Below are 57,671 nucleotides of genomic sequence, written 5' to 3'. Positions count from 1 at the left end.
GCTCCCTGGTGGGCTTCGCCGCGCAGGCCGTCCACGAGATCTTCGCCGACCAGGGCGAGGAACTGGTGATCTACTCCTTCTGGTGGTCGGCGCCCGATGAGTGAGCGCACCACCGGGACCGGTGAGGCGCCCCACTACGACCTCGCCGTCGTCGGCGCGGGCGCGGTCGGCGCCCTCGCCGCGTACTACGCCGTGCGCCGGGGCCGCCGCGTCGCCGTGATCACGCACGCCGGACGGGGGACGGGCGCGACCCGTCTCTCGGCCGGGTTCGACACGCCCACGGGGCACAACCCGGCCCAGCGCGCCCTGGCCGCCCGCAGCACCGCGCTCTTCGGCGAGCTCGCCGCCGGACTCGGCGACGCCGGACGCGCGCCGGTCGACGTCCGCTGGCTGGTGACGCGCGAGAAAACGGCCGCCCTCGACGCGACCATGGCCGACGGCGGCCGCACCCGCCCGGTCACCGAGGAACAGCGGGCCCTGCTCGACCGGACGTTCCCCGGACTCGCCCACGACGACGACCAAGTTCTGCTGTCCACCGCCCCCATGACGGTGGGTCAGCCCCAGTGGCTCACCGACCGGCTTCTCGACGAGGTCCTCGGCCGCCCGGACAACACCCTCCTGGAGGGCTTCCGGGTCACCGAAGTACGCCGTACGGACGGGCGCGTCGAACTGGTCGCCGCCGACGGCAGCCGGATCACCGCCGCCAAGGCGGTCCTCGCGCCCGGCCCCTGGGTCCTCGACGGCCCGGTGGCGGCGGCGGCCCGCGAGCGCGGAGCCCGGGTCAAGAAGGTGGTGGCGTTCCACATCATGACGCCGCCCCCGCCGGGCGCCCCGGCACTCGTCCTGGAGGACGCCGACGCCTTCCTGCTGCCCCACCGCCCCGGCGGCCACTGGATCTTCAGCATCACCTCGCCCGACTGGGACCGCGGCCCCGACGAACCGCTCGCCATCGACGCCCGCGACCGGGAACTGGCCCGGACCCTGCTCGCCCGGCACGTACCGGGATTCCTGCCCCACCTGCTCGGCGGCCGGGTCTTCAGCGACTGCTTCACCCCCGGCCATCTGCCGGTCGTGGACACGGTCGGCGGCGGCGACGTGGTCATGGCCATCGGCGGCTCCGGCTCCGGCTACCGACTCGCCCCGACCATGGCCGAGGACGCACTGAACCTGCTCGACGGGAGACCGCGGACATGAGCCTGCTGACCGGGGACACGCACACCCCCCGGCACTACCTCCTGGTGCCGCCCGAGGCCACGCCCAACGGCCCCCTGCACCTCGGCCACATCGGCGGCCCGTTCCTGTGGTCGGACATGATCGCGCGGCACCTGCGGGTCCGCGGCGACCTGCCGTTGGTGATCACCGGCAGCGATGTGTACGAGTCGTACGTGGCGCTCAAGGCGCACGCCGAGAACTCCACGCCCGGCGAGGTCGCCGCCCGCTACGGACAGCGCATCCAGGACGACTTGACCGCGATGCGCATCGGCGTCGACGCGTTCATCGTCCCCGATCAGCAGCCCTGGCGGGAGCAGTTCGAGCAGGAGGTCGCCGCCTCGATGGAGCGGCTGACGGCCCGGGGCGCGGTGCTGACACGCACCGAGCGTGTGCCCCACTGCGCGGTGTCGGACCGCTGGGTGGTGGGCGGCTGGCTCCAGGGCCGCTGCCCCGAGTGCGGTGCGGGCATCGCCAGTTACTTCTGCGAGGAGTGCAGTGCGCACTTCCTGCCCGAGTCGGTCGTCGAGCCGCGCCCCCTGCTCGACGAGGGGCCGCTGACCTGGCGGGAGATCTCCAGCCTCTTCCTGCGGCTGCCGGACCGCGGCCTCCTGGACACCACGCTCGTGGACCTGGGCGTAGCCGACCGCTACCGGGCGACCGTGGCGCGCTTCCTGGAGCGCGACGGCCTGACCGTACGGCTGAGCGCCCCGCAGACGTGGGGGGTTCCGCTGCCCGGATCCGAGCCGGGCGTGCCGCGCGCCCTCTTCCCGTACGCCGGGATCTTCATGTTCGCCCGCGTCGCCGGCGCCGTCCACGGCCGGCTCTCCGGCACCGGCGTGAACGCCTTCGACCCGGACTCCGGGGTCACCACCCTCACCACCCTGGGGGTCGACAACGTGATCCCCACCCTGGTCTCGATCGTCGGCACCAGCCTGCTGCACGGCGACATGAAGCCGTACGACCGGTGCCTGATCAACAACTTCTACCGGCTGGCCGGGCGGAAGTTCTCCACCAGCGCCCGGCACGCCGTCTGGGCGGCGGACATCGCCGCGTCGCCCGCCATCGGCGTGGACACCGTCCGGTACCACCTCGCCGGGGCCGATCTGGAGTCCGGGGCGGCGAGCTTCGAGACGGCGGCCTTCCTTCGGACCGCGAACGCCACGCTCGCCGACGGCCTCGGCAAGCGGATCGACGCCGCCTGGAGCCGACTGCCCGAGGGGCTCCCGCAGGCGCCCGCCCCGGCCGTCGCCGACCTCCTGGAATCCCTGCTCGCCGAGCAGTCCGCGGCGCTCGACGCCGCCCGTGTCTCGACCCGGCGCGCGGTCGCGGCGCTCGACCGCTGGTGCGCCGACGACGCGGTCGCCCACGCGGCCGAGGACGGCGCCTACTGGTGGCTCAAGGGCCTGTCCCTGCTGGCGTTCCCGGTGATGCCGGATCTCGCCGAGCTCGTCTGGCAGCGCCTCGGCGGCGCCGGAGAGCCTCGTACGGCGGCCTTCCTGGCCAGAACCCCGGCCCACCGGGACCGGCCCGCGCCCGGCTTCGGCCGGGTGAGCGCCGCCGATCTGGACGCCTGCCTGCCCGACACCCTGCGACCGGGAGCGGACGCGTGACCGACCGGACCACACCCCTGTACGTCGTCCTCAACCGCTCCGGCGACGAGTTCGGCGAATACCACCGTTTCCTCGACGGGCACCCCTGCCGGACGGTGTATCTCACCACGCCCGGCGGGCTGCCCGCGCTCGACCAGGACGGGGCGACCGAGATCCATGTGTGCGACAGCCTCGCCCACGACGACCTGCTGCCCCTCGTACGGGAGATCGCGGACCGGCACGGCACGCCCGAGGCCGTCTTCGGCCAGTCCGAGTACGACATCCTGACGGCCGCCCGGCTCTCGGCCGCACTCGGCGTCCCCGGCGGCTACGGTCTCGACCTCGTCGAGCGGTTCAAGGACAAGCCCGCCATGAAGAGCGCGGTGGGCGCGGCCGGACTGCGGGTTCCCCGGTTCCTGCGTCTCGACGACGCACCCTCGGCGGAGGCGGTCGTCGACGCCCTCGGCGGTCTGCCGCTGGTCCTCAAGCCGCGCGCCGCGGCGGGCTCCCAGGGAGTCACGGTCGTCCGCGGCGTCGACGAGCTGCGTGACGCGCTGGGGGGCGTCGACCCCGAGGCGTACGAGTGCGAGGAGTACGTCGACGGGGACATCTTCCACGTCGACGGCGTCCGCCGCTCCGGCCGCCTCCACTTCGTCACCGCTTCCCAGTACGTCCACACCTGCCTGGACTACGCGCACGGCCGCCCGCTCGGCTCGGTCCTGCTCGACCCGGGCCCCGAGCGCGACGAGCTCACCACCTTCGCCGACCGCTGCCTGGGGGCGCTCGGGCTGCGCGACGGCGCGTTCCACCTGGAGGCGATCCGGCGTCCGGGGGGCGAGCTGGTGTTCCTGGAGGTCGGGCTGCGGCCGGGCGGTGCGCAGGTGCCGTTCCTGCACGTCGACCTCTACGGCATCGACCTGTTCGCCGAGGCGTTCCGTGCGGCCCTGGGTCTGCCCCCTTTGTGGCAGCCGTCCGAACCGGTCGGGCCCCGGGCCGGCGGCTGGCTCATCTACCCCGCTCCGCGCGAGCTGCCCGGACGGGTCGTCGCGCGCACCTCGCCCAGGTCTGCCGTCCCCGAGATCTACCACGAGGAACTGCCCGCGATCGGCCAGATCATGACCGGGCCAGGCAGTTATGACGAGGGCTGCGGGATCTTCCGGTTCCGGGGGCGGAGCGCCGCCGGGGTGCGCGCCGCCGTGCACACCGCGATGGAGGTGTACGGGCTGCGGACCGAGCGGGCCGAGGGAGCTGAGCCGCATGACTGAGGAACGCCGGTACGGCGCCGTACTGCGCGCCTGGTTCCGGGAGACCCTTCCGGCCGCCGGGAACGCGCGCAGACTCGGCGTCCTCACGCTCATCCAGTCCCTGGGGCTCGGGGTGTTCCTCACCTCCAGCGCCGTGTTCTTCACCCGGACCATCGGCATCCCCGCCCAGCGCGTGGGCCTCGCCCTGTCGGTGGCCGGGCTCTGCGGTCTGCTCTGCACCGTGCCCATCGGCCGGCTCGCGGACCGGCTCGGCGCGGGCCGGGTGCTCACCGTCAACTTCCTGCTCGCGGCCGCCTGCTTCACCGCGTACTGCCTGGTGGACGGCTTCGCCGCGTTCCTCGCGGTCGCCTGTGCCATCGCGGTCCTGGAGACCTCGGCGGGCGCGCTCCAGGCGTCCCTCACCGACGCGCTGGTGGGCGAGGCGGAGCGGGTCAGGGTGAGCGCGCAGATGCGCAGCCTGTTCAACCTGGGCTTCCTCGGCGGCGCCGCGCTGGCCGGAGCCGCCATCGCGGCCGGCACCTCGACCGCCCTGTACACCACGGTCCTCGCCAACGCCGCCCTCCAGTTGGTCTCCGTGGCCGTACTGCTCAGGATGCGGCTGCCCGCGGGCGCCGGGCTTCGGGCCCCTGCCGCCGAGGCGCCGGGCGGGGTGCTGCGCAGCGCCGCGCTGCGGGACGTGCGCTACGTGGCGGTCGCGCTGGTGTGCGGCGCTCTGGAGCTGTACCACCCGCTGCTGACGGTCGGTCTGCCGCTGTGGATCGTCACCAGCACCGACGCGCCCGCGCTGCTGGTGTCGGGGTTGTTGATCCTGGACACCGTCCTGGTGCTGCTGTTCCAGGTCGCGGTCAGCAAGGGCGCGCGTACCCCGGCGGGAGCGGCAGGAATGCTGCGCTGGGCGGGGTGGGCGCTGGGGGCCTCCTGCCTGGTCTTCGCGGTGAGCGGGGGGCACGGCGCGCTCCTGGACAGCGCGGCCCTGCTGGGCGGCGCGCTGGTGCTCGTCCTCGGCGAGCTGTACCAGGCGTCGGCGAGCTGGGGCCTGTCCTTCGGGCTCGCCCCGGCGGGCCGGCAGGGCGAGTATCAGGCGGTGTTCTCCCTGGGGCGCGGGCTCCAGCAGTTCGCCGGGCCGTGGCTGATGACCTCCCTGGTCGTCGGCGCGGCGGCGACCGGCTGGCTGGTCCTCGCGGCGCTCTTCATCCTGCTCGGGCTCGCCGCACCACCGTTGGTGCGCGGCCTGGAGAAGGCCCGCGCGCGGACGGAGCCGACGCCGGCCTGAGCGGACCGGCCGGCGCCCGTCCGGACCACATGTGTCACACCCGTCCGACCGAGACAAGTAAGCGAGCACCATGACCGTACAGCGACGACACGACCCGGACGAGCGCGGCTTCGCCAGCGACAACTACGCGGGCGCGCACCCGGAGATCCTTGCGGCGATCGCCCTGGCCAACGGCGGCCACCAGGTCAGCTACGGCGCCGACGTCTACACCGAGCGCCTCCAGGAAGTGGTACGTGGCCACTTCGGCCCGACCGCGCAGACGTACCCTGTCTTCAACGGCACCGGCGCGAACGTGGTCGCGCTCCAGACCATGCTCGACCGCTGGGACGCCGTGGTCGCCGCCGAGTCGGCCCACATCAACGTCGACGAGGGCGGGGCCCCCGAGAAGGTCGCCGGGATCAAGCTCCTGACGGTGCCCGCATGGGACGGCAAGCTCACCCCTGAGCTGATCGACCGTCAGGCATGGGGCTTCGAGGACGAGCACCGGGCCCGGCCCAAGGTGGTCTCGATCGCCCAGTCCACCGAGCTCGGCACCTGCTACACGCCGGACGAGATCCGGGCGATCTGCGACCACGCGCACGGACTCGGCATGCTCGTCTACCTGGACGGCGCCCGGCTCGCCAACGCCGCCGCCACCCTGGGCGTGTCCCTGCGCGAGATGACCACCGACGCGGGCGTGGACGTCCTCTCGCTCGGCGGCACCAAGAACGGGCTGCTCTTCGGCGAGGCGGTGATCGTGCTCGAGGCGGAGGCGGTGCGCGGCATGGCCCACCTGCGCAAGACGAGCATGCAGCTGGGCTCCAAGATGCGTTTCCTGTCGGTGCAGTTCGAGGCGCTGCTCGGCGGCGACCTGTGGCTGCGCTCGGCGGCCCGCTCCAACGCGATGACCCGGCGGCTGTACGAGGCGGTGCGCGACCTGCCGGGCCTGGAGATCGCCCGCCCGGTGCAGGCCAACCAGATCTTCGCCGTCCTGCCGCCGGCCGTCACCGAGCGCCTCCAGAAGCGCTTCCGCTTCTACACCTGGGACGAGCAGGCCGGCGAGGTCCGCTGGATGACCTCCTTCGACACCACCGAGGGCGACGTGGACGCGTTCGCGGCGGCGATCGCGGAGGAGCTGGCGGCGGAGCGAGGCCCGGGGCCGGCGGGTGCGCTGACCGCGGCTGAGCGCGAGGAACTGGTGCGACTGCGCCGTAAGGTCCGGGAGATGGAAGAGACGATCGAAGCGCTGGGGAAAGAGCCCGCCTAGGGCGGCGCCGAAGGCCCTGCACCTGGCCGTCGTGGGAGGTTCCGGCCCTCCGAGTCCGGTGTACGTCACCGGATGTGGGGGCCGGGAAAGGTGAAGGTGGCCGGGGAAGGAATCGCCCCGGCCACCCGTGCTCGTGCCTGCGCCTGAGATCAGGCCGCCTGCTTGCTCGCCAGTTTCTTCGCGGCCGTGATGCGCTTGGGGTCTTGGACGTTCTGGGTCCCGGCACCCTTGCCGGGAGTGATTCTCCACTGCCTGAGGGTCTGCGCGACCTGGGCCAGTTCCGCCGAGCCCGGGGGGACGTCGACGAAGAAGGTCGACTCCTTGGCCGGCTCCATGTCGCCACCCCACTTGATGACGCCCTGCAACTCGGCGAGGATGTCCCGGATCGCCGTGACCTGGTAGGGGAAGAGGTTCCCCTTGACGCCGAGCGGATAACTCTCCGGGTACAGCGCCAACGCGGTGCCTGAGAGATGGTTGGATTCGAAGTCCGCCTTCACGTGCAGGGCGTCGCTGTACCCGATGATCTGCCCGCGGCCCGCTTCCAGCTCGGCGACGTCGTAGTGGAAGCGTTGTGCCACATAGGACAGGACGGTCCCCACATCCCCTTCTCGCAGGGTGACACGGAGAGTGGTTCCCGGTATGTCGTAGGGGGCCGTGCCCGGGGAGCGCCCGGGGAGGACATTCCAGCCGTTCGCCGATCTGGATTTGTGCCACGAGTCATCGGCGGCTTGGGCGGTGAGGGGGGCGAGAAGGCCTTCCCCGGTGGTGAGCAGTGCCGCTCCGGCCACGACCCCGGTGAATTGTTTCAGCACGCTGCGGCGCGAGAACTTGGCGTTCATGACGTAGCTCCAGGAGATTGTCCGACACGCTTGCGCAGGAATACGGAGGTGCCGGCCGAGACGAGGCCGGAACCCGCCAGCAGGCACACGATCACGTTGATCGACATCGAGACGTACTCCACGGTGGACCCGTCGGAGTACAGGCAGGCACTGCGAAGGGGCCAGTACTGCTGCTTGATGGCCGCCAGTTCGGCTCCGGCGTCGTTCTGGCTCTTGCACAGTTCGGGAAAGGGGCCTCCCAGGCTGACCGAGAACCAGCCGTAGCAGTACAGCGCCACCGCCAGGGAGAACAGGATCAGGGCGATGAGCGCGTAGACCTTCGGCAGGGGCAGCGGCGGATGGCTCAGCAGGATGAGGATCACCACGACGCCCACCACCGCGGTGACCGCGCTGACGACGAGCAACGCGCCCATCAGGACCATGTGTGTTACCCCTTTTCCGCCTTCTGCGCGGCGAGGAACTGCGCTCGGCGGGCCACTTGCTGATCGATGAGATTCTGCAGCGTCTCGGTGAAACCCGCGTAGAACTCGCTCATGACGGAGTCGGACTCGTTCCACGGCTCCTTGCCCAGGGGGCAGTTCCGCTGGATGAGGAGCGCACGGGTGGAAGACAGCAGGGTGTCGTCGATCTGGTCCTCCAGGAACGCCTTCGCCGTTGTGCCGATGTTGCTCGTGGCACCACCGAACCGGTACAGCTTGAAGTCGCTGAACCGTGTCAGATGTCCAGTGCCGATGAGGATTCTCTTCAGTTCGTCGACGATGTTCGTGCCGCTGTTGTCCTTCAGGCGCTGAGCGACCAGGAAGCCGTCGATGTCCTCGATGAGGTCGCCCAGCGCGAACGTCGATGCCACATCGGGACGGCACAGCGTCTTGCGGCAGAAGTCCAGCGGTGAGGCGTTGTCCGAGCGACTCCACTCGCCGTAGAAGGTGAGCAGGTCTCCGCCCCAGCTCGCCAGTTCGGCGCGGTTCGCCTTGCCCACTCCGGCATTTCCCTTGAGGAAGTAACCACTGGCGCTCGCCACCAGGTGGTCCGGATTGATGACGACACCCATGGACGGGTCCGCGTACGCGAAGTTTCTCGACCGGCCGATCCCCCGGCCGGAGGCGTAGGTGATGAACGCGTCGTCGACCTCACCGAACAGCGCTCTCCACCGGGAGTCGGTGTACTTGTCCCAGCGCATGAACTGCAACGAGAGTTCGTCCGGATCGCCCTTGCCGTAGGAGACCGCGGCGTCGTAGACCTCCTGGACGTAGGCGATGAACTCTTCGACCGCCGAGGTGCCCGGGTCGTTGACCGACTTCTGCCCGAAGTCGGATCCGGGGCGGTGCGCCACCCGGTCCAGTCCGAAGGTGTCCGACCCGCTGGCGAAGTCGAACTCCTTGATCTGGTTGAACGTCCAGTTCTGCGGCAGCGGGAAGCCTAGGTTGCCGGAGAAACCGTAGGACATACCGGAGACGTACGCGTACGGCACATAGGCGCCCCCGGAAACGCTGGCGCACACGTTTCGTGAGCCGTAGACACCGGCTATGTACTTGCTGCCATTGCTCTTGAGGGCGTCGTTCACGCCCGAGAAGTAGTCGATGATCCGGTCCATGTCCGCCGCGGTGGCGTCGTAGTCGACCGCGAAGTAGATGACCGTGCTCCTGTTGAAGCCGTACCCCTCGGCCCGGCCGTGCGCCAGGCTGCCGTGCAGGTAGCCGTTGCCGTACTTGAAGTCGGCGAGACTGCTCGCGTCGTACTGCCAGATGGGTATGACGCTCAGCCCGGCGGAGAAGATGGCGTCCAGCTCGCCCGGCTGGATCTCCTTGTTGAGGGTGCTCGAGGCCGGCTCGTCCAGGTAGCGGCCCACGGCACGGTACCCGGCGTCGTAGAGGGCCGCTGCCCGCTCGGCGGTGATGGTGAAGCGGGTGTCGCAGGCGTTGACCGGGCGATCGGGGTTGCCGTAGGAGACCAGCAGCTGTGCCCAGGTGTCGAAGTCGGCCTTGCCGCTCTCGCTGATCGCGGAGAAACTCTGGAACTTCCTGACCCAGTCCGTGAGGTCCGCGTCGAAGGTGTTGCCGAAAGTGGCGATGTCACCACTGGTGTTTGAGGGGCCGTTCGCCACGCACGCGCCGGTGAAGAGCTGCACCCACGTGCCGCTGTCGCCCTGCGCGAGGGTGTGGGCCTTCAGACCGGCGACGGTGCCGGGACCGAACACACCGGTGGCCTGGTCCTCGGGAATGCCCGACTCGTACTGGATCCCCTTCATCAGCGCCTGCTGGGCGTCCCGGGAGAAGAATCCGTCGCACGGGCCGATGAAGAAGGTGGACTTCTCGAAGTAGCGGCCGTTGAGCCACTGCTGCATGAAGCGGATCTGTTCCAGTCCGCCGGACAGGAATATGTAGGCGTCCATGGTCAGCAGGGCCTTGAACACCTTGGGGCGTACGGTGCCGTCGAGGTAGACCGCCGAAAGACCCATGTGCTGCATCATCGTGTTGATGCCGGTCTGGGTCGCCTGGGACATCTGCCCGTCGATGGCGCCGGCACTGTAGCCCTTGCAGTACATCGCACACTGGATGATCTTGACGATGTTCTCGTTGGACTCGCCGACCTTGATGGAGCCCTTGGCCTGCAGCGTCGAAAGCGTCGTCGGCCCGAACGCGTTGGACAGTGCGGTGATGCCGAGTTCGTGTTGCAGCGCGCGCGTCAGGGAGTACATGGTGTTCCAGCCAGTCTTGCCGTCTTCCGTGACAAGGTTGTAGCCGGAAACGTTCTTGTAGGTGGCGTTGACCCATTTCTGAGCCTGCAGCACCATTTCGTCAGCCATGGCGACAAGCAGCCCTTCGTTCTGTTACCGGTCGGTGATGGGGGTGAACTCGTCGACGAAAATCTTCGGTTCCTGCGGAATCGGTCCCATGTCCCTGGAGCCGATCACCGCTTCGCCCCGGCCGGTTTTTCCCGGGGGGACGTCCTGAAGCCAGAAGCGGTTGTAGGCGGTCCAGCCCTTGCCGTCGGCGATGCTGATCTGGACCGAGTACGTCGTATCCCGCTCGTAGGTGTTGGCCACCTCGATCTCGGTACGCACACCATTGCTTCCCGGCGTGGCGCGCACGCGCAGGTCTCCGTACTCCAGGACCCGCGTACGGCCTTCGGAGTGGACCGAAGCCACCGGCGACGGGCGCGCCTGCGGACTGCTCTGCTCCGCGCTCGGAGTCGCCGGCCGCTGCGACGGGGTGGGGGCCGGGTCGGCGGCCCCGTCCGTACACCCCGCGGCCAGCAGGCCTGCCGCGATCAGGCACAGGGCCCGCACCAGGCGCGATGCGGGCGCTGCCGAGCTGGTCCTCACCGTGCGGAGGCCGTCATCTGCTTGCGCGCCGCGGCGACCTCCGTGCCGTGCTGCTGCTTGATGGCGGTCAACTGGCTCCGGTCGTCGGCGATCTGCCGGTTCTGGATCGCCGACTCCACTGCGAACCAGATCTTCACCAGGTCGGTCTGCTCCTTGCAGTCGATGTCGTCGACCGCGAGGGCGATGGACTCCTTCGTCGGCTCGCCGTCCGCCGTGACGCCCTGGTCCATCGCCTTGTAGGGATCGGCGAGTCCCGCGTGCCCCTTGCCGGCCATGCAGGAGGACCACGCGGCGATGGCCTTGACGACCTTCTCGTCCTTCATCGACTCCGTCAGGCTGTCCCCGGCGAGCTGCGCGACGACGACCGGGTCGGCGTCCTTCACACCGAGCCGGTCCTTGGACCAGCCGATGCAGCCGCCCGGCTTCAGCGCCTTCCCGTTGTACTCCGCCCGGGCGGGCTTCACGCCCCGGGCGGGGGCGGCGACCGGCTGACCCGCCTTGGCCACCGCGGGAGCCTCGGGCTTGGTGTGACCGGTCAGGACCTCGACCTCGGCACCGGACAGATCACGCATGGTCTGCTCGGTGTGCTCCCGCAGCGCCGGGGGCAGCTCGTAGCCGTACTTCTCGGCCTCGGCCCGGTCGGAAATGCCGTAACGGCGTTCGATGTTGGCATCGTTGTCGCTGGGCGGCGGGTTGGCGCCCGCCTTCGGCAGTGTCAGGTCGATGCCGTAGTCCTTCATACAGGACTGCTGGAGATCACCGGCGGCCTGCTCGACGGTGACCTGGTCCTCGTAGGAGGCCATGTACGCCTCCAGCGGCAGGGTCAGGTTCTTGGTCAGGCCGGAGGTGGGGACCTTCTCGGGCCAGTTCTCCTTGTTCACGATCGGTTTGCCGTCGGCCGCGTTCTGGGTGGTGTCCGGGGCGGCGCCGGAGGAGCAGGCACTGACCAGGAGGGCCGAGGCGGTCAGGGCGACCGCGGTGGCCGTCCGCTTGATGCGCTTCACGCGGGTTCCTTCTTATGCGAAGTGGGAGGAAGCGTTGTTGTTCTTCAGGGCGGTGATCAGGTTCGTGATGTTGCAGTCCCCGTACGGACCGTTTTTCGCGAAGTACTGAGAGGTGCCGCCGTAGCCGGAGCTGAAGTACACGCGGTAGTTGTCGTCCCGGGCGCAGTTCTGCACGGACGCCGCGTTGTTCTTCATGTACTGGCCGTTGCCGTTGCCGCCGTTGCCGAAGACGTACCGGTAGGTCGTCAGTGACGATCCCTGGTACTGGCTCGTGCCCCAGTGGTCGGACACGTTGCTGTAGAACGTCGTGTACGCCGACTTGATGTAGCCGTCCTGGATGGCGATGTCCTTGGAGTTGTAGAACAGCCACAGGTCACCGTAGGAGCAGGTGATCCACGGAACGTCACAGTTGTCCGTGACGGTGTACTCCGCCGCGTTCGCCGGGTGGGCGGTCGCTGTCACGGCCGCCACGGCCGCGAAGGACATGGCGACGGCGGCCGACTTGGCCCTGAAGCGGGCACTCCTCATCACAACTCCATCGATAGGTCGCGGATGTGAAGAGGATCGTGGCATTCCGAACACTGTCATGCCCATGAACTTTGCTTGATCTAGACCGGATGTACATTCTCAAGTTAGGTTAGGCTAAGTTAATTGACCCTCGGGCCGTCCGGACCGAAACGGAGTGACCGCGTGAGCGTGACAGCAGCCCGACAAGGGGATCCGTTCAGCTGGGCGCTGCCCTGGCCCGAGGGGTTGCGGGGCAAGGTGGTCGTCGTCAAGTTCGGCGGCAACGCCATGGTGGACCCAGGGCTTCAACTGACTTTCGCCCAGGACGTCGTGGAGTTGTGGCGCGCGGGCCTGCGGCCGGTCGTCGTGCACGGTGGTGGGCCGCAGATCAGCGCGATGCTCGACCGGCTCGGGCTGGAGACCCGGTTCGAGGCGGGGCTGCGGGTGACCACGCCCGAGACCATGGACGTGGTGCGCATGGTGCTGACGGGTCGCGTCCAGCGGGAGCTGGTCGGCCACATCAACGCCCACGGTCCCTTCGCGGTGGGTCTGACCGGGGAGGACGCGCACACGATGACGGCCGTGCGGCGGCCGGCCCGGGTCGACGGGCGGGCGGTGGACATCGGCCTCGTCGGCGACGTCGTCGACGTCAACCCGGCCATGGTGCGCGCACTGCTGGAGCAGGACCACATCCCCGTCGTCTCACCCGTGGCCCGTGGCGCGGACGGGCAGGTCTACAACGTGAACGCCGATCTCGCGGCTGCGGCCCTCGCCGTCGCTCTCGACGCGGAGCGGCTGGTGATGCTCACCGATGTCGAGGGCCTGTACGCGGACTGGCCGCGCAGCACCGAGGTCATCGGGCGTCTGACGGCCCGTGCGCTGGACGGACTGCTGCCCGGGCTGGCGAGCGGGATGCTGCCCAAGATGGAGGGGTGTCTGCGGGCCGTCCGCGGCGGGGTGCGCAAGGCGCACGTGGTGGACGGGCGCGTGCCGCACGCGGTGCTGCGCAGCGTCCTCGCCGAGACCAGCCCGGGCACCACCGTGGTGCCCGACGCCGTCACCAGGTCCTGATCAGGACGCGCGCGTCGCGCCGCGGGTCCAGGGACTGCGCCCAGGTCCGCGGCGCACGGTGCGCGGCGGTGGGCGTGAAGCCATGGCGGAGGAACAGTCCGGCGCTCCCCGTGGTCGCCGTGAACAGGGCGCCGAGCGACCGGGCGCGCGCCGTGACGAGCACCGCGCGTAAGAGCCCGGCTCCCGCTCCGCTCCCCTGCCGGTGTGCTGCCACGCAGAAGTTGTAGACGACGCCCGCGAGTTCGCCGTCCTCCCGCGCGTCCGCGGGGTAGGCGCGCAGGCCCACACAGCCGTCGAGTGTGCCGTCAGGGGCCTCCAGGACCAGGAAGTCGGCCGCGTGGGCGGCGTAGAGGGAGACGGGACGTTCGCGCAGCGCGCCCGAGCGCACGAAGGGCCGGGACAGGGCGGCCAGGGCGGTGGCCTCGTCCGGGCGGGCGGTGCGCGGGGCGGGTGGCGGTGTGTCAAGGGCGCGTGGCAGCGCGGCAGGGCGCGGCATGGCCGTGGTCAAGGGGTTCCTTCCTCGGTCCTGGACCGGGGATCAGTCGCGCGGGCGGCTCGGGCGGCCGTCCACGTACGTCTCCACCACCTCGATGTCGCCGATGCGCGAGGTGTCGACGCTCCGGGGGTCGTCGCCGAGGACGACCAGGTCGGCGTGTTTGCCGGGGGTGAGGCTGCCCAGGCGGTCGTCCCAGTGGCAGGCGCGGGCGCCGGCGACGGTGTGGGCGTACAGGGCCTCATCGACGGTGATGGCTTCGTCCGGGCCGATGAGCTGCCCGGAGGTCGAGGCGCGCTCGACCATGAACTGGACGGCGCGCAGGGGCGATCCGTCGGCGACCGGCCGGTCGGAACTGCCCACCAGGGGAATGCCGTGCTCCAGGAAGGCTCGGCCCCGGTACATCCAGGGGGCTCGTTCCTCGCCCATGACGGAGGCGTAGTCGTCGCCGAAGTAGCGCAGGAAGTTGGGCTGGACGACCGCGCTCAGGCCGAGTCGCGCCATGCGCGGGAGCTGGTCGGGCCGGATGAGCCCGGCGTGTTCGATGCGGTGGCGCGCCTCGGGGCGGGGCCGGATCCGCTGGGCGCGCTCGATCGCGTCGAGGGCGATGTCCGCCGCGCGGTCGCCGATCGCGTGCACGGCGAGCTGCCAGCCGGCGAGATGGCCGTCCACGATGAGGCCGGTGAGCACATCCGGGTCGTCCTGCAACTGCCCGGCGTGGTCGAGCCCTTCGTACGGGCTGGTCAGCGCGGCCGTCCGGGCCATCATGCCGCCGTCGGTGTAGACCTTCAGCGCGCCGACGGAGAGCCGGTCGTCGCCGAACCCGGTGCGCAGGCCGAGGCCGAGGGCCCTCGGGATGCCGTCGGTCTCATGCGCGGTGACGGGGCTCAGCCGGTCCGCCGACACCATGAGCTGGACGCGCAGCGGCAGCAGGCCCTCGTCCCGGGCACGTTGGTAGGCGCCGAGTTCGACGGGGCTGTGGCCGAACAGGGTTCCGCCGATGCCCGCTTCGGCGCAGGCGGTGACGCCCTCGGTGAGGCAGGTGCGCGCCGCGCGGCCGATCGCCTCGGCCAGGTCCGCCTGGGAGTGCGGCAGACGAAGGGCGCGGGCGGCGCCCATGGCCTGCTCGGCGAGGAAGCCGCTCTCGTGCGGGATGCCTGTGGGGAGCAGGTCCAGGACGGCGGTGTTGACCACGCAGCCGTGCCCGGAGTCGTGCAGCAGGTAGAGCTTGCGTCCGTCGCTGACCTTGTCGAGGTCGGCGGCGGTCAGATGGCGGCCCAGGGCGCGCTGGTCGTAGCCGGCGATGCTCACCCAGTCGCCGGGGGCGCGGGTGCGGGCGACGGCCTCGGACACGACCGCGAGGACGTCGTCGACGCGGGTGAGGCCCGCGATGCTCGGGGTGTTCTGCTTGAACCCGGTCCAGGCGAGGTGGACATGGGCGTCGATGAACCCCGGCAGCACCGTGGCACCGTGCAGGTCGACGACCTCCCGGGCGGGCAGGGAGGTCACGGCCTCGTCGAGGCCCACGATCCGGCCCTGCCAGATGCCCAGGTCATGAGCGACCGGATGGTCCGGATCCATGGTGAGGAAACGGGCGTTGGTCAGCCTGGCGCACAGCATCGGCGGTGTCAGGCGTCCTGGGACGCGGCGAGGGACCGGGGGCGCAGGTCCGTCCAGTGGGTTTCGACGTACTCCAGGCATGCCTCGCGGGTGTTCTCGGCGAAGGCGATCGTCCATCCCCCGGGCACTTCGGCGAAGGACGGCCAGAGGGAGTGCTGGCCCTCGTCGTTCACCAGGACCAGGAAACGGCCGTCGTTGTCGTCGAAGGGGTTGGTGCTCATGCGCTGCGCCTCCTCGGAAGGCCAAGATTAGGTTAGGCTCGCCTAATTGACGGAGCTTAGCCTTTGGCCCTTCCCTCTCACAAGGAGACGTTCATGCACGTGGCCGCGGCCGACAGGGAGGGCGCCTTCGCCGGGTTCGGGCTGCCGGGCGCGCCCGGCAGTGAGGTGTTCTGGGCCGCGGTGGGGGCGCCCTCATCGGTGCCCGCCGAGGGCGGCGGTTGGGTGACCCTGTTCCTGTGGCGCGGGTCGTCGCCGGTGACCGTCGAGTTCGAGAGCTGGTCGGAGCCGGTCGCCCTGCGCCGCTGGAAGGACACCGACTGCTGGTACGCCGAGGTGCGCATGCCCGCGCGGCTGCGGGTGACGTATCGGTTCGTGACGGGTGACGCGTCGCATGCAGACCCGTTCAACCCGGCCGGGGTGGGCGCCGACCGGTCCATCGTCGCGACGCCGGACGCCCCGGAGCAGCCGCACTGGCCCGTCATCGGGGCCGATGCGGTGCTGCCCGTGCCGCGTACGCGGATTCGCTGGGCGAGTGAGCGGCTGGGCGGCCGGCGTACGGTGCGGGTCCATCCGGCGGGGGGTGGCGGGCCGGTGGTGCTGCTGCTCGACGGGGACGACTGGCTGTATCTGCATCCGGCCGTGACCGCGTTCGACGCGGCCGTGGCCGCCGGTGAGGTGCCGCCGGTCACGCTGGTCTTCCTGCCTGCCAAGGACCGGGCGGCCGAGTTCACGTGCCGGCCGGAGTTGTGGGAGGCGGTGCGGGATGAACTGCTGCCGCTGGTGGCGGAGTCGGGCGTCACCGCCGACCTGGAGCGGCTGGTGGTCGCCGGCCAGAGTCTCGGGGGGCTGAGTGCGCTCTACGCGGCGCTGGAGTTTCCCGGGCTGGTGTCGCGGGTGGCGTGTCAGTCGGGGTCGTTCTGGTGGACGCCGGATGCCCTGCGGGCGGCTGATCCGCTGGGGGGTTCGGTCGGGGGTGTGATCGCCGAGCGGCTGCGGGCGGGTGTTGATCTGTCGGGGCTGCGGGTCGCGTTCGACGTCGGGGAGCACGAGGACCGGATGCTCCCCCACTGTGAGGTGACCGAGGGCTTGGTGGAGCGGGCCGGGGCGACCGTGCGGGTGTCCCGGTCCGCATCGGGGCACGACCGGGCGGGGTGGCGTCATGCGCTGCTCAGGGATGTCGGCTGGGTCCTGGGTTCGTAGTCGTGTGCGGGCCGGTGGGGGCTGATCGCGCAGTTCCCCGCGCCCCTGAAGACATGTTCCCCGGCCCCCCTTGAAACGTCAGCGTGCCACCGCCGAGCAGTAGTCCTGGTCTCTTGCCAGCAGGTTGCGGTGGGTGTCCTCGGCCGTGATCGTGCCGTCGTCGAGGACCAGGACCCGGTCCGCCGCGTCCAGGAACGCCGGGCTGCTGGTGATGACGATCGTCGTGCGGCCCCGGCGCAGTTTCGCCACGTTGCGGGCGATGAGCTGTTCGGTGACCGCGTCCACCGCCGTCGTCGGGTCGTGCAGGACGAGGACGTCGGTGTCGGCGGCCAGGGCACGGGCCAGGGACAGGCGTTGGCGCTGGCCTCCGGAGAGGTTGGCACCCCGGTCGCGGACGCCGTAGTCGAGGCCCTCGCGGTGCAGGGCCACGACGTCCGTCAGCATGGAGGCCTCGACGGCGTCGGGAACCGTCCGGCTGGTGCCCGAGGGGTCGATGTTCGTGCGGAGGGTGCCCGCGAAGATCTCCCCGTCGTACGGGTTGACCAGCATGTGCTCACGGACCGCCTCCACCGAGAGGTCCGCCAGTTCCCGGCCGCCGATCCGCACCGTCCCCCCGTACGCGGCGGGCGGGACACGCATGGCCAGGAGGGCGGCGAGGTCGGCCGCCGCGCGGGGCTGGTAGGGGGCGATGGCGACGAACTCCCCCGCCTTCACCTGGAACGTCAGGTCGGTCAGGGTGCCGTGGCGGACGCAGTCGATCTCCAGGTCGCCGCCCGGTGACGGGAGTTCGGAGCCCGGGGTCATGACCGGCGGGGCCGACAGCACCAGCGCCATCCGCTCGGCCGAGGCGCGCGCGATCATCACGTACTTGGGCATCTCCGAGAACAGCTTGAGCGGCTCCATGATGAACTGCGCCAGGCCCACGGCCATGACCAGTTCCCCTATGGTGATGCGGCCCTCGAACGCCAGCCAGCCCGCCATCAGGGTCACGGCGCCGGCGAGGACGGCGTTGAGGGCCAGCGCGGTACCCGCGTAGGCCCCGTTCACCTTGGCCACGGTGATCGACTGGTGCTTCGCCTCCGTGCTGACCTTCCGGTAGGACCGGAACGCCGCGTGGTTGCCGCCGAAGCCGTGCAGCGGGCGCAGGCCGGTGATCAGGTCGGCTACCTTCGCGCCCGCCCGCGCCACCCGGGCCTGCTGCTCCTGGGTGCTGCTGCCGATCCGCTTCGACATCACGCTGAGGATCGACAGGATGGCGACGGTGCCCACGATCACCAGCAGACCGAGCCGGATGTCGGCCAGGCCCAGCGCGACCGCCGCGACCAGCACCGCGACGAGGGAGCTGATCAGCAGCGGCACCACCTCGATGATGTCGGCGGTCTGGTCCGCGTCCTCGGTGGCGATGGTCAGCACCTCGCCGGACTTGAGGTCGACGTCCCGGGCCACGGGCTGCAGGCCGCAGGCCGCGACCTTCACCCGCCAGCGGTGCGCCTCGGTCGTGTTGGCCTTCTGCAGGATCCGCATGCCGAACCGCCACGACAGCGACACCGTCGTGATGATCACGGCCAGCGCGCCGATCGAGAGGGCGAGTGCCTGGAGGCTGCGGCCGTCCCGCATCGTGTGCTCGACGATCAGGCCGAGCACGATGGGGAAGGCCGTCTCACCGGCCTGGTAGAGGCCCATGAGGAGGGTGCCCCAGACCATGGCGCCGATGTTGCGGCGCAGGGCGGTGCGGAGGATGGCGGCCCCTTCGCGGGGCCGCTGCGTGTCAGTTGTCATCGAGGTGGCGGGCAATCGCTTCCGGGGTTCGCAGGGTGAACAGATCGCGGATCGTGATCACAGGACCGTACTCGCGGCGGAGCAGCCCGACGAGCCGTACCGCCAGCATGGAGTGTCCTCCCAGGGACACGAAGTCGCTCACCGCGCTCACCTCGTCGTCGTCCAGGTCCAGTGCCTCGGCGAAGTACTCGCACACCACGGTCTCGGTCTCGGTCTCGGGCCCCCGCTCCCCCACCGTGGTCAGCGCGCCCAGCGGCTTGGCCTCGGGCAGCGCCTTGGTGTCAGCCTTCCCGTTCACCGTGAGCGGGATGCTGTCGACCTGGGCGTAGTGCGTGGGCCGCAGGAAGTCCGGCAGTCCGGCGCCCACTTCGGCGGCGACGGTCGCCAGATCCGCCCCGTCCAGGACCAGGTAGGCGGCCAGCCGGTAGGCGCCGTCGACCTGCGGGTCGGGCTGGGCTACCGCGGCGGCGAACCGTACCGCCGCGTGCGCGGCGAACACGGCCTCGACCTCGCCGAGTTCGACCCGGTGGCCGCGGATCTTGACCTGCTGGTCGGTGCGGCCCAGGTACATCAGATTGCCGTCCGGCCGGCGGACCACCAGGTCCCCGGTGCGGTACATGCGCTCGCCTGGCTCGCCTAACGGGCAGGCCACGAAGCGGTGCGCGCTCTGGGCGGGCTGCCCGAGGTAGCCGCGCGCGATGCCGATGCCCGACACGTACAGCTCGCCGGGGACGCCGTCCGGCAGGGGCCGCAGCCACGGGTCCAGGACGTACACGTCCGTGTTGTCGATGGCGACGCCCACCACCGGGTCCTCGCACTCGAAGGTGCCGACGCCGAGGGTGTTGATGGTGTACTCGGTGGGCCCGTACAGGTTGTAGCCGACCGTGCCCTCGGTGTCGGCGAGCCGCTGCCACAGCGTCGGTGTGACGGCCTCACCGCCGAGCAGCACCAGCGCCGGCCGCCGGTCCGGGTTGTCGAGCAGGCCCTCGGCCACCAGCTGCTGGGCGTAGGTCGGGGTCACGTTGACGACGTCGATCCCGTGCTCCAGGCAGTACTCGACCAGCCGGGGCGCGTCCCGGCGCAACTCCTCGTCGCAGATGTGCACTTCGTGGCCGTCGGCGAGCCACAGCAGCTCCTCCCACGACATGTCGAACGCGAACGACACGGTGTGCGCGATCCGGAAGATCCGGTGGCCGTGCTCGGCCAGCACCGGCTCGAAGATCCGGCGCTGATGGTTGATCAGCATGTTGGTGAGCCCGGCGTACTCGGTCACCACGCCCTTGGGCTTGCCGGTGGAACCGGAGGTGTAGATCGTGTACGCGGGGTGCCGCAGCCGGTCGGGGTCGTCCGGCGCGAACGTCAGATACGGCTCGGCCTCGGGAAGCGGCCGGTCGAGTTCGATCAGCTCGCCGGTCAGCCGGGGCGACACGCCGCTCACGGTGAGGGTCACGTCGGGTCCGGCGTCCTCGACGATGGCGGCGATCCGCTCGTCCGGGTGGTCCAGCTCCAGCGGCACGTACGCGGCCCCGACCCGCAGGACGGCGAACAGGGCCACGATCCAGTCGAGGGAGCGCGGGATCGCGAGACCGACGGTCGTCTCGGGGCCGATGCCGCGCGCGGCGAGCACCCCCGCCACGGCCCGGCTGCGGTCCCGGAGTTCGGCGAATGTCATCGTCGCGCCGTGGGCGACGAGCGCCACGCGCTGCGGATCGCGGTCGGCGGCCCGGTCGAACCGGTCGACGACGGTGTCGGTGCCGACGTCGGTGCGTTCGCCCGGCTCGGGCACCGGCCCCAGGCCCGGCAGCGCGCCGACCGGCCCGGTCGCCCGGGCCACGTCCTCCAGCACGCTCAGGTAGTCGTCCAGGAGGCGGCGGGCGTTGCCCGTGTCACCGTCGCGGTACTCCAGCTTGACCGTGAGCCGGTCGCCAGGGGTGACGACCCAGGTGAAGGGGTAGTGCGTGGAGTCGTCCGCCTTGACCGAGGTGATGCCGTGCCGGGCGTTCATCTCGGCGAACGCGTCCATGTCCAGGAAGTTCTGGAGCACGAAGAGGTTGTCGAACAGGGTGTCGTGCCCGCTGGCCCGCTGGATCTCGCCGAGCCCGAGGTGCTCGTGCTCCATCGCCTCGACCCGGGACGCCTGGACGGCCGACAGGTAGGCGCGGACCGTGTCGTCCGGGCGGGCCCGGGTCCACATCGGCACGGTGTTGAGCAGTACGCCGACGATGCCGGACAGCCCCTCGCCGTCGCGGCCGGAGACGGTCACGCCGAACACGGCGTCGCCACGGCCGGTGTGCGCGCCGAGCAGCAGGCCGAACGCGCCGGTCAGCACCGAGTTCAGGGTGACGCCGTGCACCCGGGCCGCTTCCCGGACGAGCGCGGACTGCTCGGCGGACAGGGTGTGCACGAGGGCCTTCGGCAGGTCGTCCGAGAAGGACGGTGCCGGTCCGGCGAGCAGGGTGGGGCCGGGGAGACCGGCCAGGTGGTCCGCCCAGAAGCGCTCCGACACCGCCGGGTCCCTGGCGGCGAGCGCCCGGGCGTGCTCCTCGAAGCCGGGCGTGGCCGGTGCCGGATCGAGGGGCTCGCCCGCGAGGACGGCACGGTAGGCGTCGAAGAGGTCCCGCAGCACGATCTCCCGGGACCAGCCGTCCCACAGGAGCAGGTGGTAGCTGAGCAGCAGGCCGTCACGGTCGCCGGGCAGGTGCACGACGGTCAGCCGGATCAGCGGCGGCTCGCCCGGGTCGAAGCCCGTGTCACGGTCCCGGGCGCGCAGGGCGTCGACCTCCGCGTCCGTCGCCAGGGCGATGGTACGGACGTCGACCTTGCGGCCTGCCTTGAGGAGCTGCACCGGGTTTCCGTCGTCATCGGTGCCGAAGCCGGCGCCGACGACCGGGTGCCGTGCGATCACGTGGGCCATCGCCTCGGCCAGCGCGCCCGTGTCCAGGCGCCGGTCGAAGGTGAACCAGTTCTGTGCGACGTAGTGTCCGGCCGAACCCGCCATCTGGGCCTGGAAGAACAGGCCGCGCTGGAGCGGGGTGACCGGCGCGGTGCGCTCGGCCGTCGTCGCGGCGTCCGCGAGGTGCCGGAGCGCGTGCTGCCAGTGCTCGGTGATCTCGTCGGGGACGCCCTCGGCGAGGACGAACTCGGCGAGCAGGCTGCCCGTGGCCTCGTCGGTCCACGCGTTGACCTCGACGGCGTACGGGCTGCCCTGGTCTCCGCCGGTGAGGTGCAGCGCCTGTGACTCACTGCCCCGGCCGAGGTAGTTCAACAGCACCTGCGGGCGGGCGGTCAGCAACGGAGCGGTCTGCGGGTTGAGGTACCTGAGCCGGCCGTAGGCGATGTGCCCGTCCTCGTCCGGCTGACGCTCCACGACCTCGCGCGCGGCCGCGACGGGGTCGGTGTGCGGGGTGAGCCGTACGGGTGCGATGGAAGTGAACCAGCCGACCGTACGGGTGTAGTCGTGCTGTTCGAGGACGGGGGCCCGGCCGTGGCGCTCCAGGTCGATCGCCAGGTCGGTGGGTGACGGCTGGATCCGGGTCAGCGCGGTGCGCAGGGCGCCGCACAGCAGCTCGGTGAGGCCGACGCCGAGTGCGGCGGGCGCGGTGCGGGTGACGCTGCCGCTCACGTCCGGGGCGAGTACCACGGTCGTCTTGCGCAACGGCCCCGTGTACGGGAGCAGTTCGGGAGCCTGGAGGGTGGTGACCCAGCGGCCGAGGTCGTCGGGGTCCTGAGTCGCCCGGAGCGTCAGGGCGTCGGCGTACTCGGCGTACGAGGTGGTCGGCGGGGCGAGGGGCTCGCCGCGCAGGGCCGCTGCCAGGTCGTCGAGCAGGATCAGCCAGGAGACCGAGTCGACGGCGAGGTGGTGGACGGTGACGACGAGGGTGTGGCTCGCCTCCAGCCACGCGAAGGCGATCATCTCGCCGGACTCGGGGTCGAGTTGCCCCGCGGCCTCGTCGGCGACGGCTGTCGCGTCGGTGGTGTCCGGGCGTACGACGGTGATCTCGCGGGCGGGTTCGGTGCGGAGGGTCCACACGCCGTGCTCTGTGCGGAGCCTCAGCCGCAGGGCCGGGTGGGCGGCGACCACGGCGTTCGCAGCGCGTACGGCGTCGGCGTATCCCGTGCGTTCGGGGGCCTGCAGTGTTCTGGCCTGGGCGAAGCGGGTGAGGTGTCCGCCGAGTTCGCGCTGGCGGAGGATGATCGGGGTGGGGGTGAGGGGGCCGTCCTCGCGGTGGGTGGGGGCCTGAGGGCTCCGGGGAGTGTTGGTGCCCAGGTGTTCGGCCAGTGCGCGGGGGGTCTTGAGCAGGAAGACGTCCTTCGGAGCGATGGGCAGACCGAGCGTGCGTGCCCTGTTCACGACCGTGATGGCGATGATGCTGTCGCCTCCGGCGCGGAAGAAGTCGGTGTCGGCGTCTACGGAAGCGCCGGGCAGCGTCTCGGTGAAGATCTTGGTGAGTGCGGCTACCGCGGTGGTTTCGTCTGCGGGTGCGTTGTGGCTTGTCGCGCAGTTCCCCGCGCCCCTGCCGGGGCGCTCTGTCAGGGCCCTTCGATCCAGCTTGCCGTTGATCGTCAGGGGCAGGGCATCGATCGTCAGGAACTGGCCCGGGACCATGTGCACGGGAAGCCTCGACGACAGACCGGCGGTGAGGTCGGGCGGCACGCTGCCCACCACGTGCGCCACCAGATGGTCCCCGGTGTCCGCCACCGTCACGGCCACATCGGTCACGCCGTCCAGGTCCCTGATCGCGGTCTCCACCTCGCCCAGCTCGATGCGGAACCCCTTGAGCTGGACCTGGTCGTCGGCGCGGCCGGTGAAGCGGAGTTCGCCGTCGAGGGTGCGGACGGCGAGGTCGCCCGTGTGGTACATGCGGGAGCCGTCGGCCGTGAACGGGTTCGCCACGAAGCGGCCCGCCGTGAGTCCGGGCCTGCCCAGGTAGCCGAGGGACACCTGGTCGCCGGCGACGTAGATGGCGCCCTCCCGGCCCGGCGGCACCGGGCGGAGCCGGTCGTCGAGGAGGTAGGTGACCAGTCCGGGGATCGGGCCGCCGATGGGGCTGACGTCGTCGCCGGGGCCGAAGTCGTCGTCGGTCAGCACCCGGTGGGTGACGTGCACGGTCGTCTCGGTGATGCCGTACATGTTGACCAGCTCGGGGGCGGCAGTGCCGTGCCGCTCGACCCAGCCGCGCAGCCGCCCGAGATCCAGCGCCTCGCCACCGAAGACGACCCTGCGCAGCGCGGGCAGCGGTTCGCCGGCGAGCCGGTCGGCCTCGATGAACTGGTAGAAGGCCGAGGGGGTCTGGTTGAGCACGGTCACGCCCCGCTCCCGGACCAGCCGGTGGAAGTCCACCGGGGAGCGTGTCAGTCCGTACTCGGGCACGAGCAGCTCACCGCCGTGCACCAGCGCGCCCCACAGCTCCCAGACGGCGAAGTCGAAGGAGAAGGAGTGGAACTGGACCCAGACGTCGTCCGGGCCGAAGTCCATGTCCGGCCGGGTGTTCGCGAGCAGGGTCACCACGCTGGAGTGCGGGACGACGACGCCCTTGGGGCGGCCGGTCGATCCGGACGTGTAGATCACATAGGCGGGGGTGTGCCAGTCGGGCTCGGGAGCGGGCTCCGTGGCAGCGGCCGGGAGTTCTTCGCCCTGCACGAGCACGCGGGCGGGAACCCCCGCCCGGGTCAGGAGTTCCGTGCAGCGGTCGCGCTGGTCCCGGTCCACGAGGAGGACCTGCGGGGTGGCGTCGGCGAGGATGTACTCCAGCCGTTCGTCCGGGTAGGCCAGGTCCAGCGGGACGTACGCGCCGCCCGCGCTGACGATCGCGACCAGGGCGACGACCTGCTCCAGGGAGCGCGGGACGGCCACGGCGACCCGCTTGCCCGGGCCGATCCCGGCCGCGCGCAGGGCGGTGGCCAGGTCGTCCTTGCGGTCGGACAGTTCGCCGTAGGTCAGGGAACGGGTGACGCCGTCGAGGCCGCACTGGGTGACGGCGGTGGCCGCCGGGTCGCGGCGGGCGGCGGTGTCGAACAGTGCGCCCAGGGTGGCCGGGGTGATCGGTGCGGGACGCCGCTCGTTCTCGGGCCTCAGGTCGTCGACCGGGGTGTCCGGGTGGGTGAGCAGGCCGGTCAGGGTCCGGGTGAACGTGTACAGGATCGTCCGGGCGGTCGCCTCGCCCAGCAGTTCGCCGTCGTAGATGAGGTTGAAGCGCGGGCGGCCGTCGGGCGCGCGCTCGACCACCAGGGTCAGCGGGTAGTGAGGGGCGCCCTCGTTGACGAGGTCCGTGATGGTCAGGGTGTCGCCGGGACGCCGGAGGGAGGCCAGGTCGGTGGCCACGTCGAACACCACGAGCGTGTCGAAGAGGGAGCCGGCGCCGGCCTGGCGGCCGATGCGCGCCAGGGAGACGTGCTGGTGCGGCAGGACGGCGCTCTGGTGGTCCCGCACCGAGGAGAGCAGGTCGCCCGCCGTGGTGCCGGAGGCCCAACGGGCGCGTACCGGGACGGTGTTGATGAACAGGCCCACCATGTCCCCGATGCCGGGCACGTCGGCGTCGCGGCCGGAGACCGTGGAGCCGAGCACCACGTCCCGGCCCTGGAGGAGGCCGCCCAGGGTGACCGCCCAGGCGCTGTGCACGGCGACGCTCAGCGGCACACCGGCCTCGCGGGCGGCGGCGTCGATGTCGCCCTCGGGCTCCACGGCGGTGTCGGCGAACCGGTCGGAGGGAGTGTGCCCCTCGGCGACCAGCGAGGGGCCGGGCAGTCCGGCGAGTTCCTCGCGCCAGACGCGGTCGCTCTCGTCGGCGTCGCGTCCGGCGAGCCAGTGGACGTAGTCGGCGAAGCCGCCGGTCGGGTGGACGGTGCCCGGGGCGTGGTACTCGGCGAGCAGCGCGCGGAGCATGGGCGGCACGGACCAGCCGTCGGCGATGATGTGGTGCACGGTCTGCACCAGGACGTTCCGTCCGGAGCCGGCGCGGACGAGCGTGTACCGCATGAGGGGGCCGGTGGCCAGGTCGAAGCCGGTGCGGCGGTCCCGTTCGGCGAGGTCGCGTATCTCCTCGTCGGTGATGCCGGGGCGGTCCAGCGTGGTGAAGGGGGCCTCTGCGCCGTTCTCCAGGACGGAGACCACGCGGCCGTCGGCGAGGGCCGTGAAGCGCGCGGCCAGGTTCGGGTAGAGGGTGAGCAGCCGGGTGGCCGCCGCGGCGAGCCGGTCGGCGTCCACCTCGCCGTCCAGGGTGAGCAGTTGCTGTTCGACGTAGGCGCCCGCGGAGTCGTCGTCGAAGACCGAGTGGAAGTAGAGGCCTTCCTGGAGCGGGGTCAGCGGCAGGACGTCCCGCAGCGCCGGGCCGTCCAGGGTGTCGACGTCGGCCTGGGTGAGCGGGACGAGGGGGAAGTCGCTGGGTGAGTGGCCGCCTTGGTCGAGCGCGGCGAGTCCGGCCAGGGCCGTGCGGAAGTAGTCGCCCAGGGCCGTGATGTCGGCGTCGGTGAACAGGCCCTCGGGCCAGGAGATGGTGGTGACCAGCTCGTACGCGCCGGAGGCATCGGGTTCGGCGATCGCGTTGAACTCCAGGGGGCGCGGCAGGCGCATCCGGGGGTCGCGCTTCTCGCCGAGCTGGCCGGTGGTGCCGGCGAGTTGCCAGTCGCCGGGGGCGCCGGCGGCGAAGCGGCCGAGGTAGTTGAAGAGCACCTGGGGTGCGGGGGCGTCGAACTCGGTGTGGGCGAGGTAGCGCAGGGCGCCGTAGGAGACGCCGTTGTCCGGTACCTGTGCGAGGTCCTCCTTGACAGCCTTGAGCGCGGCGGTCAGGTATGCGGGCGTGGTGAGGTCGGGCGCCGTGCCGGGGTCCACGGTCACCGGGAAGAGGGTGGTGAACCAGCCGACCGTGCGCGACAGTTCCGGTTCGTAGCCGGCGGAGGCCGTCACGAACTGTCCTTCGCGGCCGTGGCCTTCGAGTTCGATGTGGGCGAAGGTCTGGTCCTGGCCGAGGTCGCGGCGCCGTCGGGCGAGGGCGACGGCGAGCGCGGTGAGCAGTACGTCGTTGACGCCGGCGTGGAACTTCGCGGGTATCTCGTTCAGGAGCGCGGCCGTGACCTCGGGGCCGACCGAGACGGTCCGCAGGCGTTCGTTCGCGACGGTGTCGGCCCCGGACAGGGCTCGGCGGGCCAGCGGCTGGTCCTCGCCGGGCAAAGGGCGCCGGTAACAGGAGCTGTCGGCGTCGAACGCGGCGCGCTCCAGCAGCTGGGTCCAGCGCCGGAACGACGTGCCCACCGGGGGGAGTTCGATGGGCTCGCCCGAGCTGAACTGCCGCCAGGCGGTGGCCAGGTCCTCCATCAGGACGCGCCAGGAGATGCCGTCGACGACCACGTGGTGGGCGACGAGGACGAGTTGCCGGGCCGAAGGGCGCCAGACGGCCCGCAGCATCACGCCGTTCGCGGGGTCCAGGCCGGCGGTGGCGAGGGCGACGCACTCGTCCAGCGGCAGGTCGCTCTGCTGCGGGGCGGGCACGGCCCGGCCGGCCTCGGGGATGTCGAAGCTCCAGCGCTCGCCGCGCACCAGCCGGGCGCGGAGCATGTCGTGCCGGGCGACGAGGGCGGTGAGGAGGGCGTCGAGGGCGTCGGCGGTCAGGTCCGCCGGGGTGTTCAGGACGACCGACTGGACGAAGCCGTCGACGGCGTCCGTGGTCTCACCGAGCCACTGCACGATGGGCGAGCCCACGACGGTGCCGGTGGCGACGTCGGCGTGGTCGATGGTGGAGACGTCCTCGCGGCTCGCGACCGCTGCCAGCGCGCCCACGGTGCTGTGGGTGAAGATCTGCCGTGCCGTGACGTGCAGGCCCTGTTCGCGCAGTGCGCTCAGCAGGGAGATCGCCAGGATGCTGTCGCCGCCGAGCTGGAAGAAGTCCTGGTCGACACCGACCTCTTCGAGGCGCAGCACCTCCGCGACCGCGGCGCACACCGCGCGCTCGTCGTCGGTGGCGGGGCGGACGAGGGAGCCCGTTTCGATCACGGGCTCGGGCAGGGCGTTGCGGTCGAGCTTGCCGTTGGCGGTGAGCGGGAACTCCTCCAGCACGACGACGTGGGCGGGCACCATGTACTCGACCATGTGTGCCGTGGCCCACGCCTTGACCTCGTCCGCCCGCAGCTCCTCCGCGCCGCCGGCGGCGGGTATGACGTAGCCGACGAGGTAGGTGCCGCCGGCCGCGTTCTTCTTCGCGACGACGCAGGTGTGCCGTACGCGGGGGTGTTCGGCGAGGCCGGCCTCGACGTCCTCGATCTCCAGCCGCATGCCGCGGATCTTGATCTGGTTGTCGGCGCGGCCGAGGAAGTCCAGCGATCCGTCGGGGGCGAAGCGGGCGAGGTCGCCGGTGCGGTAGAGGCGGGAGCCGTCGTTCGCGAAGGGGTTGGCGACGAAGCGGGAGGCGGTCAGGCCGGGCGCGCCCACGTAGCCGCGGCCCAGGAGGAAGCCGCCCACGTACAGTTCACCGCCGACACCGACCGGGACGGGGCGCAGTTCGTCGTCCAGGACGTAGAGCTGGGTGTTGGGGTTGGCCTTGCCGATGGACGTCGACAGGCGCTCCGCGGTGCCCCGGTAGATCACGTGGGAGACGCCGATGGTCGTCTCGGCGGGGCCGTAGCCGTGGTACATGGGGATGTTGTCGAGCTTGGTGCGGAACCGTTCGTACAGCTCGGGGGTGAGCACTTCGCCGCCGCACCACACGTGCCGCAGGCTGCCCAGGCGGCCGGAATCGCCGGCCATCTCCAGCAGCACGTCGAGCATGGACGACACCAGGTACGTGAAGGTGACGCGCTGTTCGGCGATGACGCTCAGCAGGTGGTGCGGGTCGCGTTCGCCGCCGGGCCGCAGGACGACGAGCCGGCCGCCGCAGACCAGCGGCAGGAAGATCTCGTTGATGGAGATGTCGAAGGACAGCGGCGCCTTGAACAGTGAGGCGTCGTCGGGTCCGAAGCCGAGGATCTCGTTCACCTGCCACAGCAGGCGCTCGCTGATCGCCTCGTGGCGGATCATGGCGCCCTTGGGGCGGCCGGTGGAACCGGAGGTGAAGATCACGTAGGCCAGTGCGTCGCCGGGGACGGTGACGGCGGGTCCCTCGGCCGGGTACGAGCCGTACCGCCAGTCGCCGAGGTCGACGGCCACGGCGTCCGGTTCGGCCGGGTCGTGCTCGCCCGAGGCGTTGAGCTGGAGGACGACCCGGGCGTCCTCGATGACGACGGACCGGCGCGCGGCGGGCCACTGCGGATCGAGCGGTACGAAGGCGCACCCGGCCTGGAGCACGGCGAGCAGCCCGACGACCATGTCGGCGGAGCGGGCCAGGGAGATGCCCACGACCTGCTCGGCGCCGAGTCCGCGGGCGAGCAGGTGGTGGGCCAACTGGCCGGCCCGCTCGGCCGTTTCACGGTAGGTCAGCGTGCGGTGCTCGTCGACGACGGCCACGGCTTCCGGTCGGGCACGCACCTGCTCGTGGAACATCTCCACGATGGTGGGGCGGAGCCGGTCGGCCCGGTTGTCGTTCCACCCGGCCAGGGTGCGGAGCCTGGCCGCGACGCTGGAGGGGCCGATGGTGCCGAGCGGCCGGTCCGGGAAGTCGGCCAGGTCGTCCAGCGCGAGCTGCGCGTCCTCGGGTGTGACGTCGCCGGGGACGGTGATGCCGCTGCCGTCGGGGGTGATCTCCCAACCGGCGGGCGCACGGCCGCCGTTGTCGACCCAGCCGAGGACGTCGGCGAAGAGCGTGCCCGGGGTGAGGCCGATGCCCTCGGGGCTGCGGCCGGTCGCCCAGTACGACAGGCCGATGGCGCAGGCCTCGGTGATGGTCCTGTCCGGGTAGTCGCCGATCCGCCGGCGGACATCGGCCAGGCGCGTGGGTGACAGCAGTGCGAGACGAGCGCGCGGTTCCATCATCGAAGACTCAGCGTCCCTTCCAGAATGTGGAGTTAGGCTAACCTAAATTAGGGTTGCCTAACTACCCTCTCGCCAGGCCCGCCACAGTCGTGCGTACCGGCCGCCCAGAGCCACCAGCTCCTCGTGCGTCCCCTGCTCCACGACGCGTCCCGCGTCGAGCACGGCGATCCGGTCCGCGGCCATCGCCTGGGTCAGCCGGTGCGCCACGAACAGCGTGGTCCGGCCGGCACACGCGGCCAGTACGGCACGCTCCAGCTCGGCGGCTCCCTCGCTGCCGGCCTCCGCGGTCGACTCGTCGAGCACCACCACCGGCGCCCGGCCCAGCACCAGCCGCGCCAGGGCGATCTGGGCGACCTTGGTGACGTCCAGGCGCTCACCGCCCTCGCCCACCGGGGTGTTCAGCCCGTCGGGCAGCGCGCTGACCCAGCCCTCCGCACCGACCGTGCGCAAGGCGTCCATCAGCTCGGCGTCGCTCGCCCCCGGCGCGGACAGCCGCAGGTCGTCGGCGAGCGGGCCGGAGAACACGTGCGTCTCCTGCGTCAGGATGCTCACCAAAGCCCGCGCCCCGGCCTCGTCCAGACCGGACAGGTCCGTCGTCCCGATGCGCACCGAGCCGGCCTCCGGGGTGCCGATACCGGCGATCAGCGCGGCCAGGGTCGTCTTGCCCGCGCCCGTCGCGCCGACCAGGGCGAGGGACCCGCCGGCCGGGATCGTCAGGTCCACGTCCCGCAGCACCGGTTCCTCGGAGCCGGGGTAACGGAACGTCAGCCCCTCGACCGTCACCGGGTACGCCCCGGCCCCGGCCGCCGTGACGGACTCGTCCCCGACCAGCCGCTCCTCGGCGGACTCCCCCAGGACCCCGACCAGGCGGGTCAGGCTCGCGCCCGACTTCTGCGCCTCGTCGAAGGTGAACATGATGGCGCCCAGCGGGGTGAACAGCCGGTGGAACAGCAGCGGGGCCGCCGACACCTCGCCCAGGCTGGCCGCGTCGGCCTCCAGCAGGGCGTACCCCACCACGAGGATCAGGACCAGGCCGATGAACTCGGCGCGGTTCTCCCGGCCGACGAACCGGCCGAAGAACCGGAACACCTCGATCCCGAGCTCGCGCACCCGCCACGACTCGGTGGTGACCTTCTCGCGGAAGGCACCCTCCAGTCGGTAGGCGCGCACCGTGTCGATGCCGTTCAGGCCGCTGATGAACGCCTGGGCCCGGTCGGCCTGGGCCACGCGCTGCTTACGGTAGAGCGGGGCGGACCGGGGCAGGTACCAGCGCAGTGCCAGCGCGTACGCGGGCAGCGCGCCGGCGCCGGCCAGGCCGAGCCGCCAGTCGAGGCCGAACATGCCGAGCGTGGCGATGACGACCAGCACGCCCGCCGAGAACACCGTGGGGACGGCCGTGCGGATGCCCTTGGAGATGACGGCCACGTCGTCACCGACACGGGAGAGCACGTCTCCCCGGCCGACCTGCTCGATCCGCGCGCTCGGCATGCCGAGCACCGCCCGGACGGCGCCTTCGCGCAGCAGCGCGAGCAGATCCGCGCCCAGCCGTCCGATCAGGTAGGTGGAGACCGCGGTGGCCGCCGCGCCGAGCAGCGCGGCGGCACCGATCAGTACCCCGATCGTGACCAGGACCGAACGGTCCTCGCCCCCGACGACCCCGTCGACCACCCGGCCGAGCAGGAGCACCGGGAGCACCTGGAGCGCCGCCCCCGCGACCGTGGTGAGCACGGTCGCGGCCGAGAGCCCGGGCATGGCGCGGCAGTGTCCCGCGACCCAGCGGGCTGCCTCGCGCCCGGTCGTCGTGCGCAGGGTCGCCGGGGCGACGCGCGTATCGGTGGTGCTCACTTCCCTACTCGACCGACTTGACGAGCTCGTCGATCGCGTACGGCATGGACAGCAGGGTTCCCTGGGAGATGGCCGCGCCGACCGCCGGTCCCTCGCTGTCGAGCAGGTAGGACACGTTGCCCTTCTTCACCGCGTCGAGGTTGGCGAACAGCTTGAACTTCTTCAGGGCCTCGGTGTCGGCCTTGTCGTTGATGACGAAGATGTGGTCGACGTCGACGAGGTCGATGCGCTCGGGCGAGAGCTTGGTGTAGAAGCTGCCGCCGGCGACCTTGTCGATACCGGTCTGGTACTTGAAGCCGATGCCCGAGACGAGCCGGCCGCGCATGTCGGTGGAGGTGAACGGCGCCACGGAGTTCTCGTACCAGGACAGCGCGACGGCGGTCTGCTTGCCGAGCTCCGGGTGCTCCTTCTTGGCCGTGGCCAGCTTGCCCTCGATGTCGTCGACCATCTTCTGGCCCTCGTCGGCCTTGCCGAGGGCCTTGGCGATGTGCAGGGCGTTGTCCTGCCAGGGGGCGCTGAAGGGCTCCTTCTCGGCCTTGGTGCGGGCCACCGTGGGAGCGATCTTGGAGAGCTTGTCGTAGCCGGCCTGGTCGATCTCGGAGTAGACCGCGACGATCAGGTCGGGCCGCAGGGCCGCGATCTTCTCGTAGTTGGGGCCCGAGTCGCCGTTCTTCATGATGACCTCGGGCTTGGTGTCACCCCACTTGTCCTTCACCCAGGGCCACTGGGTGTTGATGTCGGGGGACTTGCCCGGCGGGTTGGGGTACTGGTCGACCATGCCGACGGGCTTGATGCCGAAGGCCAGGACGGTCTGGTCGTCGGTGTAGCCGACGGAGACGACCCGCTGGGGTGCCTTCTCGACCTTCGTGGATCCGAACGCGTGCTCCACGGTGACCGGGAACGCGCCGGCCGCAGCGGCCTGGGTGCCCTCGTTCTTGTTGTCCGCCGTGTCCGCCGAGTCCGAGCCGCATCCCGCGAGGAGACCGACGCCGAGGGTGGCGGCGGACACGACCGCCGCCAGCCGCCGCCATGGCTTCCGGGACGTCGTTCGATGGAGGAGCATCCAAAACCCCTTGCTTTCGCGCTAGTTCGCTGCACCCTCGCCTAAAGGGCAGGCAAACCCTACCGTGACTAAGTGAGGTTAGCCTAGCCTTACCCTTGCTCCTTTATCGGGATGTGTCCCGGGCGCACGTGCGTACGTCCGATGGGCACGATCAACGGCCGGTCGCCCACCGGGTCGTCGATCACCTGGGCGCGCAACCCGAATGCCTCGTGCAGCAGTTCGGCGGTGACGATGTCGTGCGGATGGCCCTGCGCCAGGATGGACCCCTCCCGCATCACGACGAGGTGGTCGCTGTAGCGCACGGCGAGGTTGAGGTCGTGGAGCACCATGACGACGGTGCAGCCCGACTCGTGCAGATCGTCGACCAGGTCGAGGACGTCGACCGCGTGCGCCAGGTCCAGATAGGTCGTCGGCTCGTCCAGGAGGAGCAGATCGGTGCCCTGAGCCAGCGTCATGGAGATCCACACGCGCTGCCGTTGCCCGCCGGAGAGCGAGTCGACCGGGCGGTCGGCCAGGTCGGCCACGCCGGTCATCGCGAGCGCGCGCTCCACGACCTCCGCGTCGTCCGAGGACCACTGCCGCAGCCAGCTCTGGTGTGGGTGCCGGCCCCGGGCGACCAGGTCGGCCACCGTCAGCCCCTCCGGCGCGACCGGCGCCTGCGGCAGCAGGCCGAGCTTCTTCGCCACGTCCCGGGTCCGCAGCCTGCCGATGTCCTCGCCGTCCAGGACGACCGTCCCCCGGGTGGGCTTGAGCAGCCGTGACAGGGTCCGCAACAGGGTGGACTTCCCACAGCCGTTGGGACCGATGATCGTGGTGACGACCCCCGGCGGTATCGCCACGTCGAGGCCGTCGATGACGACCCGGCCGCCGTAGCCGACCGTGACGTCTCGGGCTGCCAGCCGCGAGGCGTCGCCGACCGCGGCCTCGGTGACGGACTGTGCGACCACGGGTCCCCCCTTGCTTAGGTTCACCTGACTCTTGTACATCTACCGGAGGTTGGCCCGCACCAGCAGGTAGACGAGGAAGGGCCCGCCGATCGCGGCGGTGACCACGCCGACCGGGAGCGAGACCGGCAGCACCGCCCGCGCGACCAGGTCCGAGCCGATCAGCAGCAGCGCCCCCACCAGGCCCGAGGCGAGCATCGGCGGTGTCGGGCAGCGCGCCAGCCGCATCGCTACCTGCGGGGCGACCAGCGCGACGAACGGGACCGGGCCCGCCGCGCTCACCGCCACACCGGCCAGCAGCACCGCGCACAGCAGCAGGACCGCCCGTACGGCCGCGTACCGCACCCCGAGGCCGGCGGCGACGTCGTCGCCGAAGTGCATCGGCTTGAACTGGAACGCGACGGCGGCCACGACGACCAGCAGGACGAGCGTGCCCCACAGGGCCACCTGAACTTCGTCCCACGAGCGGTCGTCGAGCGAGCCGACCAGCCAGGCCTGTGCCTGGGCCACGTCCCTGATGTCGGCCGTGACGAGCAGCCAGGTGGTGATGGCCTCCATCACCGCGCTCACCGAGATGCCGATGAGGATGAGCCGGAAGCCGTCGATCCCGCGCCGCCAGGCCAGGAAGTACACCAGCAGCCCCGTGCCGAGGCCGCCGGCGAGCGCCGCCGCCGACAGGCCCACGGTGTCTGTCACGGCCGCGGCGGCTCCGCCCGACACGGTCACGAGGAACACCGCGACCGCGCTCGCGCCCGTGGTGATGCCCAGAACGTCCGGGCTGGCCAGGGGGTTCCGGGCGATGGACTGGGTGATCGCCCCGGACACCCCGAGCGCGATCCCCACGACGAGCCCGGCCAGGGCACGCGGCATCCGCAGGTCCATGATGACGAACTCGTCGACCTGTTCGCCCCGCCCGATGAGCGTGCGGATCACCTGCGGCAGGCCGATGGGAAAGTCCCCGACGCCGATGGACACGCAGAAGACCAGGAAGGCCGCCGCCGCCAGCAGCAGCGAGACGCCCACCAGCCAGGGCCGCCAGAAGAACGACACCCGGCCCAGCCGCACGCCCGGCGGCAGCGTCGGCTTCACTTCGGTCACGTTCATGCGCTCCTGAACTTTCCGCGCCAGACGAGCACCGCGAAGAAGGGGGCGCCGAGGAGCGCCACGACGACACCCGCGTCCAGCTCGCCCGGCCTGACGACCAGTCGGCCGATGATGTCGCAGACCAGCAGGACGACGGCGCCGAGCAGTCCGGCGCAGGGCACCAGCCAGCGGTAGTCCGGGCCGGTCAGGTGGCGGGCCACGTGGGCCACCATCAGTCCGAGGAAGGCGATGGGGCCGCACGCGGCCGTCGCCGCCCCCGCCAGCAGCGTGATGGCGGTGATGCCGACGGTCCGGCTCAGTGCGATGTTCACGCCGAGCCCGCGCGCCACGTCGTCACCGAGATTGAGCAGGTTGAGCGAGGGCAGCGTGGTCAGGGCCAGCACCAGCCCCACGGCGATGAACGCGGTCACCGGCCAGATGACGTCGAAGCCGACGCCGGCCACGGAGCCCGCGTTCCAGAACCGCAGCGCGTTCAGCGAGGCCTGGTTCGACAGCGCGACCGCCGTGGTCATCGCCATCAGGAAGACCGTGATCCCCTGCCCGGCCAGGGCCAGCGTCAGCGGGTTGCCGGCGCCCCGGCCGATACTCGCGAGTCCGAACACCACGACACCGGCGACCGCCGCCCCGAGGAAGGCGAACCAGACGTACTGGAACGGGTCGGAGAACCCGAAGACCGCGATCACCGACACCACGGCGAACGAGGCGCCGGTGTTCACGCCGAGCAGGCCGGTGTCGGCGATCGGGTTGCGGGTGAACCCCTGGATGAGCGCCCCGCCGACGCCGAGGGCGATGCCCGCCACGATCGCGAGAACCGTACGGGGCACCCGTACGGTCTCCACGATGAGCCGGATCTCCGTGAGCCGCTGGTCGGACGTCGGGGCCCCGAAGAGCCCGTGCCAGACCTCGGCCGGGCTCAGCGCCCGGGCGCCGACGGCGAGCGACAACGCCGCGGCGGCCACGAGGACCGCCAGAAGGGTGCCCAGACCCATGACCCGTCGCCGACGGGTCTTCGCCATGCCCCCGGGCGCGGGGCGCTCCATCACAGCAGTCGTGCCCATGTGGACGTACGTTATCCCTTGCCCCGGCGGTGAGTTGATCGAGCGCGGTGTTTACTGACGGGCCGTGCTGCCCGTGCCGTCGGCGAGCGTGCGGGCCTCGTCGGCAGCGGAGCCGCGTCCGAGGAGCGAGTCCAGGATCTCGCCCACCCTGATGGCGGTGTTGGACAGCAGGGACGAGGTGATGCCGTGCGTGTGCTCCGTGCCGCCCTGGAGGTAGATGCCGCAGCGCAGGGCCGGGTCGGTCGTGATGCGCCAGTCGCGCTCGACGCGGACGCGGCCCTCGTCGTCGCGGACGCAGCGGTCGGCGACCTCGCCGAGCAGACCGGTGGGATCGGCGGGGCTGTAGCCGGTGGCGAAGACGACGACGTCGGCGTCGAGGTCGGTCTCCTCGCCGGTGACGAGGGACTTCACGGTGGCCAGGGCGCTGGTGGGGGTCTCCTTGACGGCGGTGAGGCGGGAGACGTTGAGGAAGCGCAGGCGTTCGGTGCCGAGGACCTTCTCCCGGTACGACTGCCGGTAGAGGTCGTCGATCAGGTCGATGTCCACCACGGAGTAGTTGGTGTTGCCGTGGTAGTCCATCAGGCGGCGCTTGACGTCCTCGGGCGCCGCGAAGTACTCGTCGACGGCCTGGGGGTCGAAGATCCGGTTGGCGAAGCTGCTGTCGTCGGCGGGGCTGTAGCCGTAGCGGGAGAAGACGGCGCAGACCTCGGCCTCGGGGAAGCGGCGGTGCAGGTAGGCGACGTTCTCCGCGGCGCTCTGGCCGGCACCCACGACGACGAACCGGGACGGCGAGGTGCCTTCCAGTTCGTCGACCCGTGCCAGGAGTTCGGAGTTGTGCCAGACGCGTTCGCCGCGCTCCACGCCCTCGGGCATGAGGGGGCGCAGGCCGGTGCCGATGACGAGGTTGCGGGCCCGGTGGACCTCCAGGCCGCCGCCCGAGCGGACGGTCACCTCCAGGTACTCCACGACGCCGTCCCGGGTCACGGGCGCGACCCCGACGACCTCGTGGCCGTAGGAGACCATGTCGTCGACCTGGGACGCGGCCCACTCGAAGTAGTCGTGGAACTCCACGCGCAGCGGGAACAGATTCTTGTGGTTGATGAAGTCGATCAGCCGGCCCTTGCTCTGCAGATAGCACAGGAAGCTGTACTCGCTGGCCGGGTTCCGCAGGGTCACCAGGTCCTTGAGGAAGGAGACCTGCATGGTGGCGTCGTCGATGAGCATGCCGCGGTGCCAGCCGAAGCGGGGCTGCTGCTCGAAGAAGTGAGCGGTGATCGCCCCCTGCCTGCCGACGCGGGTGTTGTGCTCGCGGAGCGCTATCGCCATGGCCACATTGGACGGCCCGAAGCCGATACCGATCAGGTCATGGACCGGTGATGCGTCATCAGGAAGAACCTGCGACATGTCACTCCCATCGTGCGGGGCAGCCGCGTGTCAGGTGTGGAGGGAACGAAAGATGGGCATGCAGACGAAGCAGCACCCCATGGAACTTAGGTGAGCCTAAGCTAAACCCGCGAGGGTGTCGACAGGGCAAAACGGACGGCCGGATGCGCAAGGCCTCTCAACTGCGGCGGAGCGCCCACCCGTTGCGGACTAAGGTAAGCCTTGCTTTACTTGCGTCGGCCAACACCTTGCTCTGAGGAGGAACCCCATGCGGGTCGTCATGTTCGGTTACCAGACCTGGGGGCACCGCACCCTGCAAGCCCTCCTGGAGTCCGAGCACGACGTGGTGCTGGTCGTGACCCACCCCAAGAGCGAGCACGCCTACGAGAAGATCTGGAGCGACTCCGTCGCGGACCTCGCCGAGGAGCACGGCGTCCCGGTGCTGATCCGCAACCGCCCGGACGACGACGAGCTGTTCGAGCGCCTCAAGGAGGCCGACCCGGACATCATCGTGGCCAACAACTGGCGTACGTGGATCCCCCCGCGCATCTTCGACCTGCCGCGCCGGGGCACGCTGAACGTGCACGACTCGCTGCTGCCGAAGTACGCCGGGTTCTCCCCGCTGATCTGGGCGCTCATCAACGGCGAGCCCGAAGTGGGCGTCACCGCGCACATGATGAACGACGAGCTCGACGCCGGCGACATCGTCCGGCAGGAGGCCGTGCCGGTCGGCCCGACGGACACCGCGACGGACCTCTTCCACAAGACCGTCGACCTCATCGCCCCGGTCACCATCGGCGCGCTGGGCCTGATCGCCGCCGGGCAGACCGAGTTCACCAAGCAGGACCGCTCCCGGGCGTCCTTCTTCCACAAGCGGGCCGACGAGGACAGCCGCATCGACTGGAACTGGCCGGCCGAGGACCTGGAGCGCCTGGTGCGCGCCCAGTCCGAGCCGTACCCCAGCGCCTACACCTTCCACAAGGGCAAGCGGCTCGACGTGCTGGCCTCGTTCGTTTCCGAGGGCCGCTACGGCGGCACGCCCGGCCGCATCTTCTACCGCGAGGGCGACGGCGTGGTGATCGTCGCCGGCGCCGACGCCCGGACGGGCCGCAACCACGGCCTGGCCATCACGCGCGTCCGCACCGAGGACGGCCGGGAGCTGCCCGCCACCGAGTACTTCACCTCCATGGGCGGCTACCTCACCAACCGCCCCTGACGTGCCGGCCCCGGTACGGTCCCGGGGCCGGCCGGCATCGTCGCCGCGCGGCACCGTCCGCGCGGCGACGGTCGCGTTCAACGCCCCTGAACCCTCCAAGTGACCTGTACCCGGACGGCGTTCACAGGAAGGGCACAGCCGGGCTAACGTTCACGCATGACCCCGCCCAGCGTGCTGAACCTCAGCGCGTACCTGATGTACGCGACGGGAAAGGCCGCCCGCCGCACCCTGTCGGAGAAGCTCACCGCCCGAGGGCTGCGGCTGTGGCATCTGACCGTCCTGACCCTGGTCGCCGACCTCGGTCCGCAGCCCAAGGGCGTGCTGGCCGCCCGGCTGGACATGAACGCCAGTGACCTCGCGAAGATCGTGAAGGACCTGGCCGACGCGGGGCAGGTCACGTGCGTCCGCAGCCCCACCGACCGCCGCCGCGTCGACGTCCGCATCACCCCGGAGGGCAGGCTCGCCCTCGACCACCTCAGCGCCGACATCGCCTCCGCGGACGACGACCTCCTGACGCCGCTGAGCGAGGCCGAGCGGGAGCAACTCGCCTCCCTGCTACGGCGCGTGCACGCCCACCACGAGGACACGGGCCCCTCGGCCGGCTTCCGGCCGGCGGCTCAGGCCAGCCAGCCGTAGCGCCGTTCGGGCCGCCCGGCGGCGCCGTAGCGCAGGGACACCTCCGCGCTGCCCGTGCCGTGGAAGTACTCCAGATAGCGGCGGGCGCTGACCCGGGACACTCCGGTGAGGGCGGCGCACTCGCTCGCGGACAGCGTGCCGTCCGCCGCGCGCAGGGCCCGCTCCACCAGCCCGGCGGTCTCCACGCTCATGCCCTTGGGCAGGGTGGACGCCGGTGCGGGGGCGAAGGCACCGGCCAGGACCCGGTCCACGTCCGCCTGGCCCCGGACCACCGTCGTGAGCAGCCGGCCCCGCTGGGCGGCGTAGCGCTCCAGGCGCAGGCGCAGATCCTCGAAGTCGAAGGGCTTGAGGAGGTAGTCGACGACACCGCGCCGGACCGCGCCGCGTACGGTGTCGGCCTCCGTCGCCGCACTGACGACCATGACGTCGCAGTCGTGGCCGGCGGTGCGCAGCCGGGGGATGACGTCGAGCCCGAAGAGGTCGGGCAGGTACAGGTCGAGCAGGATGAGATCGGGGCGCAGTTCGTCGGCCGCCTCGATGGCCTGTGCGCCGGTGTGGGCCGTACCGACGACGCGGAACGGCTCGACGCGTTCGACGAACGCGCGGTGGACCCTGGCCACCATGAAGTCGTCGTCGACCACGAGGACGTCGATCGCGCCCGCCTTGTCGCTTGCCGCGGTCATCGGGCCGCTCCTTTTGCCACGGTGCCGGTGAGGTGACTGACGGTCATGTGTGCGGTGAACACGGCCCCTTCGGGGGTGTTGGCCACCGAGATCTCTCCCCCGTGCCGTTCGCAGACCAGCTTGGTCAGGGCCAGTCCGATGCCGCGCCCGCCCTCCCGCGCGGCCTTGGTGGTGAAGCCGTGGGAGAAGACCTCGTGGGCCAGTTCGGGAGCGACGCCCGGCCCGGAGTCGCGGACCGCGATCTCCACGCTGGAGGCGTCCTGCCGCAGCGCCACCTCCACCCAGGCGTCGTCGCGGGCGGCGGCGGCGTCCACGGCGTTGTCCACCAGGTTGCCCACCACGGTCGCCACATCGGCGGCGTCCTCCGGGGCCAGGCGCTCCAGTGCGGTGTCGTCCGAGATTCGCAGGCTGACCTTCCGTTCCGCCGCCAGGGACGCCTTCGCCATCAGCAGCGCGGCCACCGCGGTGTCCCGGACTCGGCGGCTGAGGGTGACGTCCAGGGACTGGCGGTGCCGGCTCAACGCGCGGATGTAGCTGACGACTTCGTCCTGCTCGCCGATCTGGATCAGCCCGGAGATGGTGTGCAGCTGGTTGGCGAACTCGTGCGCCTGGGCGCGCAGCAGCTCCGAGGAGCTGCGGAAGGAGCCGATCTCCCGCTCCAGGCGTGCCAGTTCGGTGCGGTCGCGCAGGGTGGTGACCGAGCCGAGGGACCGGCCGTCCTTGGTGACGGTCATGCGGTTCATCACCAGGACCCGGCCATGGCGGACGACGACCTCGTCACGCTCGCCGGCGGCGGTGCCGGACAGCACGTCGCACAGCCTCCCGTCGATGCCGAGGCCCGTGAGGCTCTGGCCGACGCAGTCCTCGGGCAGGTCGAGCAGCCGGCGGCCCATGTCGTTGACGAGGGTGAGCCGGTGCTGCGGGTCCAGGGCGATCACGCCCTCGGCGATCCCGTACAGCATCGCCTCCCGGTGCTCGGCGAGCCCGGCGATCTCGCCGGGCTCCAGCCCGAGGGTCTGCCGTTTCACCCGTCGCGCCAGCAGCCAGGAGCCGGCCACGCCCAGTCCGCTGGCGATGCCCAGGTAGGCGAGCAGGTAGGAGGAGGCACCGCTGAGCCGCTGCCACACCGTCGGATCGGCCTCGCCGATCATCACGGTGCCGAGGATCCGGCCCAGGTTCTCCTCGGTGGCCCCGAGGACGGGGACCTGGGCGGCCAGCTCGCGGTTGCCGTCCATCGTGAACGGCCCGGACCAGCCCCGCCCTCGCGTGGTGCCCGGCCCCAGCCACATCCGCTCCCCGACCACCGTGGGATTCGTGGAACTGACGATCCGCCCGGCGCTGTCGGCCACCGTCACCGAGGTCACCCCGGACTGCGCCTGTGTGGCGAGCACCAGCGGGGCGAGCGCCTCTCCGGACGCGGGGCGCATGAGCTGGCTGCGCACCAGGGGGTTGGCGGCCAGTCGTTCGGCGAGCGCGCTCACCCGGCGTCCCTCGACGCGGTTGAAGGTGGCCTGGGACTGGGCGAGGGAGACCGCGGCGACGGCCAGCAGCACCACCACGACGATGGCGAGCTGGAGCACCAGCATCTCGCCCGCGAGCGAGTGGCGACGGAAGGTGGCGACCACGACGAACTCAATCTCCGATGCCGCCGCCAGGAGGGCGGCTCATGTGCCGAGCCGCACCATCATGACGCCCACCAGCGGAAACCGAAAGGGAGCGGGCACTACTCGCCCGGCTTGGGCCCGATGCCCCGCAGCTCCCTGACCGTGCCGCCGAGCTTCGCGCGGAAGGACTCCAGCAGTGCCGGCTTCACGCTGACCACCCAGCGGGGGCCGACGAGGTACTTTCCCCCGTAGACGCGCGCCTCCTCCAGCCAGGTCTCCTTGAACTTCTCCTCGGGGAAGGTGGTGATGAGGTAGTCGGCCTTCTTGGTGCGGCACAGGCCTTGGCGCAGCTCGTCGGCGTCGATGCGGATCTTCGCCTTGCAGCCGGTCAGCCCGGCGATCACCTCCACCTTGGCCGGTGCGACGACTCCGGCGGCGGGAGCGGCCGTCACACTCGGCGCCGCCTTGCCGCCGCCGGCGTCCTTCTCGCCGCCGCAGGCTGTGACGAGAGGAAGCACGACCATGGCTCCGGCCGCCGCGAGGGCGCCCGGCCGGGGGACGCGGGACGGGCTGCGGCGGGTGGATCGTACGGGCGGTTGCTGCTGGGACACGTCGCCTCTCCGGTGCGGGCTGTCGGCGGGAGTACTGGAGAGGAGTACGCACAGGTCCGGGCGGGTGTTCAAGCCGTTACGCGGCCTCTTCGACGGCCGCGCCCCGGGTCCTGTCGGCCGGCCCGGCGAACTGGGTGCGGTACAGCTCCGCGTACCGCTGCCCCGCCGCCAGGAGTTCCTCGTGCGTGCCCCGTTCCACGATCCGGCCGGCCTCGACGACCAGGATCTGGTCCGCCGCGCGGACGGTGGACAGGCGGTGGGCGATCACGACGGCGGTGCGGCCTTCGAGGGCTTCGGTGAGGGCTTCCTGGACGGCGGCCTCCGAGGTGTTGTCGAGGTGGGCGGTTGCCTCGTCGAGGATGACGACGCGCTGGCGGGCCAGCAGCAGCCGGGCGATGGTCATGCGCTGGCGTTCGCCGCCGGAGAGGCGGTAGCCGCGCTCGCCGACCACGGTGTCGAGGTCGTCGGGCAGGGACCGTACGAGGTCGTCGAGACGGGCCCGGCGCAGCGCCTCCCACAGCTCGTCCTCCGTGGCCTCCGGGCGGGCGAGCAGGAGGTTGGCGCGGACGGTGTCGTGGAAGAGGTGGCCGTCCTGAGTGACCATGCCGATGGTCTGCCGCAGCGACCCGGCCGTGAGGTCGCGGACGTCGACGCCGCCGATGCGCACGGCCCCTTCGCCGGTGTCGTACAGGCGGGGCATCAGCTGCGCGATGGTCGACTTGCCCGCGCCGGAGGAGCCGACGAGCGCCACGGTCTGGCCGGGTTCGGCGCGGAAGGACAGGCCGTGCAGGACCTCGTCGCCGCCTCGCCCGTCCAGGGTCGCGACCTCCTCGAGGGAGGCCAGGGAGACCTTGTCGGCGGCCGGGTAGCCGAAGCGGACCCGGTCGAACTCGACCGCCACGGGCCCGTCGGGCACCGGGCGCGCGTCCGGCTTCTCCTCGATGAGCGGCCTGAGGTCCAGCACCTCGAAGACCCGCTCGAAGCTGACCAGCGCGCTCATCACCTCGACGCGCGCTCCCGCGAGCGCCGTCAGCGGCGCGTAGAGCCGGGTCAGGAGCAGCGCGAGCGACACGACCGCGCCCGGTTCCAGGGCGCCGCGCAGGGCGAACCAGCCGCCGAGGCCGTAGACCAGGGCCAGGGCGAGGGCCGAGACGAGGGTGAGGGCGGTGATGAAGGCCGCCTGGGCGGTCGCCGTGCGGATCCCGATGTCCGCGACCCGGCGGGCCCGCTCGGCGAACTCCTCCGATTCCTCCTCCGGCCGGCCGAAGAGCTTGACCAGCGTGGCCCCGGGGGCGGAGAACCGCTCGGTCATGCGGGTGCCCATCGCCGCGTTCAGCGTCGCCGCCTCGCGCTGCATCCGGGCCATCCGGCTGCCCATGCGCCGGGCCGGGATCACGAACACCGGCAGCAGTACCAGCGCCAGCAGGGTGATCTGCCAGGACAGCGTGAGCATCACCGCGAGCGTGAGCAGCAGGGTGACGAGGTTGCTGACCACTCCGGAGAGGGTGTTGCTGAACGCGCGCTGGGCTCCGATGACGTCGTTGTTGAGCCGGGAGACCAGGGCGCCCGTACGAGTGCGTGTGAAGAACGCGACCGGCATGCGCTGCACATGGTCGAAGACGGCGGTCCGCAGATCGAGGATGAGATGCTCTCCGAGCGTCGCCGACAGCCTGCGGCCGAGGATGCCCAGCGCCGCCTCCGCCACCGCGATCAGCGCGATGAGCAGGGCGAGACGTACGACGGTGCCTTCGTCGCCGTGCGACACGATCGTGTCCACGACCGACCCGGCCAGCACGGGAGTCGCCACGGCCAGCAGGGCGGTGCCGACACCGAGCAGGACGAAAAGGGCGATACGGCGCCGGTGGGGGCGGGCGAACCCGCCGATGCGGCGCAGGGTCGCCAGGGCGAAGGGGCGGCGCTCCCGTTCGGCGTTCATGACGCTGTGCAGCTGTGTCCACGCTGTGGTCTCCATGCTCATGGCAGCGACCGTAGAACCTCAAGCAATGTTGAGGTCAAGAAGCTCGCGCTCGGGCCCCGACATCCCGCACAATCAGCCCGATCCCCCTCTTCCCCGTCCCTTCGCGCAAAGGCCCCGATGACGCTCCCCACGCAGCCGCTTCCCGCGCGCAATCCCCAGTCCCCGCTCCCGCAACCCGCAGTTGGCCCGTCCTGGTCAGGCTCTGGGGATGTGACAGCGCTACACCTCCCCGAACTCAGCCCGGGACGACTCCCCCGTCGCGTCCCGGTGCGCCGCCTGCGGCAGATCCTGTGTCTGCTCCCGCTCCTGCTCGTCACCGTCGTCGCGGTGCAGCACCGGTCGGTGCTGGCCGCGGGTTTCGCGCATCTGCGCACCGCCGAGTGGCCCTGGCTGCTGGCCGCGGCCGCAGCGACCTGTCTGACCTGGGTCGCCGCCTCCTGCACCCGGCAGGGCGCGGTGGTCGAACGGCTGCCCCGACGGCGGCTGCTGGCCACGCAGTTCGCGGCGGGAGCGGCCAACCATCTGCTGCCGACCGGTCTCGGCGCGAGCGCGGTCAACCTGCGGTTCATGACGGTGTGCGGGCTGCCGCTCGCCCGCTCCTCGGCCGCTCTCGCCCTGTACCTGCTGGCCGAGAGCATCGGCCGGGTGGCGTTGCTGGGTGCCCTGCTCATCGCGTTCCCCGAGGCGCTGCGGCTCGGCACGCTGGTGCCGGAGACTGCGTTCGGCCCTCTGCTGGCCGGCGTCGCGGTGGTGCTCGTGATCGCCGCGGCCGTGCTCACCCTCGTCCGACGGCTGCGCTCGGCCCTGGTGTCCTTCCTGCGGACGGCCCTCGGCGAGGCACGTTCGGTGCACACCCGCCCGGCCCGGGCGATGGCGCTGTGGGGCGGGTCGTTCGCCTTCCCTGCGCTGCAGGCGTCCGTGCTGGTGCTGACGGGGCGGGCGCTGGGGCTGGACATCCCGCCCGCGCACATGGCGGTGGCCTACCTGGCGGCGACGGTCGCCGTGGCGCTGGTGCCCACGCCGGGCGGGATCGGCTCGGTGGAGGCGGCGCTGGTCGTGGCGCTGGTGGCGGCGGGCGGCCCGGCCGCGGTGGCCACCGCCGTGGTCCTGGCCTTCCGGGTCATCACCGTCTGGCTGCCGCTGGTGCCGGGCGCGCTGACCCTGGCGGCGCTGGTGCGGCTGAAGGTGATCTGACCCGGGCGGCGCTGGTGCGGCTGAAGGTGATCTGACCCGGGTGGCGCGCCGGCTCGGTCACGCGGCAGGAGCGCGCATGACAGTGCGTCATGTGCGCTGACTCACCCTGCGCTCACCCCCGTCCGCGGTACGGAACCCCGTGCGGGATACGGCAGGATGAACGATCGTGCCGACCGCAGGTCAGGGTGGTCGGGCACCTTCGAGCATCCCGGAAAACGAGCAGGTGACGACGTGACGAGACTTCACATCCGGCCGTTGGCGGCGGCGTTCGCCGCAGTTCCCCGCACCGGAGGTGACCGGTGAACCGGGACCTCACCGTGGACGATCTGCTGTTCGCCGGCATCGCCCTCGCCTCGGGTCTGCTGGCGGCGTTCGCGCTGCGTGTCCTGCTGCGCTGGCTGGGCGGGCACGCCGACCGGACGCGCTGGAGCGGGGACGACGTCATCGTGCACGCGCTGCGGGCCGTGGTGCCCTGGGCGGCGGTCGTGGGCGGCGTGGCGGGCGCGGCGGCCGTGCTGCCGCTGACCCGCACCGTGCAGCACACCACCAACCAGGTGCTCACCGTGCTGCTCATCTTCGTGGCGACGGTGTCGGCGGCCCGGGTGGTGGCCGGACTGGTGCGCACGGTCACCCAGTCCCGCTCCGGGGTCGCCGGCTCGGCCACGATCTTCGTCAACATCACCCGGATCCTGGTCCTGGCGATCGGCTTCCTGGTGGTGCTCCAGACCCTGGGCATCTCCATAGCCCCGCTGCTCACCGCCCTGGGTGTCGGTGGTCTGGCGGTCGCGCTGGCGCTCCAGGACACCCTCGCCAACCTCTTCGCGGGCATCCACATCCTCGCCTCCAAGACCGTCCAGCCAGGTGACTACATCAAGCTCAGCAGCGGCGAGGAAGGCTACGTCGAGGACATCAACTGGCGGCAGACGACCATCCGCAATCTGTCCAACAACCTCATCGTGCTCCCCAACGGCCAGCTCGCGCAGGCGAACATGACCAACTTCATGCGCCCCGAGGAGCAGCTGACCATCCTGGTCCAGGTCGGGGTGGCCTACGACAGCGATCTGGAGCACGTGGAGCGGGTGACCAACGAGGTCATCGCCGAGACGATGACCGAGGTCGAGGGCGCGGTGCCCGACCACGAGCCGATCATCCGGTTCCACACCTTCGGCGACTCCCGGATCGGCTTCACCGTCATCCTTGGTGTCGGCGAGTTCAGCGACCAGTACCGGATCAAGCACGAGTTCATCAAGCGCCTGCACAAGCGCTACCGCGCGGAGGGCATCCGCATCCCCGCCCCGGCCCGGACGGTGGCGTTGCAGCAGGGTTCGGTCGGCATCCCGCAGCAGCGGACCGGCGAGATCGAACCGGGCGGGCTGAGCCCCGCCCGGTTCGACTGAGGCGCTCCGCCCCCTACAGCGTCGCGGAGTTCTCGTGGTGGTGGCTGTCCCTCCGGTCGCGCGGTGCCGAGAGGGACGCCTTCGCCGGCGTCACGGTCCAGTCCGGGTGGCCCGGCATCCGGGGCGTCTTCGTGCCGTACAGCCAGTCCCGCAGGAAACCGGTCAGGTCCTGGCCGGAGACTTCCGAGGCGACGGCGATGTAGTCCTCGGTGGAGGCCGAGGAGTCGCGGTGGCGCGCGAGGAAGGCGCGCTCGACGGCGTTGAAGGCGGCCTCGCCGATCTGCTGCCGCAGCGCGTAGAGGACGAGGACGCCGCCGAGGTAGCGCTGACCGTCGAACAGGTTGGCCGCGTTGGGTGCGGCGACCGGCCCGGAGGTCTGGCGCCACTGGTCGCCGAGGGCGTAGGTGTCCTTCATCCGGGCTTCCATGGTGGTCATGCCCTTGGAGTCGGGCCAGCCGCGCTCGTAGCGGTACAGCAGGCCGTAGAAGTCGGCGTGGCCCTCGTTCAGCCACAGATCGGCCCAGGTGGCGGGGCTGACGCTGTTGCCGAAGTAGGAGTGGACCAGCTCGTGCATCATGTGCGAGCCGATCTTGCTCTCCTCCTGGAGGAGGTAGTTCGGCTTGTAGATCGTGAGGGTCTGGGTCTCAAGGCCCGTGAAGTCGAAGGCGTCCGGGGCGTCGTTGTTGCAGGGCAGCAGGCCGTACGTCTCGAAGGGGTACGCGCCGAGCCGCTGCTCGACCCAGGACACCAGCGCCGGGGTGAGCGCCAGGGCGGGCTCCAGGGCGGCGGCCCGGGCGACGGGGACGACGTCCCGCAGCGGCAGGCCGTGCGGGCCCTGCCGGTCCTTGATCACATAGTCGCCGACGGTGATCTGCACCACTTCGGTGGCGATCGGCGAGCGGGAGCGGTACGTGTACGCGGTCCGGTCGCCCTCCAGCTGTTCGGTGCGCACCAGCCGGCCGCTCGCGACGCCCCGCAGTCCGGCGGGAACGGTGAGGCGGAAGGTGAAATCGGCCTTGTCGGAGGGGTGGTCGTTGCAGGGGAAGACGGTGTGCGCCAGGTTCGGCTGGCAGCACACCGCGAATCCGTCCGGGGTGGCCACCCAGCCGCCGGCGGGCGGCGGGATCCGGCGCGGGTCGGCGCCGTAGGCCACGCACACGGTGACCCGGGCCTTCGCCGCGAGCTTGCGCGCGGGGGTGACCCGCAGCTTCTCGGCCACCTGCTCGAAGGCGGCGGTGCGACCGTCGACCCGGACGGAGCGGATGTCCAGGCCGAGCGCGTCCAGGGAGAAGCGGCTCAGGGCCTGGGTGGTGCGGATGGTCAGGGTCGCGGTGGCCTCGACGAGCTTGGTCGTGTCGTCGTACGCGAAGTCGAGGTGGTACGCCGAGACCCGGTATCCGTCATTGCCGAGGGCGGGGTAGACGGGGTCGCCGAGGGTCTCGGGGCCCGGGCCGGCGCCGGTCCTGCCGGCGGCCTGGGCCGGGATCCCCGTGGTCAGTGCCGCCGCCGTGCCGAGAAGGGCAACCGCCGGGGCCGTCACTCTGGTGCGATATCTCATGGTCCGCTTTCGCTCGGACGGCCGGGTGGTCAGATCCGGCCGTGGCTTGGAGTGAGTGATCTCTCTCCCAGACACGGGAACGGACCGATCGGTTGCACGAAACTGGTCGTGGACCCCTGTCGAGCCGAGGCCGGTCACGAGATATCTTGATGTCGAGCAATGTTGCAGACGTGGAGCGGAGCACCCGGTGACTGACTCGACCATCATCTATACGCACACTGACGAGGCCCCCGCCCTGGCGACGTATTCCTTCCTGCCGGTGGTCCGGGCGTACGCGTCGCAGGCCGGTGTCGCCGTGGAGACCCGCGACATCTCGCTGGCCGGGCGCATCATCGCCGTGTTCCCGGAGTACCTGACCGAGGACCAGCGCATCCCGGACGCCCTCGCGGAGCTCGGTGAGCTGGCCAAGACGCCCGCCGCCAACATCATCAAGCTGCCGAACATCTCGGCGTCCATCCCGCAGCTCAAGGCGGCCGTCGCCGAGCTGCAGGGCCAGGGCTACGCCCTGCCGGACTACCCGGACGACCCGAAGACCGACGAAGAGCGCGAGATCCGCGCCCGCTACGACAAGATCAAGGGCTCCGCCGTGAACCCGGTCCTGCGTGAGGGCAACTCCGACCGGCGTGCCCCGGCCTCGGTCAAGAACTACGCCAAGTCCCACCCGCACCGCATGGGCGCCTGGACCGCCGAGTCCAAGACCAACGTGGCGACCATGGGGCAGAACGACTTCCGCTCCACCGAGAAGTCCGTCGTGATCGCCGAGGACGGCGCCCTGCGCATCGAGCTCGTCGGCGACGACGGCACCACCACGGTGCTGCGCGAGTCCGTACCCGTGCTCGCCGGTGAGGTCGTCGACGCCTCCGTGATGCGCGTCGCCGCGCTGCGCGAGTTCCTGACCGCGCAGGTCGCCAAGGCCAAGGCCGAGGGCGTGCTGTTCTCGGTGCACCTGAAGGCGACGATGATGAAGGTCTCCGACCCGATCGTCTTCGGCCACGTGGTGCGCGCCTTCTTCCCGAAGACGTTCGCGCAGTACGGCGACAAGCTCGCCGCGGCCGGCCTCACCCCGAACGACGGTCTGGGCGGCATCTGGAAGGGCCTCGACTCGCTGCCGGAGGGTGCCGAGATCAAGGCCTCCTTCGACGCCGAGCTCGCCGAGGGCCCGGAGCTGGCGATGGTCGACTCCGACAAGGGCATCACGAACCTGCACGTCCCGTCGGACGTCATCGTCGACGCCTCCATGCCGGCCATGATCCGCACCTCGGGCCACATGTGGGGCCCCGACGGCCAGGAGCACGACACCCTCGCGGTCCTGCCGGACTCGTCCTACGCGGGCGTCTACCAGGCCGTGATCGACGACTGCCGGGCCAACGGCGCCTACGACCCGTCCACCATGGGCTCGGTGCCGAACGTCGGTCTGATGGCGCAGAAGGCCGAGGAGTACGGCAGCCACGACAAGACCTTCGAGGTCCCCGCCACGGGCACCGTCCGCCTGGTCGACGGCAACGGCACCGCGCTCATCGAGCAGGCCGTCTCGGCCGGCGACATCTTCCGCGCCTGCCAGACCAAGGACGCCCCGATCCGGGACTGGGTCAAGCTGGCCGTCACCCGCGCCCGTGCCACCGGCGACCCGGCGGTGTTCTGGCTGGACGAGACCCGCGCGCACGACGCCAACCTGATCGCCAAGGTCAACACCTACCTCGCCGAACACGACACCGAGGGCCTGGACATCCGGATCCTCAACCCGGTCGAGGCGACGAAGCTGTCGGTGGAGCGCATCCGCCGCGGCGAGAACACGATCTCGGTCACCGGCAACGTCCTGCGTGACTACCTGACCGACCTCTTCCCGATCCTGGAGCTGGGCACCAGCGCCAAGATGCTGTCGGTCGTCCCGCTGATGGCGGGCGGCGGCCTGTTCGAGACGGGTGCGGGCGGCTCGGCGCCGAAGCACGTGCAGCAGCTGGTCAAGGAGAACTACCTGCGCTGGGACTCCCTGGGTGAGTTCTTCGCCCTGGTGCCGTCCTTCGAGCAGCTCGCGAAGGTGGCGGGCAACGCCCGCGCCCAGGTCCTGGCCGACACCCTCGACCGCGCCACGGCGACCTTCCTCAACGAGGACAAGTCCCCGACCCGGCGCGTCGGCGGCATCGACAACCGCGGCAGCCACTTCTACCTGTCCCTGTACTGGGCGCAGGAGCTGGCCGGGCAGAGCGACGACGCGGACCTGGCCAAGGCCTTCGCCCCGCTCGCCGAGACGCTCGCCGCGAACGAGCAGAAGATCGTCGACGAGCTGAGCGCCGTGCAGGGCAAGCCGGTCGACATCGGCGGCTACTACCAGCCCGACCCTGCGAAGGCCGCGGAGGCCATGCGCCCGTCCACCACGTGGAACGAGGCCCTGGCCTCCCTGAGCTGAGGCCCCGGGCCCCTACGACCCACCCGCTCCGCCCCGTCCGGCACGACGCCCGGCCGGGGCGGAGCCGTGTTCGCCCCCTGTCGCGGTCCTCACCACTCCCGGGTGGCGATCAGCTCCTCCACGTCCGCGTCCGGGAAGCCGTACGCACGCGCCACGAAGCCGAAGTCCTCGGCTATCTCCTCCCGGGCCACCGTCTCGATCTCACTGCCCGCCGCCTCGAATGCGGCCTGGAGATCGTTGAACTCCTCCGTGGCCGCCTGCGTCAGCGCGTAGAGCGCGGCGAGGCCGGCGGGGCGCTCCCGTTCGACGCGCTCGCACAGGGCGAGCAGGATCGCGCGGCCTCGGTCCAGGACGTGGTCCGGGTAGTAGCCGTCTTCGTAGAGCGCCCGCAGAAACGGATGGATGCTCACTGGTGGCACGGGGGAACTCGTCGCCGGCCCATCTTGCCGCCTTGATCCCGGGTGAGGGAGCGGGCCGGCTCTGCGGGCAGGCCGGCGAAGGCGGGCAGGTCGCGGTCGTGCTCGGGGCCCCGTCCGCCGGGCAAGTGCAGGAGCTTTACACAGCGGGTGGTGCGGTCAGCCAGGGAGCCGGTGGCTGATCGGTCGCCCTGGCCGACGGTGAGGTCGCCCTCTCAGTGCCCGGCGATCTGACGGTCCTCGGCCTTCAGGGTGTCCTGCTCGGAATCACGCAGTTCTTCGGCTGTTCCCGGCCGGTGGGCCAGCCGATGCCGACGAACTTCAGCGTGCCGCGGCCCTCCCGCCCTGGGTCCAGTTCGACCACGGCGACCGGCTTGTCGTACGGATTTCCGCCGCTGGTGAGGCAGATCAGACCGCTCGTTCCCTTCACCCGGTGCCGGGACTGGAGCTTGGACCACTCCGTGCCGACATCCTTCAGGCCGGGTACCTGCTCGGCGTCGTCGCCCTGCACCTCGTGCAGGGCGGTGCCGATGGTGAGGAGACCGTCGTAGACGAGCATCGTCCGGGAGTCCTCGAGGTTCGGGACGGAGCCGAGATCGGTCCCCTCGTGGAGGGTGGCCTCGATCAGCTTGTTCAGGCTGTCCAGGGCCGCTTTGGGTTCGGTGAGGTACTGAGGGAGCTCGTCGGCGGTGGGCTCGCGGTCGCGGCTCGCGTCCCACCTCTTCCTCCATGCCTTCAACTCGGTGCTCCAGGCGGCCGGGTGCGCCGGAGCGGCGTACTGCACCGTCACCTTCGGTTCGCCGCCCGTGCCGCGCAGCTGCGCCCAGTCCTTCGCCGACATGCCCTGCCGCAGCGAGGCGGCGTCCGATCCGCTGATGATCGTGTAGTGCCGGTCCCCGCAGGGTTGCTGGGCGAGCTTGAGCGCGAATATCCGCAAGTGCAGGGTGCGGCCCGCGAAGTAGACGGTGTCGGCCGGCGAGTCACAGATGTTGTTGGCGATCTGGGTGAACTGATTGCCGGTCGAACCCGCCTCGTAGATCCCCGGGGACTCGAAGGGCATCGCGGCTGGCCCGGCCGGGCCGGCCTCCTCGATGCCCCGGAACGCGTCCGCCAGCGACTCGTCGTAGGCGTCCTGGCGGGTGTCGAAGACCATGACCGTTCGGGCGTCCTGCCGCCCGCGTTCACCGTTGAAGTCGGCCAAAGCCTTGGCCGCGCCGTTGTTGGTGGGGATGATCCGGGCCAGACCGGGGAATCGCTGTTTCGCCGCGCCGTCCGTGCCGTCCTCGTTCGCGATCCGGTCGCCGCTGATCCGGGAGGCGAGCACCGGGATCCCGTGCTTCGTCAGGCGTTCGACGGCCTTCTCCGTGGCGTCAAGGCTGAGGTTGAAGCCCGTGACGGCCCGCAGCCGGTCCTTCGACGAGCCTGCCATGCCGATCAGGGTGTCCACGACCTCGTTCTGCCGCCCGTAGTTCCGTCCTGGATTGGCCAGAACCAACCGGATCCTGGGCAGTTCGCCCTCACCCGCATTGGCCTGCCGCTGCCCCAGGTACGCGCCCTGGAGGTCGCTGCGCATCTGCCGGCGCAGTGTCGGCTGGTCCGACTGGAGCGGCAGCATCATCGCCACGGTGACATGGGGCTGCTGGGCGATCCGATCGTTCTCCTTCTTGATGGCCTGGGCCACGGCCCTGATCTCGCGTGTGCCGAAGTCGTATCCCTCGCCGCTGACACCGATGCACTCGTCGTCGATCCGCTCGACGCCGTCGGCGCAGGTGTCGGGTCTCTGCGCGGCGGATCTGCCGTACACGACGGCGGCCGCGAGCACCGTCAGGCCGAGCAGCGCGTAGAGGATCTGCCGCCACCTGGGCATCCCCGTCCATCTGGGTCTCGACAGCCAACTGGGCATCCCCGTTACCTCCGTCGCCCGAGCTGATCGGTGCAGGAACAGCGAAGCAGCGGCCGCTGGTTCGCCGCCAGGCCGCTCCACTCGCCGGCGGTCGGGCCGAGATCCCCTGCGCCGTCGAACTCCATGATCGACAGGCGCTCCAGCAGGCCGGCCAGCGTGCGGGCCATCTCGCTCCCGGTCGGCCTGGTCCGCTCCTCGCACAGCCACACCGCGTGCAGCAGCTGGTCGACGGTGCGGCGCAGCGCGGGTCCCTCCATGGACACCAGACCCTGGGCGCGCACACGGCGGGCGTCCGCGCCGCCCGGATACGGAGCCTGCGCGATCTCCAGCAGCTCCGCGCACCACTCCCGGGGGCGGCCGGGCAGCGTGGCGGCGAGGTGGCGGACCACGTCGTCCGCGCCGCCCGAGACCAGGTGGTGGTTCATCCGGTGCGCTGTGAGGGAGCGGAACGCCTCGCCGCCCGTCGCCCCGTCGTCCGCCGCGCGCAGGGCGTAGTGGTCGCGCAGCAGATGGTGGTCGGCGTGCCAGGCGGCGCCGTCGGGGCGCAGCCCGTAGAGCCGGTGCACGAGCAGCTGACGCAGCCCGAAGTCCCCGATGAAGTGCCTTTCACAGCCGGGCCACCCGGTTTCGGTGAGCAGCTTGGCAACCTGATGTGCGGTCAGGACCGAGACACGGTGGGCCTGATGGTGGAGCAGCAGGACGTCTGCGCATTCCGTGTCGTGGGCCACCGACAGATGGGTGAGCAGATCGAGCCACTGGCCGCGGTGCTCGTCCGGCAGCCCTACCGGCAGTTGGTCCAGGATCAGCTCCTCGAGCAGTACGTCTGTCACCGGCCGTTCGGCGGCGCCGTCCGGGTGGCGCAGCGGGGCGTCGAGGAGGTCCCGGTCGTTGGCGTCCGCCGGCATCCGGAAGGTGGCGGCTGCTGCGGCCAGCCGGATCACCGTGTGCGGACGCCCGCCGCTCAGCCGGGCCACGGCGGCGACGACACGGCGGCGGTTCGCGCCGCTCTCCGGCTCCGTGCGCCGCTGTCTTCGCAGGGTCTCGTCGCGGAGCTGGTCACCGGTGAGAAGGGGCATCCGCAGCAGGAGTACCCCGTCGGCCAGCGGCGCCCGGTCCGGCTGCGGGCCCGTTTTCCGGCACCATGTGGCCGGTATTCCGTCGGCAGGCCGGTACTCCGCCGGGTACCCCGCGTCCTCGGGTGACAGCCCTCCGTAAAGGAAGGCGCCGCCGTCCTCCTGGCGTGCCGTGCCCACGATCACCACGCGGTCGCGCTGTCCGTCGCGCCGGTCGGTGAGCACGGCCCGCAACAGTCGCTCTCCCAGCGGCGAGTCGGCGTGTTCCAGGAGCAGCGCCGGGCGCCCGACGCGGCTCAGCCAGCCGACCGTGCCCTCGTAGGCCGCCTCGATGTCCTCGCGCAGCGCCCGGAAGAGGAAGCGCTCCGCCACCTCCCGTGCCTCGCCGCCGGCCTTGAAGTCCGCTGCGAGATCGAGCAGCCCGTGCTCCGGCTGGTGGCCCGCGGTGGGATAGGCGCCGTAGATCCGCGTCAGCTCCCTCCTGCCCTTGGGTGCCGCGTTCGCGAAGAGGGCCTCCAGCAGGGCGCCGGCCACCGAGGCGCCGTATGCGCCGAGCAACTGTCCGGCGAGGGTGTTGAGCAGATTGCGGATGACTCCGGTGAGCACGTTCCGCCAGAATCCACCGGTTCCCAGTCCGCGCAGGCCCTGCTGCTGGGGCAGGTTCTCGTAGCGTTCGACTTCCGCCCTGACCGCTTCGGGGCTGCGATCCGCGGCGCCGGTCGCGATCATCGTGAGGCCTGCGAAGAACCGTGGAAAGACGAACGGGCCGCCCGTTCCCTGCCACGCGCGCAGCCGCCCTGCGACGTCGACCAGGGCCTCGGTGAGGTCCGAGCGGGCGCCCGGTTCCGGCCCCGCGTCGTCCTCGTACGTCCGTGACGCGCAGTCCAGATAGATCACCGGCACTTTGGAGGCGAAGCGGTCGCGCACCAGCCGCAGCAGCCGCCCCTTGCCCATCCCCGGGCCGCCGGTGAGCAGCACAACGGGAAGGTCGGGGCCGTACAACAGCTTGCTGCCACCGCCCGACGGCGACCGCCCGAGCAGGCGCGCGAAGAAACCTTCCTCCTCGAGAAGTCTCTCGAACCCCAGATCCTCACCCACGAATCCCCCATGGAGACTCTCCCGCCCCGGAGCGGGTGATCGATGTTACGGAGGGAGATCAGTGGAACACGAAACCCTCGCTGGAACAACGTCCCTACAGTGAAAGGACGTTGGTGATGAAGCGCGCCCAGACGCAAGGACTGCCCGAAGGAGTCGTTCCGGTTGGGCTTGGACGTCGGCGCCGGGGGGACTGCGGATCGGTCACGAGGCGCGGCATCTCGTGCAGCTTGCGCCGCATGGGTTTGCTGATACCCGCGCTGAGCCTGCCGATCACTCCGGCGATCACACCCTCGTACCCGGTGAGCGCGTCGGCGAAGAAGCTCTCCTCGTCCTGGTCGGACATGCGGGCCTGGCGGCGCCGTTGGAGGGTGACGACATCCGCCAAACCGGTCTCGATCGGACCTGAGCCCTCCCCCGCGGCACGGGCAGCAGCACGAGAGTGAGGGTGCGACCTTCGGAATCTGACACAAGCGAAGAGATACTGCAGTCTCAGCTGACTTCTCCGAGCCACCCGCACATTCCCCGAGATCACGAAACGGGGGGGCCACGCACACCGCTGACCTGCTGACGAGCACCTTCAACGCTCTCAAGGGCCCTCAAGGAACCTGCACGTCATCCACCAACCGACAACGCCCTGGAGCCTTCGTGACCGACGTCCCGCCCTCCTTCGAGCTGCTGCCCGGCGACCGGCAGTCGCCTGTGATCCTCCATGTTCCGCACTCCGCGCGGGAGATACCGGACGACGTACGGGCGGGCATCGTGCTGGACGACGGAGAGCTGGCGCGGGAGCTGGACCACCTCACGGACGCGCACACGGCGGAGATCGCCGAGGCGGCGGCCGGGCCGGCCGGCGTCACACCGTGGCGGTTCGTCAACCGGCTGTCGCGGCTGGTCGTCGATCCGGAGCGGTTTCCGGACGAGCGGGAGGAGATGCTCGCCGTCGGGATGGGAGCGGTCTACACGCGGACCACGCACGGCCGGGCGCTGCGGCCCGACGACGTCGACGCCACGCCCCTCGTCGAGCGGTACTTCGAGCCGTACGCGCGGGCGATGACGCGGGCCGTGGCGGACCGGCTGGAGGCCACCGGACGGGCCGTGATCATCGACGTGCACTCCTACCCGAGCCGGAGGCTGCCGTACGAACTGCACGGGGAGGGGCCGCGCCCGCCGGTCTGCCTCGGTACCGACCCCTTCCACACGCCTCCCGCGCTGCTCGCCGCGGCCCGGGAGGCGTTCGGGGAGACGGAGCTCGACACGCCGTTCGGCGGGACCTACGTCCCGTTGGAGTTCTACGGGAAGCAGCCCGAGGTGAGCGCGCTCATGGTGGAGATCCGCCGGGACACCTACATGACCGAGCCGGGCGGTCGCCCCGGGCCCGGCCTGGAGCGACTCGCCGCCGCGCTGGCGGGCCTCATCGACGCCGTGTCCGGCTGAACGGGTTCGGAGCGGCATCCCCTCCGGATCAGAAGCGCCTCCCCCACGAGCGTGAGGAGCAACAGCACAACGCAGCATCCGAAACCGAGCAGCCCGGCCGCGACCACGTAGAGCGAACCGGGGTCCGTACACGCCCAGCTGGACGAGCAGTCGACGGTCCGCGGGTCCGCCGGCGGCCCCATTGCGTGCCAGCCGATGACGACGCAGAGCACGGAGACGACGACCGCAGCGAACGGCAGGAACCACCGGACCCGCCGCGCACCCCACCACGACAGGACCCATCCCGCGACGATCACCGCCGGCAGGATGAACACGTAACCGGGGACTACGTCCACTGTGAATTGCTACGCGACATCGAGGTCAGGCCGGCCTGCCGCTGGGCGATGTGGTTGCCCATGTCGATCAACCCTACGGTCGGGTGTTTGACGGACGGCAGGTCACCGGAAGGCATCCGGGTCTTCACTCCAGCCCGAGGCCGAGCCGGGCGTGACCCGCGCCGGGCAGTCCCCACGGCGTGGCGACTCCGCCGAAGGCGTGCGGACGCACCCCCTACGCCCGCAGCCACTCCGTCACCACCACATCCCCGGCCGTACACAAGCGCAGGGCGAACGGCCCCGTCAGCGGCGTGTCGCCGGTGAAACGGCCCAAGTCGTCGGCCGTGAGCGGGGAGCCGGGCCGCGGCCCGCCGAGGACCTCGATGCGGGCCGGCTGCGGCGGCAGCACCTGGCCCATCAGCCCCTGTGCGGTCACCTCGACGTCGACGGTCACCTCACCCGCCCGGAAGGTCAGCATCCGGGGCGCATCGGTGACGCCCCGGACGGGGAGGGCGTCGACCAGCGAGTCGAAGGTCAGCTCGGCCACGCGCGCGTCGAGGTCGTGCAGCGCGTAGGCGTCGACCGCGATCTGCTGGAGCTCCGCCGGCACCGGGTCGAGGACGGCGGCGGCCTGCCGCAGCTCCTGCTCCAGCATCCCGGCGTCGAACTCCTCGTCGCCGAAGTCCCCTTCGCCGGACAGGTCGTCCTCGTACAGGTCGTGGTCGTACAGTCCGTCGTCGTACCGGTCGCCGTTCATGTCGCTCATATCGCCCCCCGTGCCTCCAGCCGGGACCGCAGACGCCGCAGACAGCGCTGGCGCAGCGGTCCGATGCTGCCCACCGCGATCCCGAGCGCGGCGGACACGTCCTGGTAGCTGGGCGGCGGCGTGGCCATCAGCACGCGCAGCAACTGCCTGCACCGCTCGCCGAGTTCCTCGAACTCCTGCCACAGCCGCCGGACGCGTTCGCTCTGCGCGGCGGCCTCCTCCGAGTCGAGCAGCGACTGTTCCGGCGTGCCGTCCTCGCTGACCCGGTCCAGCAGCCGCGGATCGTCCGTCAGGGTCACCCGCTGCGCACTCCGGATGACCTTGAGGCACTCGTGGCGCGCGGTGCTCGCCAGCCAGGCGCCCGCCTTGCCGGGCTCGCGGATCCGCCCGAGGTGCTGGGCGAAGCGGAACCAGGCCGTCTGGTAGACCTCATGGGCGTCGGCGT

The 57,671-nt window shown here is 71.1% G+C and carries 42 protein-coding genes (2 of these 42 running past the window's edge); 14 read left to right on the top strand and 28 right to left on the bottom strand.

Annotated features, from left to right (window positions below):
- The 6 genes from A4E84_RS35465 to A4E84_RS35440 form a co-directional block, all read left to right on the top strand.
- Window positions 1-104, top strand: the end of a protein-coding gene (locus tag A4E84_RS35465) for a cupin domain-containing protein (RefSeq protein WP_062930474.1). The gene continues 274 nt to the left of window position 1, outside the view; 104 of the gene's 378 nt are visible here — the last part of the coding sequence; the start codon falls outside the window, past its left edge; the stop codon is at window positions 102-104.
- A complete protein-coding gene (locus tag A4E84_RS35460; protein ID WP_062930473.1) occupies window positions 97-1,194 on the top strand; it encodes an NAD(P)/FAD-dependent oxidoreductase in 1,098 nt (365 codons plus the stop codon). The genes A4E84_RS35465 and A4E84_RS35460 overlap by 8 nt, the downstream gene beginning before the upstream one ends.
- On the top strand, window positions 1,191-2,822 hold the full coding sequence (locus tag A4E84_RS35455) for a class I tRNA ligase family protein (protein WP_062930472.1): 1,632 nt from the start codon (window positions 1,191-1,193) through the stop codon (window positions 2,820-2,822). Before A4E84_RS35460 ends, A4E84_RS35455 begins: the two co-directional genes overlap by 4 nt.
- A complete protein-coding gene (locus A4E84_RS43120) occupies window positions 2,819-4,066 on the top strand; it encodes an ATP-grasp domain-containing protein (protein WP_062930471.1) in 1,248 nt (415 codons plus the stop codon). The genes A4E84_RS35455 and A4E84_RS43120 overlap by 4 nt, the downstream gene beginning before the upstream one ends.
- Window positions 4,059-5,339 (top strand): MFS transporter, encoded by a 1,281-nt coding sequence (locus tag A4E84_RS35445; protein WP_062930470.1) that lies wholly within the window; start codon window positions 4,059-4,061, stop codon window positions 5,337-5,339. Before A4E84_RS43120 ends, A4E84_RS35445 begins: the two co-directional genes overlap by 8 nt.
- Before the next feature lie 70 nt (window positions 5,340-5,409).
- Window positions 5,410-6,585: a threonine aldolase family protein gene (locus A4E84_RS35440; protein WP_062930469.1), complete on the top strand. Its 1,176-nt coding sequence runs from the start codon at window positions 5,410-5,412 to the stop codon at window positions 6,583-6,585.
- Window positions 6,586-6,734: 149 nt separating this feature from the next.
- On the opposite strand, the gene A4E84_RS35435 is transcribed toward A4E84_RS35440, so the two are convergent.
- The 6 genes from A4E84_RS35435 to A4E84_RS35410 are packed head-to-tail and all read right to left on the bottom strand — an operon-like array spanning window position 6,735 to window position 12,281.
- Window positions 6,735-7,424 carry a hypothetical protein gene (locus tag A4E84_RS35435; RefSeq protein WP_062930468.1) on the bottom strand — a complete coding sequence of 230 codons (690 nt, stop codon included), beginning with the start codon at window positions 7,422-7,424 and terminating at the stop codon, window positions 6,735-6,737.
- Window positions 7,421-7,846 (bottom strand): hypothetical protein, encoded by a 426-nt coding sequence (locus tag A4E84_RS35430; protein ID WP_062930467.1) that lies wholly within the window; start codon window positions 7,844-7,846, stop codon window positions 7,421-7,423. Before A4E84_RS35430 ends, A4E84_RS35435 begins: the two co-directional genes overlap by 4 nt.
- Window positions 7,847-7,851: 5 nt before the next feature.
- Window positions 7,852-10,230, bottom strand: a complete 2,379-nt coding sequence (locus A4E84_RS35425; RefSeq protein ID WP_062930466.1) for a glycoside hydrolase domain-containing protein — start codon at window positions 10,228-10,230, stop codon at window positions 7,852-7,854.
- A gap of 24 nt (window positions 10,231-10,254) precedes the next feature.
- The gene (locus A4E84_RS35420) at window positions 10,255-10,749 is read right to left on the bottom strand and encodes a hypothetical protein (protein ID WP_159029650.1); all 495 of its coding nucleotides are present in this window, start codon (window positions 10,747-10,749) and stop codon (window positions 10,255-10,257) included.
- The gene (locus A4E84_RS35415; RefSeq protein ID WP_062930464.1) at window positions 10,746-11,753 is read right to left on the bottom strand and encodes a hypothetical protein; all 1,008 of its coding nucleotides are present in this window, start codon (window positions 11,751-11,753) and stop codon (window positions 10,746-10,748) included. Before A4E84_RS35415 ends, A4E84_RS35420 begins: the two co-directional genes overlap by 4 nt.
- A gap of 12 nt (window positions 11,754-11,765) precedes the next feature.
- Window positions 11,766-12,281, bottom strand: a complete 516-nt coding sequence (locus A4E84_RS35410) for a hypothetical protein (RefSeq protein WP_062930463.1) — start codon at window positions 12,279-12,281, stop codon at window positions 11,766-11,768.
- Window positions 12,282-12,488: 207 nt separating this feature from the next.
- Between A4E84_RS35410 and argB the strand changes: the two genes are divergently transcribed.
- Entirely contained in the window at window positions 12,489-13,331 is an 843-nt protein-coding gene (gene argB / locus A4E84_RS35405; RefSeq protein WP_062931741.1) for an acetylglutamate kinase, read from the top strand.
- Here argB and A4E84_RS35400 read toward each other — a convergent pair.
- The 3 genes from A4E84_RS35400 to A4E84_RS35390 are packed head-to-tail and all read right to left on the bottom strand — an operon-like array spanning window position 13,318 to window position 15,665.
- Complete coding sequence (locus tag A4E84_RS35400) at window positions 13,318-13,839, bottom strand: GNAT family N-acetyltransferase (protein ID WP_418082239.1); 522 nt, start codon at window positions 13,837-13,839, stop codon at window positions 13,318-13,320. The genes argB and A4E84_RS35400 overlap by 14 nt on opposite strands.
- Window positions 13,840-13,869: 30 nt before the next feature.
- Window positions 13,870-15,444, bottom strand: coding sequence for an amidohydrolase (locus A4E84_RS35395; RefSeq protein WP_062930461.1), 1,575 nt, complete (start codon window positions 15,442-15,444; stop codon window positions 13,870-13,872).
- An 8-nt stretch (window positions 15,445-15,452) separates the two neighbouring features.
- The gene (locus A4E84_RS35390) at window positions 15,453-15,665 is read right to left on the bottom strand and encodes an MbtH family protein (protein ID WP_062930460.1); all 213 of its coding nucleotides are present in this window, start codon (window positions 15,663-15,665) and stop codon (window positions 15,453-15,455) included.
- Between the two features lie 93 nt (window positions 15,666-15,758).
- Between A4E84_RS35390 and A4E84_RS35385 the strand changes: the two genes are divergently transcribed.
- Window positions 15,759-16,865, top strand: coding sequence for an alpha/beta hydrolase-fold protein (locus A4E84_RS35385; protein WP_062930459.1), 1,107 nt, complete (start codon window positions 15,759-15,761; stop codon window positions 16,863-16,865).
- Between the two features lie 78 nt (window positions 16,866-16,943).
- Here the strand turns inward: A4E84_RS35385 and A4E84_RS35380 are convergent, their stop codons facing one another.
- The 8 genes from A4E84_RS35380 to A4E84_RS35345 all read right to left on the bottom strand — a co-directional run bounded on the left by A4E84_RS35380 (window position 16,944) and on the right by A4E84_RS35345 (window position 36,959).
- The gene (locus A4E84_RS35380) at window positions 16,944-18,644 is read right to left on the bottom strand and encodes an ABC transporter ATP-binding protein (RefSeq protein WP_062930458.1); all 1,701 of its coding nucleotides are present in this window, start codon (window positions 18,642-18,644) and stop codon (window positions 16,944-16,946) included.
- Window positions 18,634-29,541 carry a non-ribosomal peptide synthetase gene (locus A4E84_RS35375; protein WP_062930457.1) on the bottom strand — a complete coding sequence of 3,636 codons (10,908 nt, stop codon included), beginning with the start codon at window positions 29,539-29,541 and terminating at the stop codon, window positions 18,634-18,636. Before A4E84_RS35375 ends, A4E84_RS35380 begins: the two co-directional genes overlap by 11 nt.
- A gap of 57 nt (window positions 29,542-29,598) precedes the next feature.
- Entirely contained in the window at window positions 29,599-31,386 is a 1,788-nt protein-coding gene (locus A4E84_RS35370) for an ABC transporter ATP-binding protein (protein ID WP_062930456.1), read from the bottom strand.
- Window positions 31,387-31,390: 4 nt separating this feature from the next.
- Complete coding sequence (locus A4E84_RS35365; RefSeq protein WP_062930455.1) at window positions 31,391-32,449, bottom strand: iron-siderophore ABC transporter substrate-binding protein; 1,059 nt, start codon at window positions 32,447-32,449, stop codon at window positions 31,391-31,393.
- 89 nt (window positions 32,450-32,538) lie between these two features.
- On the bottom strand, window positions 32,539-33,396 hold the full coding sequence (locus A4E84_RS35360) for an ABC transporter ATP-binding protein (RefSeq protein ID WP_062930454.1): 858 nt from the start codon (window positions 33,394-33,396) through the stop codon (window positions 32,539-32,541).
- A 39-nt stretch (window positions 33,397-33,435) separates the two neighbouring features.
- Window positions 33,436-34,497, bottom strand: a complete 1,062-nt coding sequence (locus A4E84_RS35355; protein ID WP_062930453.1) for a FecCD family ABC transporter permease — start codon at window positions 34,495-34,497, stop codon at window positions 33,436-33,438.
- The gene (locus A4E84_RS35350; RefSeq protein WP_079129233.1) at window positions 34,494-35,555 is read right to left on the bottom strand and encodes a FecCD family ABC transporter permease; all 1,062 of its coding nucleotides are present in this window, start codon (window positions 35,553-35,555) and stop codon (window positions 34,494-34,496) included. Before A4E84_RS35350 ends, A4E84_RS35355 begins: the two co-directional genes overlap by 4 nt.
- Window positions 35,556-35,606: 51 nt before the next feature.
- Window positions 35,607-36,959, bottom strand: coding sequence for a lysine N(6)-hydroxylase/L-ornithine N(5)-oxygenase family protein (locus A4E84_RS35345; RefSeq protein WP_062930451.1), 1,353 nt, complete (start codon window positions 36,957-36,959; stop codon window positions 35,607-35,609).
- A gap of 247 nt (window positions 36,960-37,206) precedes the next feature.
- Here A4E84_RS35345 and A4E84_RS35340 point away from each other — a divergent pair, with 247 nt between their 5' ends.
- The gene (locus A4E84_RS35340) at window positions 37,207-38,154 is read left to right on the top strand and encodes a methionyl-tRNA formyltransferase (RefSeq protein WP_062930450.1); all 948 of its coding nucleotides are present in this window, start codon (window positions 37,207-37,209) and stop codon (window positions 38,152-38,154) included.
- Window positions 38,155-38,310: 156 nt separating this feature from the next.
- Window positions 38,311-38,790 (top strand): MarR family winged helix-turn-helix transcriptional regulator, encoded by a 480-nt coding sequence (locus A4E84_RS35335; protein WP_062930449.1) that lies wholly within the window; start codon window positions 38,311-38,313, stop codon window positions 38,788-38,790.
- Here A4E84_RS35335 and A4E84_RS35330 read toward each other — a convergent pair.
- The 4 genes from A4E84_RS35330 to A4E84_RS35315 all read right to left on the bottom strand — a co-directional run bounded on the left by A4E84_RS35330 (window position 38,772) and on the right by A4E84_RS35315 (window position 43,660).
- The gene (locus A4E84_RS35330; RefSeq protein WP_062930448.1) at window positions 38,772-39,473 is read right to left on the bottom strand and encodes a response regulator; all 702 of its coding nucleotides are present in this window, start codon (window positions 39,471-39,473) and stop codon (window positions 38,772-38,774) included. The genes A4E84_RS35335 and A4E84_RS35330 overlap by 19 nt on opposite strands.
- Complete coding sequence (locus tag A4E84_RS35325) at window positions 39,470-41,098, bottom strand: sensor histidine kinase (protein ID WP_107308421.1); 1,629 nt, start codon at window positions 41,096-41,098, stop codon at window positions 39,470-39,472. Before A4E84_RS35325 ends, A4E84_RS35330 begins: the two co-directional genes overlap by 4 nt.
- Window positions 41,099-41,196: 98 nt before the next feature.
- Window positions 41,197-41,688 (bottom strand): hypothetical protein, encoded by a 492-nt coding sequence (locus tag A4E84_RS35320; RefSeq protein WP_062930447.1) that lies wholly within the window; start codon window positions 41,686-41,688, stop codon window positions 41,197-41,199.
- 76 nt (window positions 41,689-41,764) lie between these two features.
- A complete protein-coding gene (locus A4E84_RS35315; RefSeq protein WP_107308545.1) occupies window positions 41,765-43,660 on the bottom strand; it encodes an ABC transporter ATP-binding protein in 1,896 nt (631 codons plus the stop codon).
- A gap of 300 nt (window positions 43,661-43,960) precedes the next feature.
- Here A4E84_RS35315 and A4E84_RS35310 point away from each other — a divergent pair, with 300 nt between their 5' ends.
- The gene (locus A4E84_RS35310; protein ID WP_079129427.1) at window positions 43,961-44,860 is read left to right on the top strand and encodes a lysylphosphatidylglycerol synthase transmembrane domain-containing protein; all 900 of its coding nucleotides are present in this window, start codon (window positions 43,961-43,963) and stop codon (window positions 44,858-44,860) included.
- Between the two features lie 299 nt (window positions 44,861-45,159).
- Window positions 45,160-46,257: a mechanosensitive ion channel family protein gene (locus A4E84_RS35305; protein WP_062930444.1), complete on the top strand. Its 1,098-nt coding sequence runs from the start codon at window positions 45,160-45,162 to the stop codon at window positions 46,255-46,257.
- A 13-nt stretch (window positions 46,258-46,270) separates the two neighbouring features.
- Here A4E84_RS35305 and A4E84_RS35300 read toward each other — a convergent pair whose 3' ends face one another.
- The gene (locus A4E84_RS35300; protein WP_062930443.1) at window positions 46,271-47,815 is read right to left on the bottom strand and encodes a M1 family metallopeptidase; all 1,545 of its coding nucleotides are present in this window, start codon (window positions 47,813-47,815) and stop codon (window positions 46,271-46,273) included.
- 187 nt (window positions 47,816-48,002) lie between these two features.
- On the opposite strand from A4E84_RS35300, the gene A4E84_RS35295 reads away from it, so the two are divergent.
- Entirely contained in the window at window positions 48,003-50,222 is a 2,220-nt protein-coding gene (locus A4E84_RS35295; protein ID WP_062930442.1) for an NADP-dependent isocitrate dehydrogenase, read from the top strand.
- A gap of 89 nt (window positions 50,223-50,311) precedes the next feature.
- Here A4E84_RS35295 and A4E84_RS35290 read toward each other — a convergent pair whose 3' ends face one another.
- From A4E84_RS35290 to A4E84_RS35275, 4 genes are all read right to left on the bottom strand, one after another.
- Window positions 50,312-50,632, bottom strand: a complete 321-nt coding sequence (locus A4E84_RS35290) for a DUF5713 family protein (protein WP_237305048.1) — start codon at window positions 50,630-50,632, stop codon at window positions 50,312-50,314.
- 253 nt (window positions 50,633-50,885) lie between these two features.
- Window positions 50,886-52,505, bottom strand: a complete 1,620-nt coding sequence (locus A4E84_RS35285) for an ABC transporter substrate-binding protein (RefSeq protein ID WP_237305047.1) — start codon at window positions 52,503-52,505, stop codon at window positions 50,886-50,888.
- Window positions 52,506-52,546: 41 nt separating this feature from the next.
- Entirely contained in the window at window positions 52,547-54,712 is a 2,166-nt protein-coding gene (locus A4E84_RS35280) for a hypothetical protein (RefSeq protein WP_062930439.1), read from the bottom strand.
- Window positions 54,713-54,806: 94 nt separating this feature from the next.
- Window positions 54,807-55,097, bottom strand: coding sequence for a hypothetical protein (locus A4E84_RS35275; RefSeq protein ID WP_062930438.1), 291 nt, complete (start codon window positions 55,095-55,097; stop codon window positions 54,807-54,809).
- A 260-nt stretch (window positions 55,098-55,357) separates the two neighbouring features.
- On the opposite strand from A4E84_RS35275, the gene A4E84_RS35270 reads away from it, so the two are divergent.
- Window positions 55,358-56,146 carry an N-formylglutamate amidohydrolase gene (locus A4E84_RS35270; RefSeq protein ID WP_062930437.1) on the top strand — a complete coding sequence of 263 codons (789 nt, stop codon included), beginning with the start codon at window positions 55,358-55,360 and terminating at the stop codon, window positions 56,144-56,146.
- A gap of 549 nt (window positions 56,147-56,695) precedes the next feature.
- Here A4E84_RS35270 and A4E84_RS35260 read toward each other — a convergent pair.
- Entirely contained in the window at window positions 56,696-57,226 is a 531-nt protein-coding gene (locus tag A4E84_RS35260) for a hypothetical protein (protein ID WP_418082238.1), read from the bottom strand.
- A protein-coding gene (locus A4E84_RS35255; protein WP_062930435.1) for an RNA polymerase sigma factor crosses the window boundary here: on the bottom strand, window positions 57,223-57,671 show its 3' portion. 127 nt of this gene lie beyond the right edge of the window; 449 of the gene's 576 nt are visible here — the last part of the coding sequence; the start codon falls outside the window, past its right edge; it ends in the stop codon at window positions 57,223-57,225. Before A4E84_RS35255 ends, A4E84_RS35260 begins: the two co-directional genes overlap by 4 nt.

Source organism: Streptomyces qaidamensis (assembly GCF_001611795.1).
In the GTDB taxonomy this organism is placed as follows: Bacteria; Actinomycetota; Actinomycetes; order Streptomycetales; family Streptomycetaceae; genus Streptomyces; species Streptomyces qaidamensis.
The sequence above is the reverse complement of the archived record's forward strand: the minus strand, read 5'-3'. Positions and strand labels throughout refer to the sequence as shown.

What these genes read in the sequence shown, in the direction of transcription:
- A4E84_RS35385 (WP_062930459.1), top strand. Translation starts at nt 15,759, where the DNA reads ATGCACGTGGCCGCGGCCGACAGGGAGGGCGCCTTCGCCGGGTTCGGG.
- A4E84_RS35375 (WP_062930457.1), bottom strand. Translation starts at nt 29,541, where the DNA reads ATGATGGAACCGCGCGCTCGTCTCGCACTGCTGTCACCCACGCGCCTG.
- A4E84_RS35285 (WP_237305047.1), bottom strand. Translation starts at nt 52,505, where the DNA reads ATGCCCAGGTGGCGGCAGATCCTCTACGCGCTGCTCGGCCTGACGGTG.
- A4E84_RS35395 (WP_062930461.1), bottom strand. Translation starts at nt 15,444, where the DNA reads ATGCTGTGCGCCAGGCTGACCAACGCCCGTTTCCTCACCATGGATCCG.
- A4E84_RS35345 (WP_062930451.1), bottom strand. Translation starts at nt 36,959, where the DNA reads ATGTCGCAGGTTCTTCCTGATGACGCATCACCGGTCCATGACCTGATC.
- A4E84_RS35435 (WP_062930468.1), bottom strand. Translation starts at nt 7,424, where the DNA reads ATGAACGCCAAGTTCTCGCGCCGCAGCGTGCTGAAACAATTCACCGGG.
- A4E84_RS35440 (WP_062930469.1), top strand. Translation starts at nt 5,410, where the DNA reads ATGACCGTACAGCGACGACACGACCCGGACGAGCGCGGCTTCGCCAGC.
- A4E84_RS35445 (WP_062930470.1), top strand. Translation starts at nt 4,059, where the DNA reads ATGACTGAGGAACGCCGGTACGGCGCCGTACTGCGCGCCTGGTTCCGG.
- A4E84_RS35335 (WP_062930449.1), top strand. Translation starts at nt 38,311, where the DNA reads ATGACCCCGCCCAGCGTGCTGAACCTCAGCGCGTACCTGATGTACGCG.
- A4E84_RS35300 (WP_062930443.1), bottom strand. Translation starts at nt 47,815, where the DNA reads ATGAGATATCGCACCAGAGTGACGGCCCCGGCGGTTGCCCTTCTCGGC.
- A4E84_RS35380 (WP_062930458.1), bottom strand. Translation starts at nt 18,644, where the DNA reads ATGACAACTGACACGCAGCGGCCCCGCGAAGGGGCCGCCATCCTCCGC.
- A4E84_RS35365 (WP_062930455.1), bottom strand. Translation starts at nt 32,449, where the DNA reads ATGCTCCTCCATCGAACGACGTCCCGGAAGCCATGGCGGCGGCTGGCG.
- A4E84_RS35350 (WP_079129233.1), bottom strand. Translation starts at nt 35,555, where the DNA reads ATGGGCACGACTGCTGTGATGGAGCGCCCCGCGCCCGGGGGCATGGCG.
- A4E84_RS35460 (WP_062930473.1), top strand. Translation starts at nt 97, where the DNA reads ATGAGTGAGCGCACCACCGGGACCGGTGAGGCGCCCCACTACGACCTC.
- A4E84_RS35260 (WP_418082238.1), bottom strand. Translation starts at nt 57,226, where the DNA reads ATGAGCGACATGAACGGCGACCGGTACGACGACGGACTGTACGACCAC.
- A4E84_RS35330 (WP_062930448.1), bottom strand. Translation starts at nt 39,473, where the DNA reads ATGACCGCGGCAAGCGACAAGGCGGGCGCGATCGACGTCCTCGTGGTC.
- A4E84_RS35455 (WP_062930472.1), top strand. Translation starts at nt 1,191, where the DNA reads ATGAGCCTGCTGACCGGGGACACGCACACCCCCCGGCACTACCTCCTG.
- A4E84_RS35390 (WP_062930460.1), bottom strand. Translation starts at nt 15,665, where the DNA reads ATGAGCACCAACCCCTTCGACGACAACGACGGCCGTTTCCTGGTCCTG.
- A4E84_RS35430 (WP_062930467.1), bottom strand. Translation starts at nt 7,846, where the DNA reads ATGGTCCTGATGGGCGCGTTGCTCGTCGTCAGCGCGGTCACCGCGGTG.
- A4E84_RS35410 (WP_062930463.1), bottom strand. Translation starts at nt 12,281, where the DNA reads ATGAGGAGTGCCCGCTTCAGGGCCAAGTCGGCCGCCGTCGCCATGTCC.
- A4E84_RS35340 (WP_062930450.1), top strand. Translation starts at nt 37,207, where the DNA reads ATGCGGGTCGTCATGTTCGGTTACCAGACCTGGGGGCACCGCACCCTG.
- A4E84_RS35355 (WP_062930453.1), bottom strand. Translation starts at nt 34,497, where the DNA reads ATGAACGTGACCGAAGTGAAGCCGACGCTGCCGCCGGGCGTGCGGCTG.
- A4E84_RS35315 (WP_107308545.1), bottom strand. Translation starts at nt 43,660, where the DNA reads ATGGAGACCACAGCGTGGACACAGCTGCACAGCGTCATGAACGCCGAA.
- A4E84_RS35425 (WP_062930466.1), bottom strand. Translation starts at nt 10,230, where the DNA reads ATGGCTGACGAAATGGTGCTGCAGGCTCAGAAATGGGTCAACGCCACC.